Source organism: Streptomyces sp. bgisy159, assembly GCF_057707805.1.
Window position 1 is genome coordinate 56,382 of sequence record NZ_JBYIQX010000024.1, and the last position, 57,255, is coordinate 113,636.

The 57,255-nt window shown below is 73.2% G+C and carries 51 protein-coding genes (2 of these 51 running past the window's edge); 26 read left to right on the forward strand and 25 right to left on the reverse strand.

Annotation, left to right across the window (positions count from 1 at the left end; translation table 11 throughout):
* From AC3ET3_RS22615 to AC3ET3_RS22650, 8 genes are all read left to right on the forward strand, one after another.
* Window positions 1-314, forward strand: the final stretch of a protein-coding gene (locus tag AC3ET3_RS22615; protein ID WP_432134811.1) for an AfsA-related hotdog domain-containing protein. The gene continues 715 nt to the left of window position 1, outside the view; 314 of the gene's 1,029 nt are visible here — the last part of the coding sequence; its start codon lies off the left edge, out of view; the stop codon is at window positions 312-314.
* Between the two features lie 12 nt (window positions 315-326).
* On the forward strand, window positions 327-995 hold the full coding sequence (locus AC3ET3_RS22620; RefSeq protein ID WP_435612775.1) for an HAD family hydrolase: 669 nt from the start codon (window positions 327-329) through the stop codon (window positions 993-995).
* Between the two features lie 64 nt (window positions 996-1,059).
* Window positions 1,060-1,764, forward strand: coding sequence for an SDR family oxidoreductase (locus AC3ET3_RS22625; RefSeq protein WP_432134813.1), 705 nt, complete (start codon window positions 1,060-1,062; stop codon window positions 1,762-1,764).
* Window positions 1,765-1,864: 100 nt separating this feature from the next.
* Window positions 1,865-2,296, forward strand: a complete 432-nt coding sequence (locus AC3ET3_RS22630; protein ID WP_432134814.1) for an ester cyclase — start codon at window positions 1,865-1,867, stop codon at window positions 2,294-2,296.
* A gap of 112 nt (window positions 2,297-2,408) precedes the next feature.
* Window positions 2,409-2,678 carry an acyl carrier protein gene (locus AC3ET3_RS22635; RefSeq protein ID WP_432134815.1) on the forward strand — a complete coding sequence of 90 codons (270 nt, stop codon included), beginning with the start codon at window positions 2,409-2,411 and terminating at the stop codon, window positions 2,676-2,678.
* The gene (locus tag AC3ET3_RS22640; RefSeq protein WP_432157464.1) at window positions 2,671-3,894 is read left to right on the forward strand and encodes a beta-ketoacyl-[acyl-carrier-protein] synthase family protein; all 1,224 of its coding nucleotides are present in this window, start codon (window positions 2,671-2,673) and stop codon (window positions 3,892-3,894) included. The genes AC3ET3_RS22635 and AC3ET3_RS22640 overlap by 8 nt, the downstream gene beginning before the upstream one ends.
* Entirely contained in the window at window positions 3,891-5,015 is a 1,125-nt protein-coding gene (locus AC3ET3_RS22645; protein ID WP_435612776.1) for a beta-ketoacyl synthase N-terminal-like domain-containing protein, read from the forward strand. Before AC3ET3_RS22640 ends, AC3ET3_RS22645 begins: the two co-directional genes overlap by 4 nt.
* A gap of 454 nt (window positions 5,016-5,469) precedes the next feature.
* Window positions 5,470-7,146 (forward strand): phytoene desaturase family protein, encoded by a 1,677-nt coding sequence (locus AC3ET3_RS22650; RefSeq protein WP_435612777.1) that lies wholly within the window; start codon window positions 5,470-5,472, stop codon window positions 7,144-7,146.
* A 201-nt stretch (window positions 7,147-7,347) separates the two neighbouring features.
* On the opposite strand, the gene AC3ET3_RS22655 is transcribed toward AC3ET3_RS22650, so the two are convergent.
* Window positions 7,348-8,118 (reverse strand): 3-oxoacyl-ACP reductase family protein, encoded by a 771-nt coding sequence (locus tag AC3ET3_RS22655; RefSeq protein ID WP_432134819.1) that lies wholly within the window; start codon window positions 8,116-8,118, stop codon window positions 7,348-7,350.
* A gap of 339 nt (window positions 8,119-8,457) precedes the next feature.
* Between AC3ET3_RS22655 and AC3ET3_RS22660 the strand changes: the two genes are divergently transcribed.
* From AC3ET3_RS22660 to AC3ET3_RS22695, 8 genes are all read left to right on the forward strand, one after another.
* The gene (locus tag AC3ET3_RS22660; protein ID WP_432134820.1) at window positions 8,458-9,489 is read left to right on the forward strand and encodes a Gfo/Idh/MocA family oxidoreductase; all 1,032 of its coding nucleotides are present in this window, start codon (window positions 8,458-8,460) and stop codon (window positions 9,487-9,489) included.
* A complete protein-coding gene (locus AC3ET3_RS22665; RefSeq protein WP_435612778.1) occupies window positions 9,486-10,730 on the forward strand; it encodes an ATP-grasp domain-containing protein in 1,245 nt (414 codons plus the stop codon). The genes AC3ET3_RS22660 and AC3ET3_RS22665 overlap by 4 nt, the downstream gene beginning before the upstream one ends.
* Window positions 10,731-10,782: 52 nt before the next feature.
* Complete coding sequence (locus AC3ET3_RS22670; RefSeq protein ID WP_432134822.1) at window positions 10,783-12,057, forward strand: ATP-grasp domain-containing protein; 1,275 nt, start codon at window positions 10,783-10,785, stop codon at window positions 12,055-12,057.
* Window positions 12,044-13,321, forward strand: a complete 1,278-nt coding sequence (locus AC3ET3_RS22675) for an MFS transporter (RefSeq protein ID WP_435612779.1) — start codon at window positions 12,044-12,046, stop codon at window positions 13,319-13,321. Before AC3ET3_RS22670 ends, AC3ET3_RS22675 begins: the two co-directional genes overlap by 14 nt.
* A gap of 81 nt (window positions 13,322-13,402) precedes the next feature.
* A complete protein-coding gene (locus AC3ET3_RS22680; RefSeq protein ID WP_432134824.1) occupies window positions 13,403-14,002 on the forward strand; it encodes a phosphoribosylanthranilate isomerase in 600 nt (199 codons plus the stop codon).
* Between the two features lie 186 nt (window positions 14,003-14,188).
* On the forward strand, window positions 14,189-15,601 hold the full coding sequence (locus AC3ET3_RS22685; protein WP_432157459.1) for a phenylacetate--CoA ligase family protein: 1,413 nt from the start codon (window positions 14,189-14,191) through the stop codon (window positions 15,599-15,601).
* Window positions 15,598-16,320, forward strand: coding sequence for a type 2 periplasmic-binding domain-containing protein (locus AC3ET3_RS22690; RefSeq protein WP_432134826.1), 723 nt, complete (start codon window positions 15,598-15,600; stop codon window positions 16,318-16,320). Before AC3ET3_RS22685 ends, AC3ET3_RS22690 begins: the two co-directional genes overlap by 4 nt.
* Window positions 16,310-17,581, forward strand: coding sequence for an amidohydrolase family protein (locus AC3ET3_RS22695; RefSeq protein WP_432134827.1), 1,272 nt, complete (start codon window positions 16,310-16,312; stop codon window positions 17,579-17,581). Before AC3ET3_RS22690 ends, AC3ET3_RS22695 begins: the two co-directional genes overlap by 11 nt.
* Window positions 17,582-17,611: 30 nt before the next feature.
* Here AC3ET3_RS22695 and AC3ET3_RS22700 read toward each other — a convergent pair whose 3' ends face one another.
* The 15 genes from AC3ET3_RS22700 to AC3ET3_RS22770 form a co-directional block, all read right to left on the reverse strand.
* A complete protein-coding gene (locus tag AC3ET3_RS22700) occupies window positions 17,612-18,277 on the reverse strand; it encodes a flavodoxin family protein (protein WP_435612780.1) in 666 nt (221 codons plus the stop codon).
* On the reverse strand, window positions 18,247-18,846 hold the full coding sequence (locus AC3ET3_RS22705) for an anthranilate synthase component II (protein WP_435612781.1): 600 nt from the start codon (window positions 18,844-18,846) through the stop codon (window positions 18,247-18,249). The genes AC3ET3_RS22700 and AC3ET3_RS22705 overlap by 31 nt, the downstream gene beginning before the upstream one ends.
* Complete coding sequence (locus tag AC3ET3_RS22710) at window positions 18,843-20,327, reverse strand: anthranilate synthase component I family protein (RefSeq protein ID WP_435612782.1); 1,485 nt, start codon at window positions 20,325-20,327, stop codon at window positions 18,843-18,845. Before AC3ET3_RS22710 ends, AC3ET3_RS22705 begins: the two co-directional genes overlap by 4 nt.
* A 148-nt stretch (window positions 20,328-20,475) precedes the next feature.
* Window positions 20,476-21,153, reverse strand: a complete 678-nt coding sequence (locus AC3ET3_RS22715) for a phenylalanine--tRNA ligase beta subunit-related protein (protein ID WP_435612783.1) — start codon at window positions 21,151-21,153, stop codon at window positions 20,476-20,478.
* Entirely contained in the window at window positions 21,150-22,463 is a 1,314-nt protein-coding gene (locus tag AC3ET3_RS22720) for a Gfo/Idh/MocA family protein (RefSeq protein ID WP_435612784.1), read from the reverse strand. The genes AC3ET3_RS22715 and AC3ET3_RS22720 overlap by 4 nt, the downstream gene beginning before the upstream one ends.
* 56 nt (window positions 22,464-22,519) lie before the next feature.
* Window positions 22,520-23,635, reverse strand: a complete 1,116-nt coding sequence (locus AC3ET3_RS22725; protein ID WP_435612785.1) for an Ldh family oxidoreductase — start codon at window positions 23,633-23,635, stop codon at window positions 22,520-22,522.
* 68 nt (window positions 23,636-23,703) lie between these two features.
* The gene (locus AC3ET3_RS22730; RefSeq protein WP_432134834.1) at window positions 23,704-25,011 is read right to left on the reverse strand and encodes a M20/M25/M40 family metallo-hydrolase; all 1,308 of its coding nucleotides are present in this window, start codon (window positions 25,009-25,011) and stop codon (window positions 23,704-23,706) included.
* Window positions 25,004-25,909 carry a sugar phosphate isomerase/epimerase family protein gene (locus AC3ET3_RS22735; RefSeq protein ID WP_432134835.1) on the reverse strand — a complete coding sequence of 302 codons (906 nt, stop codon included), beginning with the start codon at window positions 25,907-25,909 and terminating at the stop codon, window positions 25,004-25,006. The genes AC3ET3_RS22730 and AC3ET3_RS22735 overlap by 8 nt, the downstream gene beginning before the upstream one ends.
* 6 nt (window positions 25,910-25,915) lie before the next feature.
* A complete protein-coding gene (locus AC3ET3_RS22740; protein ID WP_435612786.1) occupies window positions 25,916-27,052 on the reverse strand; it encodes a DegT/DnrJ/EryC1/StrS family aminotransferase in 1,137 nt (378 codons plus the stop codon).
* Window positions 27,049-28,194, reverse strand: a complete 1,146-nt coding sequence (locus AC3ET3_RS22745) for a DegT/DnrJ/EryC1/StrS family aminotransferase (protein WP_432157452.1) — start codon at window positions 28,192-28,194, stop codon at window positions 27,049-27,051. The genes AC3ET3_RS22740 and AC3ET3_RS22745 overlap by 4 nt, the downstream gene beginning before the upstream one ends.
* Window positions 28,191-28,988, reverse strand: coding sequence for a tryptophan synthase subunit alpha (trpA, locus tag AC3ET3_RS22750; protein ID WP_432139890.1), 798 nt, complete (start codon window positions 28,986-28,988; stop codon window positions 28,191-28,193). The genes AC3ET3_RS22745 and trpA overlap by 4 nt, the downstream gene beginning before the upstream one ends.
* Window positions 28,985-30,172, reverse strand: coding sequence for a tryptophan synthase subunit beta (gene trpB / locus AC3ET3_RS22755; protein ID WP_432139891.1), 1,188 nt, complete (start codon window positions 30,170-30,172; stop codon window positions 28,985-28,987). Before trpB ends, trpA begins: the two co-directional genes overlap by 4 nt.
* Window positions 30,169-30,966, reverse strand: a complete 798-nt coding sequence (locus AC3ET3_RS22760; protein ID WP_432157450.1) for an indole-3-glycerol phosphate synthase TrpC — start codon at window positions 30,964-30,966, stop codon at window positions 30,169-30,171. Before AC3ET3_RS22760 ends, trpB begins: the two co-directional genes overlap by 4 nt.
* Window positions 30,947-32,377: an anthranilate phosphoribosyltransferase gene (gene trpD / locus AC3ET3_RS22765; protein ID WP_435612787.1), complete on the reverse strand. Its 1,431-nt coding sequence runs from the start codon at window positions 32,375-32,377 to the stop codon at window positions 30,947-30,949. The genes AC3ET3_RS22760 and trpD overlap by 20 nt, the downstream gene beginning before the upstream one ends.
* Window positions 32,377-33,717, reverse strand: coding sequence for a nucleotide sugar dehydrogenase (locus AC3ET3_RS22770; protein WP_435612788.1), 1,341 nt, complete (start codon window positions 33,715-33,717; stop codon window positions 32,377-32,379). Before AC3ET3_RS22770 ends, trpD begins: the two co-directional genes overlap by 1 nt.
* Before the next feature lie 108 nt (window positions 33,718-33,825).
* On the opposite strand from AC3ET3_RS22770, the gene pdxR reads away from it, so the two are divergent.
* Window positions 33,826-35,226, forward strand: coding sequence for a MocR-like pyridoxine biosynthesis transcription factor PdxR (gene pdxR, locus AC3ET3_RS22775; protein WP_435612789.1), 1,401 nt, complete (start codon window positions 33,826-33,828; stop codon window positions 35,224-35,226).
* A gap of 377 nt (window positions 35,227-35,603) precedes the next feature.
* Here pdxR and AC3ET3_RS22780 read toward each other — a convergent pair whose 3' ends face one another.
* The 3 genes from AC3ET3_RS22780 to AC3ET3_RS22790 all read right to left on the reverse strand — a co-directional run bounded on the left by AC3ET3_RS22780 (window position 35,604) and on the right by AC3ET3_RS22790 (window position 38,189).
* A complete protein-coding gene (locus AC3ET3_RS22780) occupies window positions 35,604-36,278 on the reverse strand; it encodes a response regulator (protein ID WP_432139896.1) in 675 nt (224 codons plus the stop codon).
* On the reverse strand, window positions 36,262-37,188 hold the full coding sequence (locus AC3ET3_RS22785; protein WP_435612790.1) for a sensor histidine kinase: 927 nt from the start codon (window positions 37,186-37,188) through the stop codon (window positions 36,262-36,264). Before AC3ET3_RS22785 ends, AC3ET3_RS22780 begins: the two co-directional genes overlap by 17 nt.
* A 254-nt stretch (window positions 37,189-37,442) precedes the next feature.
* Entirely contained in the window at window positions 37,443-38,189 is a 747-nt protein-coding gene (locus AC3ET3_RS22790) for a 4'-phosphopantetheinyl transferase family protein (RefSeq protein WP_432139898.1), read from the reverse strand.
* A gap of 299 nt (window positions 38,190-38,488) precedes the next feature.
* Between AC3ET3_RS22790 and AC3ET3_RS22795 the strand changes: the two genes are divergently transcribed.
* The 9 genes from AC3ET3_RS22795 (at window position 38,489) to AC3ET3_RS22835 (ending at window position 49,932) form a co-directional block, all read left to right on the forward strand.
* The gene (locus tag AC3ET3_RS22795; protein ID WP_432139899.1) at window positions 38,489-39,430 is read left to right on the forward strand and encodes a UbiA family prenyltransferase; all 942 of its coding nucleotides are present in this window, start codon (window positions 38,489-38,491) and stop codon (window positions 39,428-39,430) included.
* A gap of 374 nt (window positions 39,431-39,804) precedes the next feature.
* Window positions 39,805-40,743: an ACP S-malonyltransferase gene (locus AC3ET3_RS22800; protein WP_432139900.1), complete on the forward strand. Its 939-nt coding sequence runs from the start codon at window positions 39,805-39,807 to the stop codon at window positions 40,741-40,743.
* A 264-nt stretch (window positions 40,744-41,007) separates the two neighbouring features.
* Entirely contained in the window at window positions 41,008-42,582 is a 1,575-nt protein-coding gene (locus AC3ET3_RS22805; RefSeq protein ID WP_432139901.1) for a S8 family peptidase, read from the forward strand.
* Window positions 42,583-42,990: 408 nt separating this feature from the next.
* On the forward strand, window positions 42,991-44,253 hold the full coding sequence (locus AC3ET3_RS22810) for a DUF4190 domain-containing protein (protein WP_435612791.1): 1,263 nt from the start codon (window positions 42,991-42,993) through the stop codon (window positions 44,251-44,253).
* Window positions 44,254-44,380: 127 nt separating this feature from the next.
* Window positions 44,381-45,133 carry a GntR family transcriptional regulator gene (locus AC3ET3_RS22815; RefSeq protein ID WP_432139903.1) on the forward strand — a complete coding sequence of 251 codons (753 nt, stop codon included), beginning with the start codon at window positions 44,381-44,383 and terminating at the stop codon, window positions 45,131-45,133.
* Window positions 45,134-45,514: 381 nt separating this feature from the next.
* Complete coding sequence (locus AC3ET3_RS22820; RefSeq protein ID WP_432139904.1) at window positions 45,515-45,721, forward strand: SPOR domain-containing protein; 207 nt, start codon at window positions 45,515-45,517, stop codon at window positions 45,719-45,721.
* A 273-nt stretch (window positions 45,722-45,994) separates the two neighbouring features.
* On the forward strand, window positions 45,995-46,447 hold the full coding sequence (locus AC3ET3_RS22825) for a (deoxy)nucleoside triphosphate pyrophosphohydrolase (RefSeq protein WP_432139905.1): 453 nt from the start codon (window positions 45,995-45,997) through the stop codon (window positions 46,445-46,447).
* Window positions 46,448-46,603: 156 nt separating this feature from the next.
* Window positions 46,604-47,011 (forward strand): ATP-binding protein, encoded by a 408-nt coding sequence (locus AC3ET3_RS22830; RefSeq protein ID WP_432139906.1) that lies wholly within the window; start codon window positions 46,604-46,606, stop codon window positions 47,009-47,011.
* Window positions 47,012-47,295: 284 nt separating this feature from the next.
* Entirely contained in the window at window positions 47,296-49,932 is a 2,637-nt protein-coding gene (locus tag AC3ET3_RS22835) for a SpoIIE family protein phosphatase (RefSeq protein ID WP_432139907.1), read from the forward strand.
* Window positions 49,933-50,539: 607 nt separating this feature from the next.
* Here AC3ET3_RS22835 and AC3ET3_RS22840 read toward each other — a convergent pair.
* From AC3ET3_RS22840 to AC3ET3_RS22865, 6 genes are all read right to left on the reverse strand, one after another.
* Complete coding sequence (locus tag AC3ET3_RS22840; protein WP_432159241.1) at window positions 50,540-50,770, reverse strand: hypothetical protein; 231 nt, start codon at window positions 50,768-50,770, stop codon at window positions 50,540-50,542.
* Between the two features lie 298 nt (window positions 50,771-51,068).
* Entirely contained in the window at window positions 51,069-51,374 is a 306-nt protein-coding gene (locus AC3ET3_RS22845; protein WP_432138679.1) for a hypothetical protein, read from the reverse strand.
* Entirely contained in the window at window positions 51,371-53,335 is a 1,965-nt protein-coding gene (locus AC3ET3_RS22850; protein ID WP_435612792.1) for a hypothetical protein, read from the reverse strand. The genes AC3ET3_RS22845 and AC3ET3_RS22850 overlap by 4 nt, the downstream gene beginning before the upstream one ends.
* Before the next feature lie 214 nt (window positions 53,336-53,549).
* A complete protein-coding gene (locus AC3ET3_RS22855) occupies window positions 53,550-54,413 on the reverse strand; it encodes an immunity 49 family protein (RefSeq protein WP_432157705.1) in 864 nt (287 codons plus the stop codon).
* 307 nt (window positions 54,414-54,720) lie between these two features.
* Complete coding sequence (locus AC3ET3_RS22860; protein WP_435612793.1) at window positions 54,721-55,587, reverse strand: immunity 49 family protein; 867 nt, start codon at window positions 55,585-55,587, stop codon at window positions 54,721-54,723.
* A 13-nt stretch (window positions 55,588-55,600) separates the two neighbouring features.
* Window positions 55,601-57,255, reverse strand: partial view of a hypothetical protein gene (locus AC3ET3_RS22865; protein WP_435612794.1) — the 3' portion only. 1,237 nt of this gene lie beyond the right edge of the window; the window shows 1,655 of its 2,892 coding nt (coding positions 1,238-2,892); the start codon falls outside the window, past its right edge; its stop codon occupies window positions 55,601-55,603.

Here is a 57,255-nt window from a genome sequence, read left to right on the forward strand (position 1 = left end):
TGTTCGACCACGCCTACGACCACCTGCCGGCCATGACCCTGGTGGAGGCCGCCCGCCAGCTGGCGCTGCTCAGCGCGGGCGCCACGGGCGACGCCGGCGCCCCGCGCCACGCCGTCGGGTTCGACGGCCGGTTCCACCGCTTCGCCGAGCTCGACGTGCCGCTGACCGCCACCGCGCACCGGGTGGCCGCGGACGCCGCCGGCACCCGGCACGAGATACGGGTCCGCTTCCGCCACGACACGGAGGACCTCGCGGAGGAGATCGCGGAACTCACCGTCACCGTCGTCGACGCCTCCCACATCAACGGAAGCTGAGGAACCCCCGCCATGACCGACAACGAGCCCGGCACCGCACCGCCCCGACTGGCCGTCTGGTCCGACTTCGGCGGCGTCCTCACCCCTCCGCTGAGCCACACCATGGCGAGGTTCTGCGCCGCGGCCGGCCTCGACCAGCAGGGCGTCGCACGCGCGGTGGCCACCGTCACCGCCCGGTACGGCACCACCGACATCATGGAGCCCATCGACACCCCGCTGGTCACCGAGGAGGAGTGGCTCCGCGAGATTGGTGACGTGCTGGAGAGCGAGCACGGCGTCACCCTCCGCCTGACCACGATGGCCGACGCCTGGTTCGACGGCCGGGAGACCAACCACGCCTGGGTGGCGCGGCTGCGCAAACAGCGGGACCGGGGCGCGTTCGTCGGGATGCTGTCCAACATGGTGCCCACCTGGGACCGGCACTGGCGGCGGATGATCGACCCCGCCGGGCTCTTCGACGAGGTGCTGCTGTCGTTCGAGGTGGGCCACCGCAAACCGTCCCCCGGCATGTTCGAACTCGCCGCCGCGCGGGCCGGCGTCCCCGCGGAGCGCTGCGTCCTGGTGGACGACCTCGCGCACAACTGCGCCGGCGCCGAGGCGGCCGGCTGGCGGGCGGTGCTCTTCACCGACGCCGACAGCGCGGGCGCCGAGCTCGACGCCCTGTGGGACGCGGCCGGATGAGCCGGCCGGACCCGATGCCACCAGCAGGCCCGCAGCGACAGCGCAGAAGCAGAAGGAGACGCACATGAGCCGGTCCGTCCTCGTCACCGGTGGCAACCGGGGCATCGGACTCGCCACGGCACGGGTCCTGGCGGCCGAGGGCCACAAGGTCGCCATCACCTACCGCAACGGGGAACCGCCGCCCGGCTTCTTCGCCGTACGGTGCGACGTGACCGACCCGGCCCAGGTCAAGGCCGCCGTGGAGGACGTCACCGTTCAGCAGGGCGCCGTGGAGATCCTGGTGTCCAACGCCGGCATCACCCGCGACCAGCTGCTGATCGGCATGCCGGAAGAGGACTTCCGGGCCGTGATGGAGACCAACTTCCAGGCCGCCGTCGGCGTCACCCGTGAGGTCGTACCGGCGATGATCAAGGCCCGGTGGGGGCGGCTGATCTACATGTCGTCCATCAACAGCATGTCCGGCGCACCCGGCCAGACCAACTACGCCTCCGCGAAGGCCGCGCTGATCGGCTTCGCCCGGTCGCTCGCCATCGAGGTGGGCCGACGCAACATCACCGTGAACGTGGTGGCCCCCGGCATGATCGAGACCGACATGGTCGAGAACGTCACCGACGCCCGCCGGCAGGCCGCCCTCGCCAGGACCGCCCTGGCCCGCACCGGTACGGCCGAAGAGGTCGCCGCCGCCGTGCGCTTCCTGGCCGCCGACGACGCCTCGTACGTGACCGCGGGCGTCATCCCGGTCACCGGCGGACTGGGCGCCGGGCACTGAGCCCGGCCGCCTCCGCCGCCCGCTGACCCACCGTCACACCAACCCGTTCCGCACCTTCCGTTCCGCACCTTTCTTCCACACACTCCTGAGGAGAACCGTCATGAGCGAGGCTCTCGACCTGTCGATGAACATGGGCCTGATCTTCAACGACCTCGACGAGGAGGCCGCCCTGAAGTACGTCGCCCCGGAGTTCGTCGACCACGAGGCGCAGCCCGGCGTGCCGAACGGCCCGCTCGGCTACCTCGGCACCGCCCGCTGGGTGCACAGCGCCTTCGCCGGCGCCACCTGGGAGCACCTGGACAGCTTCTCCGAGGGCGACCGCGCGGTCCTGCGGCTGCGCTTCACCGGCAAGCACACCGGTGACTTCCTCGGGATCGCCCCGACCGGGCGCGACGTGGACGTCGAGCAGACCCACATCTACCGCATCGAGAACGGCAAGGTCGTCGAGCACTGGGGCTTCCGCCAGGACCTGCTGATGCTGACCCAGCTCGGCGCCATCACCCTCAAGCCGCCGACTCCGGCCGCCGCCTGACCCCGGGGACGTCCGCCGCGCGCACCTGTGCGCCGCGGACGTGCGCCGTCGAAACAAACCGACTGACCGACCCGCCCGACCGACCACCGAACGACCCACGAAGGGACCTCTCATGACCGTGCAGAGCATGGAACCGGCCACCGACCTCCGGCTCCGAGTCATCGACATCGTCAACGAGGAGCTGGAGCTGGAGGACGGTGAGCTGACCGAGGACGGCCACTTCATCGAGGACTACGACAGCGACTCCCTCACCCTCATCACCGTCGTGTCCCGAATAGAGAAGGAGCTCGGCCACGTCCTGCCCAAGGAGGAGCTGGAGTCCCTGACCACGCTGCGGGCGCTGCTGGCGGCCGTCGAGGGAATCGCAGCCCCGAATGCCTGAGTCCGCCCCGCGCCGAGTCGTCATCACGGGGCTCGGAGCGGTCAGCCCGGTCGGTATCGGTGTGGACGTCTTCGCCGATGCCGTCCGGGCCGGCCGGGTCGGCATCGGGCCGATCCGCAGCTTCGACGCCACCCCGTTCCACAGCCGCAAGGCCGCCGAGGTCGACGACTTCGACCCGGCCGCCGTGCTGCGCCACCTCGACCCCGAGCGGTGGGGCCGCAGCGCGCTCCTCGCCGCCGCGGCCTCCCGCCTCGCGGTCGAGGACTCCGGAATCGACCCCGACACCCTCTCCGCCGGCCGGTCCGGGTCCATCATGGGCACCACCAGCGGCGAGTCCGCCGTCGCCCAGAGCCTGGGCGGCCAGTGGGTCACCCAGGGCCTCAAGGGTCTGGAGCCCCGCCTGGTGGGCCAGTTGCCGGCCGGTCAGATCGCCGGCGCCGTCAACGCCGAACTCGGCCTGTGCGGCGACGCCCAGACCATTCCCACCGCCTGCTCGGCCAGCAACTACGCGCTGGGCTACGCCTACGACATGGTGCGCTTCGGCGAGGCCGACTTCATGCTGGCCGGCGGCGCCGACTCGGTGAACCGGCTGACCCACGCCGGGTTCTACGCCCTCGGCGCCATGGCCACCGACCTGCCGCAGCCGTTCGACGCGAACCGCTCCGGCATCATCACCGGCGAGGGCGGCGCCGCGCTGCTGCTGGAGCCCCTCGACCACGCGCTGGCCCGCGGTGCCCGGATCTACGCCGAGGTGCTGGGGTACGCCGCCAACTGCGACGCCGACCACATGGTGCACCCGGACGCCGGCTCCATCGCGGCCTGCATCGAGACCGCCCACCGCAACGCCGGCGTCACCCCGGACCAGATCGACTACATCTGCGCCCACGGCACCGGAACCCCGACCAACGACGCCACCGAGGTGCGGGCCGTCCGGCAGGTCTTCGGCGACCGGCTGCCGCCCATCAGCTCCATCAAGTCGATGCTCGGCCACACCATGGGCGCGGCCAGCGGCTTCGGCGCCATCGCCTGCTGCACCGCACTGGAGCAGGGCTTCCTGCCGCCCACCGCGAACCTCGTCGAGACCGACCCCGAACTGGGGCCCGGTGTGGACTGCGTCCCCGGCCGGGGACGGGACGCGCGGCCGGCCATCGTGCAGAACCACGGCTTCGCCTTCGGCGGCAACAACGTCATCACCATCCTCGGGAGGTACACGTGACCACGGCCGCCCCCGTGCGTCCCCTGGCGGTCGTCGGCGCCGGAGTGGTCTCCAGCGCGGGCTACGGACTGGCGGCCCTGGGCGGGCTGCTGGACCGGGAGCCCGCGCCGGTCCCCGACACCGACGCGGACGCGGCGTACCCGCCCCTGCCGGTCCGGCCCGTCGCCGGCTTCAGGGCCGCCGACCACCTGGGCCGCAAGGGCACCAAGAACCTCGACCGGCTGGCCGGGCTCAGCCTGGTCGCCTGCCGGCAGGCGCTCCAGGAGGCCGGGCCGGCGGCGGACGGCGGCCGGCCGGACCGCACCGGCGTGGTGCTCGCCACCAACACCGGTTCCATCGCCGGATACTCCGACCTGCTGTACGAGACGCTCACCCTGGACAAGCCGTATCTCATCAACCCGGGGAAGTTCGCGGGCAGCGTGATGAACTGCAGCGCCGGGCAGATGGCCATCCGGCACGGGCTCAAGGGCCTCAACGCCACGGTGGCCGGCGGGCGCAGCGCCAGCCTCTACGCCTTCCGGCACGCCCGGCTGGCGATGGCGGCCGGGCGTGCCGACCGGCTGCTGGTCGGCGGGGCCGAGGAGCTGAGTGCCCCGGCGGCCTGGGCCTGGCACCACGCCGGGACGCTGCGGCCGGCCGCCTCGGTCGGCGAGGGCAGCGCCGTGTTCGTCCTCTCGGCCGCGGCCGAGGAGCCGGCGCCGGCGGACCTGCTGGCCTGCGAGGTCGGCTTCCAGGGCTGGACCGGGACCACCGGGCGGGCGGGGCGGCGGCAGGGCCTCGCGCAGGGACTGTCCGACGCCATCACGCGGGCGCTGGAGCGCAGCGGGGTGAGCGCCGACGAGGTCGGTGTCGTGTCCCTGGGCGCCACCCACCACGTCGGCCTCGACCGGCTGGAGGAGCGGGCGGTACGGCTGGCGCTCGGCCGGGTGCCGAGGCGGCTGCGGGTCACCGAGGCGCTCGGGGAGACCTACAGCGCCAGCGGTGCCCTCCAGCTCGCCGCGCTCCTCGCGCACTGGCACACCCACCCGCCCCGCCCGGACGGCCCGCCCCCCGTCGGCCTGGTCACCTCCATCGGCCACGACGGCAACACCGGCGCCCTCCTGGTCCGCGCCCGCCCCTGACCGGCGCCCCGCACGCCGACGACGACGGGCCGCGCCCGGCACGGACGTGAGCCCGCACGGACGTGAGCCCGCACGGCCGGCCCCGGCCGGGGCCGGAGGGCGTCGGGGTGCCGCCGCCGTCGGCCGGCCGGGGCGGGCCTCCGCGCGTCGTCGCGGTGGCGCCGGACGGGGCCGGCTCGCCGGCGGGTGCCGGCCGTGCTCGGGTCAGCGGACGGCGGAGTCGTCGTCGCCGCGGTCTGGCGAAGGCGCCGGTCGGCCGTCGGCGGCGGCCGGGCGCCCGCACGTCCCGCGGGCTGTGCCGCATGCGGTGGCGTCGTCGACGCGCCGGAGCGGCCGGGCGCCCGCGGCCTCACCCATGTCCCCCCGGAGCCCCCATGAGCTCCCTTCGGACTTCCCCGGGAGCCCCCGCGGGAGTCCGGGGATCCGCACTACGAGAACAGGATGGTTGACCTGCATGCTGAAGCGGGACGAGTGGGACGCCATTGTCGTCGGGAGCGGCATGGGCGGGCTGGTGTGTGCGGCGTACCTGGCCGTGAGCGGCCGGCGCGTCCTCGTGCTGGAGCAGCACGACGTCGCCGGCGGCAACAGCCATGTCTTCCGGCGCCGCAGAGCGTACGAGTTCGATGTGGGCGTGCACTATCTGGGCGACTGCGGACCCGACGGTGTGCTGCCGGCGATCTTCTCCGGGCTGGGCCTCGGTGACCGGGTGACCTACCGCGAGATGGACCGGGGCGGCTTCGACCGGATCGTGCTGCCCGGCCTGACGGTGGATGTGCCGGTCGGCTGGGAGGCGTACACCCGGCGGCTGACCGAGGCGCTGCCCGGGGAGGCGGAGGGGCTCACCCGGTTCACCGCCGTCTGCGAGGCGGTCGCGCAGGAGACCCGGGGGCTGCTGCTCTCGGACGGTGAGCTGTCCGTGGCCGACCTGATGGCCCGCACGCCCGTGAGCGCCGAGTGGGGGCGCCGTACCCTCGCCGACCTCTTCGACCACTGCGGTCTCGGCCCGCGCGCCCGCACCGTACTGGCCGCCCAGTCGCCCAACTACGGGATCGGCCCGCGCGAGGCCGCCGTCTCCACCCACGCGGCGGTCACCGACCACTACCTGCGGGGCGCCTACTACCCCGAGGGCGGCGGTCAGGTCCTGGCCGCCGCGCTGGTCGAGGCCCTGGAGGCGCACGGCGGGGAGCTGCGGACCAGGAGCCGGGTGGCCCGCATCCTCGTCAAGGACGGCAGGGCCACCGGCGTGGGAATGACCGACGGCGAGGTCCTGCGCGCCCCCCTGGTGGTGTCCAACGCCGACTACTCGAGGACCGTGTTCGACCTCGTCGGCGAGGAGCACTTCGGCCGCCGCGTGGTGAACCGGACCCGCCAGGCCCGGATGGCGCTCCCCCTGGCCACGCTCTACATCGCGCTCGACACCGAACTGCCCGCGCGTCCCAACGCCAACCTCTGGTGGTACCGGGACGACGACATCGAGGGCTACTACGACCGGGTGGCGCGGGAGAGCATCACGCCCGTGCCCTTCCTGTTCGCGTCGTTCGCCTCGCTGAAGGACCCGGGCACCGCCGCCGTCTGCCCGCCGGGCCACAGCAACTTCCAGGTGATGACGCTGTGCCCGCCCTCCTACGAGTACTGGGGTGTGGGCGCCGGCCCCGCGGCCGGTGAGCGCTACCGCCGCAACACGGTCTACCAGCGGCGCAAGGCCGAGCTGACCGAGGCGATGCTCGGCGCGGCCGAGGAGGCGCTGGGGCCGTTCCGCGACCACGTCGTGCACCTGGAGACGGCCACCCCCATCACCCACGAGCGCTACATCCTCGCGACCGGCGGCACCCCCTACGGCCTGGCCCAGTGGGGCGGGGTGGGCAACCGCCCCGACACCCGCACCACCGTCGAGGGCCTGCACATGGTCGGCACCAACACCCGCTACGGCACCGGCATCACCGGCTCCGCCGTCGGCGGGATGGCCTGCGCCGCGCAGATCCTGGGGCGCGGGCTGCTCGCCGAGGTCCACCGGGGCGCGCTGCTCGGCGACCCGGACCTGCTGCCGGCGCGCGGCGCCGACTGGGACCCGCTGGCGGTGTCCCGGGGCGCCGGCCGCCGGAGCGCCCGCGGGCTGGCCCGTATCGGCTGACGCCCCGTGTGCGTGGCGCGCATCCGCCCGGCCGGGGTGACCCGGCCGGGCGTCCGGCGTGCGCGCGTCCGGCGGGGCGCACGCGAAACGGTCCGTGAGCCGGAGATGTCCCTCCCGCTCACGGACCGGTGCCGTCCTGCGTGCCGTGCCCGTCGTGGCTGCCGGGCCCGTCGTGCGTGCCGTACCCGGCGCGCGGGCCCGCTACTTGGGCCGGCCGGTGCCCAGCTGGCCCGCCCAGCCGCCGTCGACCCGCAGCAGCTCGCCGGTGACGTAGGAGGAGTCCGGGCCGGCCAGGAAGGACACCGCGCCGGCGACCTGCTCGGGCGTCGCGAACTCGCGCAGCGGCAGCTGGCGCTTGATGGCGCGGCCGCCGTCCTTCTCCAGCAGCCCGCCGATGAGTTCGGTCGCGGTGAAGCCGGCGAGCACGGCGTTGACCCGCACCTCGAAGCGGGAAAGCTCGATCGCGGCGGCCCGGGTGAACGCGTTCACGGCCCCCTTGGAGGCCGAGTAGTTGGACTGCCCGATCCAGCCGCCCTCGCCCATGACCGAGGAGATGTTGACGATGTTGCCGTCGCGCTGCGACATGAAGTGCCCGGCCACCGCCCGGGTGCAGTGGTAGACGCCGCCGAGGTTGACCTTCAGCACCTCCCACCAGTCCTCGGGGTCCTGGTCGTGGACGAGCCCGTCACGGGCCACCCCGGCGTTGTTCACCAGGATGTGCAGTCCGCCGAGGCCGGCCATGGTCTCCCGCACCAGCCGCGCGGCCTCGTCGGCGTCCGCCACGTCGGCCCGCACGGCGACGGCCCGCCCGCCGCGCGAGGTGATCTCCTCCACCGTGCGCTCGGCCTCGTCCTTGCGGGAACGGTAGTTGACGGCGACCGCGGCGCCGTCGGCCGCGAGGCGGACCGCGACGGCCCGCCCGATGCCCCGGGAGCCGCCGGTGACCAGAGCCACCCGACCTTCGAGCGTCATCAATCGTCTCCTTCTCCAGTCGCGTCGACGAATCCGGCCGATTCATCGAGGGGTGAAACAGAAGGTGAAACAGAAGGGTGAAACAGGGATTGCATCCACGCGGCCGATCAGAATGCGCCGATCCACCGTAGCGAGTTTCCCGGGCGCCGCGGCGTTCCGGCCAATGCCACCTTGGCGAGACCCGTGTTCCTTTCGAGGTATTTCCCCTGGCAGCGGGTGTTCCAGGTGGACTGCCGCGGGCTGCGGGAAATGGTCTGGCCGGTTTTCCCGGGTCGCTGGGAAGGTCGTTTCAGGACGAAATCGAGGGGAGGTACATCGACGATGAGCGGGAAAAGCGAAATGCCGTCCGTGATCATCGGATACGGGCACGCCGGCCGCGATCTGCACCACCGCGCGCTGCGGGACGTCACCGGCGGGCAGCCGCAGGTGATCGCCGTCGACCCCCGGCCCGCCGAGGTGGCGGGCGGGCAGTGGGTGCCGGACGTCAGGAGCGCCGTCACGGCGCTGTGGGCCGGCGGACACCGGGTGGCCGACGCCGTCTTCCATGTGACGGTGCCGCCGGACGCCCACCGGGACTGCCTGGAGCAGCTGGTGTCCGTCGGCGCCCGGCACTTCATCCTGGAGAAGCCGATCGCGGCCACCGTGCAGGAGGCCGCGCACCTGGTGGACGTCGCGGAGGTCACCGGTGCCGTCGTGCTGCCGATGAGCGTCTGGCCGGCCAGCCGGGTCACCGAGGCCGCCGAGGACCTGGTGGCGGCCGGGCGGATCGGTGAGCCGGTCTCGTACCACATGGAGCAGAGCAAGCCCCGGTTCCGCCGTTCGCTGCAGACCCGGGGCCACGCCAGCGCCTTCGAGGTGGAACTGCCGCACCAGCTGCTGCTCGCCCTGCACCTCGCCGGGCCGGTGGCCGAGGTGAGCGCCGCGCGCGGCTGGGACCTGCCGCTGCCGTCCGGGTCGCTGCCCCGGCTGGGCGGCGCCGAGGTCCGGCTGCGGCACGACTCGGGCGCGCTGACCACCCTGTACACCGATCTGTCCTCGCCGGTGCGCCGTCGCCGGCTGCACATCCAGGGCACCGAGGGCACCCTCGTGGCGGACTACCCGGTCTCCGGCGACGACGACTTCGGCCAGGTCCGGATCGCCGGCCGCCCGGTCCACCAGGTCGTCCAGGACGCCCCGCTGACCCGGTTCGTCGCCCAGGCGTACGCCCACTTCCGCGGCGAGGGCCCGGCACCGCACTGCGGGCTCGCCCAGCACCTGGAGTCCATGGAACTGCTCGACACCGCCCGGTCCGCCGCCTTCCCGGACGCCGGCGTCCCGGGCCCGCAGGAGGGCGAACCCTCGGGGCCCGCTCAGGAAGGCAGGGCGGCATGAGTACCGTACTGATCGTCGAGCCCCGCTCCTCCGGGCTCGAACTCGTGGTGCGCGCACGGGAGCTGGGACACACCGTGCTCGTCCTCGCGGCCGGCGCCGCGCACGGTGGCGGCGGCCACATCCACACCGAGGCCGGACGCGAGGCCCGCGCCCGCGCCCACCGGGTGATCAGCGCCGACACGGCCGACCGGGCCGCCGCCCTCGCCCGGATCCGCGCCCTGCACGCCGATACCCCGCTGGACGCGATCCTGCCCGGCTTCGAGCACTACGTGCAGCTCGCCGCCGACGCCGCCGCGGCGCTGGGCCTGCCCGGCATCGACCCGGACGGCGTGGCGCCCCTGCGCCACAAGCACCGCATGCGCCGGGCCCTCGACGCGGCCGGCCTCGACCAGCCCGGCCACCGGGCCGTCTCCTGCGAGCGGTCCGCGGCCGCCGCCTACGCCGAGCTGGGGCCGGTGTGCGTGGTCAAGCCCGTCGACCAGTCGGGCAGCCTCGACGTACGCAAGGTCCGCTCCGCGCGGGAGGCCCGCGAGGCGTTCCGCGGTGCGCGCCGCTCCGGCCGGGCGGGCGGGACGCGCGGCACCGGCCTGGTGCTGGTCGAGGAGTACGTGGAGGGACCCGAGTACAGCGTCGAGGGGTACGTCGAGGACGGCCGGGCGCACGTGCTCGGCATCACCGAGAAACTCCTCGGCGCCGAACCGCACTTCGTCGAGGTCGGGCACATCGTCCCGGCCCAGCTGACCGCGTCCCCGGCCCGCCGGATCGAGTCGTACATCACCCGGGTGCTCGTCGCCGTCGGGCTGCGCATCGGCCCGTTCCACGCCGAGGTGCGGATGTCCGGGCGCGGCCCGCTGCTGATGGAGGTCGCCGCCCGGCTGCCCGGCGACCGCATCCCCGACCTGCTGCGCCTCGCCCGCGGCCACGACCTCTACGAGATCATGCTGCGCTGCTACCTGGGCGTGCCCAACCCGGAGCCGGCCGCGCCCCGCGGCAGCACCCGCGCCGGCATCCGCTACTTCCTGCGGCCCGGCCTGGACAGCTACCGCGAGTTCCGGGTCGACCCCGAGCTGCGGTCCGACCCCCGGGTGCGGGAGATCGGGGTGCTCCTGCCGCCGGGCAGCGCGCTGCCCGACCCCGGCAGCTCGGCGGGCCGGCTCGGCTACGTGCTGGCGTCCGGCGCCTCGTACCGGGAGACGGCGGGGCTGCTGCAACGCGCCGAGGCATCCGTCACGTTCAGCTGACACGCCCCGCCGCGACCGCCCGTTCCCCACCGATCCGGAGTCCGGAGACCCCATGAACCGTCACGTACTGATCATCAACCGCTGGGCCAACTCCTTCGCGGAGTACCACCGCTACCTGGACCACACCACCGACCGCTTCGCCTACCTGACCACCGAGGCCGGGCGCGCGCCGCTCGACGAGCGCCTGGCCGAGGACATCCGGGTGCTGCCCGACCTGGGCGACACCCGGCAGGCCCTGGAGCTGACCGCCGAACTCGTCGCCCGCCACGGCCCGTTCACCCACGTCCTCGCGCTCTCCGAGTTCGACCTGGAACTGGCGGGCGAGATCCGCCGCCGCTTCGGCGTGCCGGGGCGCGGCCCCGACGAGGTCGCCGCCGTGCGGGACAAGGTCGTGATGAAGGGCCGGGTCGCGGCGGCCGGACTGCGGGTGCCCGCCTTCCGGGAGACGCCGACCGCCGCCGCCGTACGGGAGTTCGCCGCGCTGCACGGCCTGCCGTTCGTGCTGAAGCCGCGCGCGGGCGCCGACAGCCAGGGCGTGCACGTGGTGCGCTCCGCCGCGCAGCTCGACGGCCTGCTCCAGGACGACGACACCGTCGACCTGGCCGAGGCGCAGTGCGAGGAGTTCGTCGACGGCGTGCTCTACCAGGTGGACGGGGTGGTGTCGGGCGGTGTGCTGCTCACCTCGCGCTCCTGGCGGTGCGGCGGCAGCTGCCTGGACTTCGCCACGGGTACGGCCTTCAGCTCCGTCGCCAACGACGACCCGGAGTTCGAACGCCGGGTGACCGACTTCGCCGAGCGGGTCTGCGCCGCCCTCGGCATCACCGACGACGTCTTCCACCTGGAGGTGTTCCGCACCCCGCCCGCCGCCGGCGACGACCTGGTGTTCCTGGAGGTCGGGGCGCGGGCCGGCGGGGGACAGGTCCGGTACGTCTGGGACGAGGTGTACGGGGTCGACCTGGTCGCCGCCTCCGCCCTGGTCCAGCTCGGGCAGGAGCCGAGCGTCGCGCCGACGGACCTGTCCGGACCGGTCGCCGGATACCTGATGATGCCCGAACCGCCCGTCCGGCCGGCCGTCGTGGACGCGGTGACCTCGCTGGTGGACCGGGTGCCCGGGATGTACGCGGAGACGCTGCCGCCGCCCGGCGCGGTGCTCAGCGGCAACGGCGGCGCGGTGCACACCGCCGGTGTCTTCCGCTACCGCGCGGCCCGCTCGGCCGACGTCGAGGAGGCGATCCGGCGCACGCTGGCGGCGTACCGCCTCGACTGGCACCCGCTGCACACGGCGCCCGACCCGATCCTGCCGGAGGCCGCCGATGTCCGCGTCTGAGCTGCTCGACGCACCCGCGGCCGAGGCGGAGCCGGAGCGCCACCGGGGACTGTGGCACCACCGGGACTTCCGCCGGCTGTGGGCCGGGCAGACCGTCGCGCTGCTCGGCTCCCGGGTCACCGAACTCGCCCTGCCGGTCACCGCGATCGTGCTGCTGGACGCGGGCCCGGCCCAGCTGGGGCTGCTGAACAGCGCCCAGTACCTGCCGGTGCTGTGCGTCACCCTGCTCGCCGGGGTGCTGGCCGACCGGGTACGGCGCCGCCCGCTGCTGATCACCGCCAACCTCGGGCGGGCCGCGATCCTCACCGCCGTGCCGCTGCTGGCCTGGCTGGGCGGCCTGGGCATCGGGGCGCTGTGCGCGGTCGCGTTCGCCACCGGGGTGCTCACCGCCCTGTTCGACGTGGCCTACCAGGCGTACCTGCCGTCCCTGGTGCGCAAGGAACAGCTGGTCGAGGGCAACAGCAAGCTCCAGGGCAGCCGCTCGGTCGCGGAGACCGCCGGGCAGGGGCTCGGCGGCACGCTGATCCAGCTGCTCACCGCGCCCTTCGCGATCCTGCTGGACTGCTTCGGCTACCTCTTCGCCACCGCCATGCTGCTGCGCATCCGCACCCCCGAGGCCCGGCCCGCCCGCCCGGCCGGCGGCCGCTCCTCGGTGCGGGCGGACGTCGTGGCGGGGCTGCGGATGACGCTGCGCAGCCGGCTCCTGCGCGTGATCATGCTGCACGCGTCCCTGTACAACCTGCTCTGGGACGTCGTCCTGGTCGTCTTCCCGCTGTACGGCCTCCGCGAGCTGGGCCTCGGCCCGGCCGGGCTGGGCCTGGTCATCGCGGCCGGCAGCGTCGGCGCGTTCGGCGGCGCCCTGTCCGCGGGAACCCTCGGCGTACGGCTCGGGACGGGCCGCGCCATGGTCGTCGGCATGGCCGTGGCCTCCGCCGCGACCCTGCTGCTGCCGCTCGCGCCGGGCTCCGGCAGCACCCTCGGGTACGCGCTGCTCGGCACCGGCTACGTCCTCAACGGCTTCGGCATCGCCGTCTTCAACATCCACTCCGTCACCCTGCGCCAGGCCACCGTGCCCACCGAGCTCATCGGCCGGGTCAGCGCCACCTTCCGGTTCGTCACCTGGGCGGTGATCCCGCTGGGCGGGCTGCTCGGCGGCCTCCTCGCGGCGGCCGTCGGCCCCCGCGCCGCCCTCGCCGTGACGGCGGCCGGCCTCACCGCCGGAGCCCTGGCCTTCCTGTGCTCGCGCACGGCCACCCGCTCCTGACCGGCGGTACCGCCACCCCCGCCACCCACCCCTGTGCGAGCATCGGGCTCGTCACCGACCAGGAGGAACGAGGAACACATCGTGTACGTCAAGGTATGCGGCCTGAGCCGGCCGCAGGACGTGGCGGCCGCCGTGGCCGCCGGGGCCGACGCGGTCGGGTTCGTCCTCACCCCGAGCCCCCGGCAGGTCGGCCCGGCCGCCGCCCGCGCCCTGGCCGCCCTGGTTCCGCAGGGCGTCGCCACGGTCGCCGTGTTCCGGGGCGAGCCGGTCGAGGAGGTGCGCCGGGCCGCCGCCGCGGCGGGCGTCGACACCGTCCAGCTGCACGGCGGGGAGCCGCCGGAGGCGTTCGCCGCGCTGCGCGCCGACGGCTTCCGCCTGATCCGCGCCGCGTCACCGGGCGGTCCGGCCCCCCTCGACACCGGCGCCTACGGCGAGGAACTGCTGATCGTCGACTCGCCCGTGCCCGGCTCCGGCGAGCGCTGGGACCCGGCCGCGCTCGGCACCCCGCCCACCGGGTCCTGGCTGCTGGCCGGCGGACTCGGCCCGGACAACGTCGCCGAGGCGGTCACCGTCCTGCGGCCCTGGGGCGTGGACGTGTCCAGCGGCGTCGAACGCTCCCGGGGGGTGAAGGACCCCGCCCTGATCGAACGGTTCGTGACCGCCGCCAAGGCGGCCTCCTGACCACCGCGTTCCCGCGCGGTACTCCCCCCAGGGCACAACCGCCTGTCACCTAAGGCGGATTGAGGGCGCGGCGGTGCGGCCCGCAGTATCGGATGGCCGTCTCCCGGACGCGTACGGGCGCACCCAGGCACGCCTGGTGCACGGCACTTCCGTCCACCGCACCCGCCGAACCACCTGGGGGAAACCATGTGGCTGCCCACGTCCGGGAAGTACCGCGACTTCACCGAGCGCTATCTGACCCTGCACGACCGCTACACCGCCGGTGAGCTCGGCGAAGGCGAGTGGCGGGAGTGGGCCGAGCGGCAGCTGCGCACGGTCGTCGCGCTGGCCCGCGACGGCTCGCCCTTCTACGCCCGCCACCTCGCGGACGTGACCCCCGGCGAGCTGACCCTCGACGGGCTGCGGCGGCTGCCGTTCACCACCAAGGACGACCTGCGCGCGGCCCTGCACGACATCCTCAGCCGCGACCTCGACGAGGCGTGCTTCTACTACGAGACCACCGGCACCACCGGCCCGGCCACCCCGTGCCCCCGCGACGCCCGCGAGGTCATCGCCTCCAACGCGCACGTCACGGAGAGCTGGCGCGACATCTTCACCGACGTCTTCGGCGACCGCGCCCCGCGCGTCGGCATCATGGGCCCCACCGAGGTCCACTCGCTCGGCGACACCCTCGGCGACGTGGCCCGCAACGTCGGCTCGGCGGTCGCCAAGATCTGGCCGTACTCCCCGGTCATCGGCTTCCCCAAGGCCCTGCAGCTGATGCGGGACCTCGCCCTGGACGTGGTCTTCTGCACCCCCAACGTGGCACTGTCCCTCGCCAAGGCCGCCCTCGCCGAAGGGCTCGACCCGCGCCGCGACTTCGCCGTGAAGGTCTTCCTCGTCACCGGCGAGATGTGCACCCCCGACCTCGCCCGACAGATCGACCAGGCGTGGGGCGCCCGCACCTACAACGCCCTCTACGGCGCCCAGGAGACCCTGGTCATCGCCTCCGCCTGCGCCCGCGGCCGGCTCCACCTGGCCCGCCCCAACTACGTCGCCGAGATCGTCGACCCGGACACCGGGGCGTCCCTCGGCGCGTACGGCACCGGCGAACTCGTCGTCACCATGCTGATCGAGGGCGTCAAGCCGCTGATCCGCTACCGCACCGGCGACCTCGTCGAACTGAGCCGCAACGACTGCGGCTGCGGCATCCGGGGACCCGTCGTGCGGGTCGTCGGCCGCACCCGCGACCGGATCGCCCTCGGCGGCCGGCACTTCCAGGCCTGGCAGATCGAGCAGGCCGTCCTGGACGGCGTCGACCACGCCTACGGCTACCAGGTCGTCATCGACCGGGACGAGGCCGGCGACGACGTGCTCACCGTCCGCCTCGACCTGCCCGGCGGCTCCGCGCCCGGCCGGGACGCCGCCCACGCGGCCCGCGTCGCCGGCGCGCTCGGGGTGCGCTGCCGGGTCGAGGCACTGGCCGAGCTGGACCCCGTCACCACGACCGGCGCCTTCGTCAGCTGGAAGGCCGCCCGCATCCACGACCGGCGCGGCCCGCTCGACCACGAGGCCGCCGCCGCCCGCCGGCTCGCCGGAACCCGGGGGCACCGCGCATGACCGAGCCCCTGCCGGCCGGCCCGGCCACCACCCTGTCCGACCCCGACCTGACGCCGTTCCCCATCCTGTGGGAGCCCGCCCGCATCCCGCACTCGCCGCTGCTGCGCCCCGGCACCCTGCGCGTCGGCACCCTCGGCCCCCACGGCACCACCTCGATGGTCGCCCTGGACCGGCTCGCCCGCCGCCTCGCCCACCTCGGCGGACCGGTCGTCGACCCGGTGCCCTACGACTCGTTCGAGGAACTGCTCGCCGCCGTCGGCAGCCGCGGCGGACCCCGCTACGCGCTGGTGCCCGGCGCCGCCGAGTGCGCCACCCGCTTCTTCTGGTCCCCGGCGCTGCGCCTGGACGCCACCTTCTCCACCCCGACCCCCCAGTACGGCATCGCCACCCGCGCCCCCGGCCTGACGGAAGGCGTGCTGCGGCTGGCCACCCTGCACGAGACCCGACGCCTGGTGGAACTCCTCGACGGCGTCGAGGGCGGCCGGGGCGGCTACGAGGTCGCCTGGGTGTCCGCCGAGTCCACCCTGCACGCCGCCCAGCTGGTGGCCGAGGGCCGCGCCGACGCCGCCGTCACCAACGAGCCCGGCCGCGCCGCGCACCGCCTGGTCTTCCAGGCGTCGCGGCCCGGCGTCCCCATGGTGTGGATGGTGTTCGGGCCCGCCGTGCTCGACCGACCCGCCGCCTACGCCACCTCAGGAGCCGACCACCGTGACCGCTGACCGCCGACTGCTGCTGCACGACGTCACCGTCCAGGAGGGCCTGGGCCGCGCCTCGCGGCCGGCCCGCTCCGTCCTGCTGTCCGGCGAGCGCGTCGAGGCCGTCCTGCCGGCCGCCGAGGCGCCCGCCGAGGGCGACTTCGTCCGCTGGGACCTCGCCGGGGCGACCGTCATGCCCGGCATGACCCTCGGCCACACCCACATCGCGTACGTCAACGTCACCAACGGCCGCGAGACCCTGTTCAAGTACCGGGTCCCGGAGGTCGCCCTGCACGCCGCACGGCACGCCGCCGACCTGCTGACCTGCGGCTACACCGCGTTCGTCGGGGCCGGTTCGGTCGCCGGGATCGACATGGCGCTGAAGAACGCCATCGAGGCCGGCGTCATCCCCGGCCCGCGCGTCACCCCGTGCAGCCGCGACCTGATGGTGTCCGGACCGCCCGGACGGCGCAGCCCCGACCTGAAGCAGCGGATGCCCCGCGAGCTGATGCCGGTGGTGGACGTCCTCGGCGACCTGGTGAAGTACACCGAGGAGGAGATCGACGAGGGCGCCGAGATCATCAAGGTGTTCTCCTCGGGCGACGACACCTTCCCCAACGCCCGCTCCGAGGAACTGCTGTTCAGCAGGGAGGAGCTGACGCAGGTGGTGCGGACCGCGCATGCCCGCGGTGCCCGGGTGCGGGCCCACTCCCGCGGGCTGGACGGCATCCGCAACGCGCTCGCCGCGGGCGTCGACGTCATCGACCACGCCACCTACGCCGACGACGCGGCGCTGGAACAGATCGCCGAGCGCGGGGTGTTCGTCGTGCCGAGCCTGTTCCAGCCGGACCGGCTGCTCGCCCTCGGCGAACGGTTCGGCAAGGCCCCCGACTACCTGGAGGCCCTCGACTTCGAGAAGGAGATCGAGAACACCCTGCGCTTCCTGCCGCTCGCCGAGGACCTCGGCCTGAAGATCGTGCCCGGCGACGACTTCGGGTTCGCGTGGACGCCGCACGGCACCTACGCCGACGAGCTGGTGATGTACGCCGAGCGGGCCGGCATCGCGCCCGAGACGGTCATCAAGTGGGCCTGCGCCCACGGCGCCGAGCTGGCCGGGCGCGGCCACGACGCCGGGACGGTGGCGCCGGGCCGCCTCGCCGACCTGGTGGTCTGGGACCGCGACCCGGCGGCCGACCTGCGGGTGCTGCAGGACCGCGGCGCACTGCGGTCGGTGCTGATCGGCGGGCGGCACGCGGCGGGCCCGCTGGCGCCGCCCGTGCGCTGAACGCGCCGCCCCTGTCCTGCGACGGGCTGGTCACCCCGCCAGGGTGAGCAGCCCGTCGCGCTCGTTGCGGGGCAGCGACAGCAGGCGTGCGGTGTCCTCCCGGCCGCCGTGCGGCAGCAGCAGCACCCGCAGCAGGTCGATCATGCGGTCGATCAGGCCGCGCGCCGCGGCCATGCCCTCGTGGTCCTCCTCCGGCGCGAACTGGTCGTGCACGAAGGCGGGGAAGCCGCTGCCGGCCACGATCATCCGGTTGAGCAGCACGTTGTCGATCAGCTGCCCGTACACCCGGTCGTGGCTGTAGCGGCGGCCGGTGACCACCACGCCGGCCACCTTGTTGGCGAGCGGGCGCTCGAAGCGCAGATGCCCCACCCCGGCCCGCTCGATGAAGTTCTGCATGGCGCCCGCCAGCCCGAACCCGTGCACCGGCGCCGCGTACAGCACCCCGTCGGCCCGCACCAGCCGGTCCACCAGCGCCGGGACGTCGTCGTCGACCGCGCACGGCACGGGCCGCACGTTGCAGTCGCCGCACGGCCCGCACGGCGTGATCCGGTACTCGGCGAGCGGGATCACGTCCAGGTGCACGCCGTGCTCGGCGGCCGCCGCCGCCAGCACGCGCAGGACCCGCGCGGTGAGACCGTCCGGCCGCTCCGAGCCGTTGAGCGCGGCTATGGTCGCCCAGGGGATGTCACTGGCCATCGCTGTATCCCTCCAAGGAAGTTGTCGACGAAGGCCGCTCCCGACCTCGTCGTGATGCTCTCGGGGTGGAACTGCACGCCCTCCACCGGCAGCCGGCGGTGCCGCAGCCCCATCACGCAGCCGTCCTCCCGGGCCCGCGCGGTCACCACCAGCGCGTCCGGCGGCGGATCCGCCACGGCCAGCGAGTGGTAGCGGGTGACCTCGGTGCCGCCCGGCAGGCCCGCGAAGACACCGGTGCCGTCGTGGGCGAGGCGGCTGGTCTTGCCGTGCACGGTCCGCGCCGCCCGCTCGATCCGGCCGCCGTAGGCCAGCCCGATCGCCTGGTGCCCGAGGCAGATCCCGAGCAGCGGCACCCGGCCCGCGAACCGGCGCACCAGCTCCACGTGGCCGGAGTCGGCCGGATGCCCGGGACCGGGCCCGAGCACCACCGCGTCCGGGCGGCGGGCGGCCAGCTCGGCGGGGGAGTACGCGTGGGAGGCGACCAGCTCGGTGGCCGCTCCGCGTCCGCGCAGGTAGTGGTCGATGATGTGGACGAAGCTGTCGCGCGCGTCGACGAGCAGGACCCTCACGCCGTCAGCTCCTCGCCCGTCAGGGCGGTGTACACCGCGCCCATCTTGACCAGTGTCTCGCGCCACTCGCCGTCCGCCGTGGAGTCGGCGACCACGCCGGCCGACGCCTGCAGCGCGTACGTCCCCGTCACCGGGTCGTGCACGGCGGTGCGGATGCACAGGGCGAGCGTCGCGGCCCGGCCGCGGACGTCGACCAGGCCGACGGCGCCCGCGTACGCGCCGCGCGGCCGGCCCTCGATGTCCAGGATCAGCTCCATGGCGCGCACCTTCGGCGCGCCCGTCATGGTGCCCGCCGGGAAGGTGGCCGCCAGCGCGGACCACACGTCGGCGCCCTCGGCCATCTCACCGCGGACCGTGGAGACCAGGTGGTGAACCCGGGCGAACCCCTCGACCGCCGTCATCCGCTCGACCGCGACGGTACCCGGCACGGACACCCGGGCCAGGTCGTTGCGGCACAGGTCGACGAGCATGATGTGCTCGGCCCGCTCCTTCTCGTCGGCCCGCAGCGCCGCCACCCGGCGGTCGTCCTCGGCGGGGTCCGCCGAGCGCGCCGCGGTGCCCGCGATGGGCCGCATCACCAGGGACCGGCCCTCCAGCCGGAACAGCAGCTCGGGGCTGGCGCCGAGCAGGGTGCGGCCCGCCCACGGCACCAGGTACATGTACGGCGACGGGTTGGCCCGCCGCAGCCTGCGGTAGGCGTCCAGGGCCGGCAGCGGCGTGGTGACGTCGAGGCGGTGGCCGATCTGGATCTGGTAGACGTCGCCCGCCCCGATGTGCTCCAGACAGCGGCGGACGCGGGCGGTGAACTCCTCCCGGCGCACGGTGTCGCGCACCGCGGTGGGCCGGGGCGCCGTAGGCACCGGGGCCTCCTCGGCCGGCAGCCCGTCCACCAGAGCGGTCAGGTCGGCGCCGAGGGCGCCCGGCCCGCCGAACTCGGCTGCGTCCGCGTACAGCTGACGGGCCTCGCCGGTGTCCAGGTTGTAGCGGACGACGTACCGGAACAGCGTGAGGGCGATCTCCGGGGCGCCGCCCGGGGCGCGGGGCGGCAGCCGCTCCAGGTGCCACGCCGCCTCGTAGCCGAAGACCGCGAGGAACCCGAACGCGTACGAGCCGAGGGGGACGTCCGTCGTCACCGCGAAGCACCGGTCCAGTGCGCGCAGCAGCCGGGGCACGTCACCGGCGGCGTCGCGCACGGCCGTCCGCAACCGGTCGGCGAGCGCGGGCCGCCCGTCCACGGCGGGCCGCCCGTCCCGGACCGTGACCCGGGCCAGGACGTCGGCGCCGACGGCGGCGAACCGGCAGTCCTCGTCGGGGCCGGCCAGGCTCTCGAAGAGGAACACCTGGTCGTCGCCGAGCAGCCGGCGCAGCTCGGTGCACAGGGCGAGCGGGGCGTGCGGGGGCAGAGCGGTCCGCGCCACGGTCACCCGCAGGGGTGCGGTGTCCGCGCGCGGTGGTGCGGGCGCGATGGCGGTCATGGTCATCGTGGACGGTTCCTCTTCGGTCCGAGGGTCGGTTCAGCGGCGTACCGTCAGCCAACCAACACCCCCGGAACACGGGGCAGTCCACTGGCCGGGGGCGGTGCCGTACCACTTCCCCGCCCGGCCGTGACCCGCCGCCCGGCCGGGCCGGCTACACCGGGCCGCCCAGCAGGGCGGCCGCCTCCAGCAGCGCGTCCCGGCAGGTGTCCTCCTCGACGCCGGGCACCGCGCAGGCCAGCAGCAGCACCCGGCGGGTCCCGGGGGTCACCGCCTGGTGGACGCCGTCCCGGTGCGCGAACAGCGACAGCACCCGGGCGTCGTCCGCGAGCACCGGCCGCCCCGCCTCCGGCACCACCGGCCCGTCCGCGCCGAGCGCGGTGAACTCCTCCGTGCCGTCGGCGAGCCGCAGCCGCACCTCGCCGGTCAGCTGGTCCCGGTCGAACAGGCCGAGCGCGACCAGGGTGCGCACCGCGACCGCGTTGACCGCGTCGACGGCCGGGTTGATCCGCGGCCAGGACCCGGCCGGCTTGCCGCGCAGCCCCCGGTCGATCAGCGCCTGCACGGACGGCGGCTGCTTGTCGGGGTGGGAGCCCAGGCGCCGGCTCAGCTCCCGGTAGGCGGCCACGGCCGGCGCCGACCGCACCTCCGACCGGCTGGCGCCGGTCCACCGGGCGTGCGCCTCGGCCCACACGGAGTCGGCCGCGGCGACGCCGCCCGGGGCGATGTCCGCCTCCAGGGTGAGCACCTGCACCCCGGGCATCAGGGCGCGGGCCTCGGGCGAGACGTCGATCTTGCGGAAGGTGGGGGTGCGGCGTACGGCGCCGGTCATCGGGTGCCTCCGGAGAAGGTGAGGGTGTCCGCGGTGTGCAGGTCCAGGTCCTCGGCGGTGAGGACGCGGTCGGTGTCGATGAGGATGTTGTAGTGGTTCGGCGCGTGGCACTCGTCGAATCCGGCCACCCGCCCGATCGGCCCGCCCGGCCCCGTCACCAGGTCGCCCCGCTCGATCACCGTGCCCGCCGGGAACTCCGCGAAGCCGAGGAACCCGACGTGGTCGACGCGGTCCCCGGTGGTGGCGGGCCGGTCGGTGGTGGTGACCAGTTCGTGCACGTCACCGGCGCGCACGCACCGCGACCGCCACGGCGACAGCCGCATCCCGCGGTCGGTGCGCCGGTGGAACAGCAGCTTCACCAGCCGCGCGCCGACCGGGTCCTTGGCCGGCATCCGCAGCCGCTCCTCCTTCGTCCGGCCGACGGCGTACGCCTCCTCGACCAGGTCGACGATGTGCGGGCCGCGGTCGGGCTCGGCCCGGCCGTCCCGTACGACCCGGTGGAAGTCGGCCATGATGCCCGCGTACTCGTGGTCCAGGGACGACTTGAACTCCTGGAAACCGTCGAGCATGTCGGCGCGCAGCTCCCGGCCGTCCTTGAGGTGCACGGTGATGTCCTTGCGCTCGCCGCTCTCCAGGGCCCAGTCCAGGTCGACCCGCACCGGGATGCCGTCCTCGGTGGCCAGCCGCAGCTCGGCGCAGAACTCGACGCCGGCCCGCACGTCGCCGATGGTGGCGTCCTTCAGGGTGAGCGGGCCCAGCACGGTCTCCAGGGCGTCCAGGGCGTTGGGTCCGTTGTCGATGACGCAGCCGCCGCCGCACCGGTCGATGTCCTGGTACCAGCGGTCCGTCCCGGTGTGCTCCTCGATCTTCTCGTCGTAGTGGCCGGTGACGTGCGAGATCAGCGCCCGCTCGGGCAGCCGGGCCGCCAGGTCGAGGACGTGGACGTTGTAGCGGCGGTGGAAGGCGGTGAACAGCGTCGCGCCGTGGGCGTCGGCCAGCGCCGTCAGGGCGTGCGCGTCCTGCGCGGCGACGGTCAGCGGCTTCTCGCAGCACACGTGGACCCCGGCGCGCAGCACGTCCGCCACCACGGGGGCGTGCGCGTGGTTGGGCAGGGTGACCACCACGCCGTCCACCAGGCCGGAGGCGAGCAGTTCGCGGTGGTCGGTGAAGAGGGCGGTGTCCGGGCCGAACCCGGCCAGTTTCCGCTCGTCCAGGTCGCACACGGCGGTCAGCCGCAGCTCCGGGTCGTCCTCGACGGCCCGCAGGAAGAAGGGCGCGATGACGCCCAGTCCGATCACTCCGATACGCATGGTCGTGGGCTCCTTCTGGGATGTGCCGTCGTCCGTCGGGGGAGTGCCGCGGCGGTTCACGCCGCCGCTCGCAGGTCCTGGGCGGCCAGCGCCCCGGGCGCGGTGACCCCGAGCCGTCCGGCGAGCGCGGTCAGGCCCTCCGCGACCGGCAACGGCAGCTCGACGCCCTCGCGCCGCGACCGCTCGTAGCGGGCTGCCTCGGGGGCCCCGGGGTAGGTGACACCCCGCGTCGCGTACGCGGCGGCCGGGGAGTTCGCGACGGTGTCCAGCAGGACGCGGTTCTCGGCGGCGATGTCGTGGGCCGAGCCGAAGGCCGACGGGTCGATCACGATGGCGGTGTGGCCGACGTTGTCGTCGCCGGCGGGCTGCCCCTCGAGCACGCCGGGACGCGGGCCGTACGCGGAGCCGGACAGCGGGCCGCACAGCAGGTCGACCAGGAGGGCGAGGCCGAAGCCCTTGGCGCCGCCGGTCTCCCCGGGCCCGCCGAGCCAGGCGACGTCCGCCTCCTCCGCCATGAACGCGGCCGGGTCCGTGGTCGGCGTGCCGTCGTGCCGCACCAGCCACTCGCGGGGCACCTCCCGGCCCTCCCGGTGGGCGGCCTTGATCTTACCGGTGGCGACCACCGTGGTGCTCATGTCCAGCACGAACGGCACCCCCTCGGTGACCGGTACGGCGGCGCTGATCGGGTTGGTGCCGAGCATCCGCACCGTGCCGCCCAGCGGCGGTGCGACGCCCTGTGCGCCGCAGTTGGTCATCGCCAGCCCGATCAGCCCGGCCGCCGCCGCCTTCTGCGTGTAGTAGCCGGCGCTGCCGAAGTGGGTGCTGTTGCGGACGGCGACCATGCCGATGCCGGTCTGCCGGGCCTTGTCCATCGCGATGTCCATCGCGAGGTCCATGGTGACCAGGCCCAGCCCGCGGTCCCCGTCGAGCAGGGCGGCCCCGGACGTCTCCCGGACCACGCGCGGCGCGGCGTCGGCGGCGATCCGGCCGTCCAGCAGGCGGGGCGCGTAGATGTTCACCAGCCCGTTCGTGCCGTGCGTGGTGAAACCGTGCGCGTCGGCGTACGTGATCACGTCGGCGGCGGTGCCGGCGGCCTGCTCGTCGAGGCCGCACTCGGCGAGGACGGAGCGGACGAAGGAGGACAGGTCGGCGAGGGGGACGCGGACGGTCATGGCGGGTTCCTTCTCTCTACGGACGACGAATGTGTGGGTACGACAGGGAAACGGGGGGAGGAGGCCGGTCAGGCGACGCGGGCCGCGAACGCGTGGACCAGGTCCTTGACGCGCTGCGCGTAGGCGTCCAGGTCGTCGAGGTCCACGAACTCGCCCGGGGTGTGCGCCCCGTTGGCGTCCAGCCGGCCCGGCCCGCAGGCGGCGACGTAGCGGCCGGGGCCCGGCGCCCAGATGGCGTCGCAGGTGAACGCGGAGCCGTCGGCCAGCCCGTCGTGACGGACGAACCCCGCCTCGGACAGCACCAGTTCGGCCTCCGGGTCGCGGTTGCGCAACGTGGGCAGCCCCTGCTTCAGCCAGTCCAGGCGGACCACCCGCCGCCAGTCCCGCACCGTGCGCCGGTTGAACGGGTCGTGGGCGTGCAGCTGGGCGAACTCGGTGCGCGCCTCCTCGATCAGCACCTCCAGCGAGGCGGCGAGCAGCTCCGCCTGCTCGGTCGTCGGGTAGGCGATGTTCAGCAGCAGCCGCCCGTCGCCGTACACCCGGTTGTGGGCGGTGCCGGTGTGCAGGCCCGACACGCAGAGCTTGGCGCCCATGCCGTGGGCGAGCGGGCCGAGCCGGCGGGACAGGAAGTCGGCGAGGAAGCCCAGCAGCACGGTGGCGTTGTGGCCGTCGCCCGGGTGGTCGTCGGTGGAGTCCTCGCCGTGCACCGTGATCAGCGGGGTCATCGCGGCCGTGCAGCCGTCCATGAAGGTGCTGCCGGTGGGCTCGGCGAACACCATCAGGCGGCCGGTGTACCCGGCGTCGACCAGGGCGCGGGTGCCGTACGTGCCCATCGCGCCGCCCTCCTCGCCGGGCACCGAGGCGATCTGCACCTCGACCCGACCGTCCAGGCCCGGGTCCTCGGCGAACGCGGCGGCCACCCCGACGGCTGCGGCGATCCCGGGCCCCTTGTCGTCGACGGCGCCCCGGCCGTGCAGGACCCGCCCCTCCAGACGCGGCGGGACGTGGGGGCCCACCGTGTCCACGTGGAAGTTGACCACCAGGCGCCGCTCCTCCGGCTGCGGCGACCCGAACCCGACGACCACCGAGGGCTGCCCGGCCAGGAAACCGGGCAGATCCCGGCCCGCCGCCTCCCGTACCGGCGCCGGCACCTCGGGCCGCTCCAGCAGCTCCGGCGCGGGGGACTGGTGCAGCACGGTGGTGAAGCCGCGCTCGGCCGCACCGGCCAGGAACACCCGCTGCGCCCGCGCCGCGCCGTCCAGGGGACCGCCCTCCAGGGGCGACACCGAGTCGACGGCCATCAGCTCGGTCAGCCAGTCCACGTCGGCGGCGCTCAGGCCGGTGCCGGTGCGGGCCGTCCGGGTCGACTCAGCCATGGTGGCTCTCCTTCCAGTACAGGGCGCGGGCGGTGGTGTCGACACCGAGCAGCGCGGTGAGGCGGTGGGCGTACTCGCGGTATCCGGCGGCGAGCGCGCCGGGCTCGCCGGTCAGTCCCAGGTGCGGGATGCGGGCCAGGTGCGGCTCCAGGCTGTAGTGGCCGCGGTAACCGTGCTCCTCCAGCAGGCGCACGCACCCGGCCACGTCGGCCGTGCCCTCGCCCGGCATGGTGAACTCGGCGCTCCCGTCGGGCCGTACCACGCCGTCCTTGATGTGCACGTGGTCCACCCACGGCAGCACCCGCCACAGGAAGTCCAGCGCCTCGTAGCCGTAGGCCAGCCCGTTGCCGGTGTCGAACAGCAGGCGCAGCCGGGGGCTCGCCACCTCCTCCAGCATCCGCACCGTGTGCTCGGCGCTCTGCCCGCCCCAGCCCTGGCAGTTCTCGTGCAGCAGGGTCACGCCCAGCCGCTCCGCCTCACGGGCCAGCAGCCGCATCCGGCGCAGCGCCTCCGTACGCCACTCGTCCGGCGGGCGGCCGTCGTTCGGGTACGACATCACCCGCAGCCGGGAGCAGCCGAGCAGGGCCGCCACCTGGGCGGAGCGCTCCAGGACCGCCAGCTCGGCGTCCATGTCGCCGCCGACGGTGGTGGACCAGGAACCCACCGGGGTGTCCACGACCGGCACCCGCAGCCCGGTGACGATGGTGCGCCGCGCCAGGTCGGCCGCGTCACCGGTGGGCAGCTCGTGCAGGCCCCGCCCGTCGACGGTGCGCAACTCGATGGCCTCCATGCCCAGTTCGTGGTGGAGGGCCAGCTGGCCGGTCAGGTCGAGGGCGGCCTCGTCACCGATCCCGCACAGCCGGTCGGGGGTGATCCGGGAGCCGTTCAGCAGGGTCACCGTCGCTCACCGGCCCGCCGCGTAGAAGCGCTGGACGGCGTCCACCACCCGCTCGGCAGCGCCCGGCGCCATGTCCGGGTGCAGCGGCAGCGCCAGGGCCTCCCGGCAGAGCCGCTCGGCGACCGGGAAGTCGCCGGGCGCGTGCCCGAGTCCGGCGAACGCGGGCTGCAGGTGCAGCGGGCGCGGGTAGTAGACGGTGGTCTCGATGCCCTGCCCGGCCAGGTAGGAGCGCAGTTCCTCGCGCTCCCGGGCGCGCACCACGTACGTGTAGACCGAGCGCCCGGCGAAGCCGGCCGGCGGGGGCAGCAGCGCGGGGGCCAGCGGGCGCAGCCCCTCCTCGTACAGCTCGGCGACGGCGCGCCGCCGCTCGGCGAGTTCCGCGAGCCGGGGCAGCTTGCGCAGCAGGAACCCTGCGGTCAGTTCGTCCATGCGGCAGTTGAAGCCGAGCAGTTCGTGGTGGAAGCGGCGGCCGGCGGGCTGGCCGTGGTTGCGCAGCATCCGGGCCACCCGGGCCAGCTCCGGGTCGTCGGTGACGATCATCCCGGCGTCGCCGATGCCGCCGGCCGGTTTGGCCGGGAAGAAGGAGTACACCCCGGCGATGCCGTGCCGGCCCGCGGGCCGGCCGTCGACCTCGGCGCCCAGGGCGACCGCGCTGTCCTCGACCAGGTGCAGTCCGCGCCGGGCGGCCAGGTCGGCGAAGGCGCCCATCCGCGGGGAGCCGGTGAACAGGTAGGCGGGCAGCAGGGCCCGGGTGCGGTCGGTGACGGCGGCCTCGGCGGCGGCCGGGTCGAGCAGCGCCGTCTCGTACTCCACGTCGGCGAAGACGGGGCGGGCGCCGCGCAGGGCGACCGTGGAGGCGGTCGAGACGAAGGAGAACGCCGGGGTGACCACCTCGTCGCCCTCGCCGACGCCGAGCGCGGAGAGGATCACGGTGAGCGCCCCGGTGCCGCTGGCCACGGCGACGGCGTGGGCGGCGCCGGTGAGCCGGACGATCTCCGCCTCCAGGCGCTCCACCCGGGACTTCAGGATGAACTCGTCGCTCTCGGCGACCTCGCGGAAGACCTCCACGACGTCCTCGACCCAGTCGGCGGAGCGGGCAGGCCAGTCGGAGTAGGAGATGGCGGGAGTGGCGGCGGTGGTCACGATGCGGCTCCGGCTCCGTAGAAGGCGTGGATCAGGGCGGCGACACGGTCGGCCTGCTCGTCGGTCAGATCGGGGTACATCGGCAGGGCCACGGCCCGCCGTGCGGCGGCCTCGGCGACCGGCACCGGGTGGCGCGAGCCGGGCAGCGGGGCCAGCAGCGGCTGCTCGGTCAGCGCGCGCGGGTAGTAGGTCTCGGTCCCGACCCCGTGCGCGTCCAGGAACGCGACCAGCTCGTCCCGACGGTCGCACTCGATGAGGTAGACGTAGTAGACCGGATCGCTGGGCGCCTTGGCGGGCGCCTGCCAGGGCGTCGTCACCTTCCCGGCCAGTGGCGCCAGCAGCCGGTCGTAGCGGGCGGCCAGTTCGGCGCGGCGCCCGATCTCCTCGGTCAGCCGCTCCAGCCGGTGCAGCAGGAACGCCGACTGGAGTTCGTCGCAGCGGCTGTTGTAGCCGACCTCGTGGTAGACGTACGCGCCGTCGGTGTCCTGGCCGTGCTGGCGCAGCCGCCGGGCGCGGGCGGCGATCCCGTCGTCGTCGGTGAGCAGCATTCCGGCGTCGCCGAGCGAACCGAGTGTCTTGGTGGGGAAGAAGGACAGCACGCCCCCGCTGCCCCACAGGCCGGCGTGTATCCCGCCCGCGACCATGTCGATGCCCTCGGCGCTGTCCTCCAGCAGCAGCAGCCCGTACCGGTCGGCCAGGTCCTTCAGCGTTTCCATGTCGGCCATCTGCGAGAACAGGTGCACCGGCATGATGGCCCGGGTGCGCTCGGTGATCGCCGCCTCGGCGCGCTCGGGGTCCATGGCGTAGCTGCCCGGCAGGACGTCCACCAGCACCGGCTGCGCGCCCACGTGCAGCACCGCCGACGCGGTCGCGAAGAAGGTGTACGCGGGGACGATCACCTCGTCGCCGGGGCCGATGCCGGCCGCCCGGAGCAGGATCACCAGGGCGTCGGTGCCGTTGGCGACGGCCACCGCGTGCCGGGCGCCGGTGCGCTCGGCGATCGCGGCCTCCAGCTCGGCGGTGACCGGACCGGAGGTGAACCGCCCGGAGGCGGCCACCTCCCGGATCCTCGCCGCCAGTCGGGGCCAGTCGCGGCGGGCGGAGGCGGCGCCGCTGAAGAAGGGCACGGTGGTCTCGGTCATCGGGTGGCCGCCTTCAGGGAGGAGATCAGCTCGCTGGTGGCCCGGCGGCGGCCGGCCGCGTCGCGCGCCGCCCCGATCGCCTGGAGCAGCGCGCTGCCGACGATCACGCCGTCCGCCTTGCCGTGCAGCGCGGCCACGTGCTCCGGGCGGGAGATGCCGAACCCGACGGCCATCGGGGTGTCGCCGGCCGCGCGGACCCGGTCCAGGTAGGCGTCGATGCCCGGGTCGAGCTCCGAGCGCACCCCGGTGACGCCGTTCGCGGCGAGGACGTACAGGAAGCCGCGGGAGGCGGCGGAGGCGGCGGCGACCCGCTCCGGGGAGCTGCCGGGCGCGGTGAAGAACGCCTGGCCCAGGTCGGCGGCCCGGGCGTGCGCCAGCCACTCGGCGCCCTCGCCGACCGGCAGGTCCGGCACGACGAAGCCGTCGGCGCCCGCCGAGCGCGCGTCGTCGTACAGCTGGGTCAGCCCGTAGCGCAGGAACGGGTTGCAGTAGCCCATCAGCACGATCGGCGCCTCCACGCCTGCGGCGCGGGCCTCGGCGACCACGTCGATGGTGGCGGCGGTGGTGGTGCCGGTGTCCAGGGCGGCCTGCCCGGTGGCCTGGATGACGGGTCCGTCGCCCAGCGGGTCGGAGAACGGCACCCCCAGCTCGATCACGTCGGCACCCGCCTCCACGGCGGCCCGGATCAGGCCGACGGTCTCGCCGAGCGAGGGATACCCGGAGGTGAGGTAGGCGACCAGCGTCGTCTCCTCCTTGACCCGGTTGTCGGTGAAGGTCTGTTCGAGGCGCTTCATCGGGAGGTCTCCTCACGCTGCTGCAGGGCGGCCATGGCGGAGGTGAGGTCCTTGTCGCCGCGGCCGGAGAGGTTGACGAGGACGGTGCTGCCGGGCGCCATGCCGCGGGCCGTCTTCAGGGCGCCGGCCACGGCGTGCGCGGACTCCAGCGCGGGGACGATGCCCTCGTGCGCGCTGAGCGCGGCGAAGGCGTCCAGCGCCTCGTCGTCGGAGGCGGAGATGTACTCGACCTTGCCGGTGTCCTTGTAGTACGAGTGCTCGGGGCCGACGCCCGCGTAGTCCAGGCCCGGCGCGATCGAGTGGGTGAGCTGGATCTGCCCGTCGTCGTCCTGGAGCAGATAGGTGCGGGTGCCCTGGAGGACGCCCGGGTCGCCGTAGAGCAGCGGGGCCGCGTGCCCGCCCTGGCCGCCCCTGCCCTCGCCGGCGGCCTGGACGCCGACCAGCCGGACCGGGTCGTCGAGGAAGGCGCTGAACATGCCGGCCGCGTTGGAGCCGCCGCCGACGCAGGCCACCACGGCGTCCGGCAGCCGGTCGTTCTCCGCCAGGAACTGGGCGCGCGCCTCCCGGCCGATCACCGACTGGAAGTTCCGCACGATCGTCGGGAAGGGGTGCGGTCCGACCACCGAGCCGAGCAGGTAGTGCGTGGTGTCGGGGTGCGCGATCCACTCGCGGATCGCCGCGTTGATGGCGTCCTTCAGAGTCGCCGTGCCCAGCTCCACCAGCTCCACCCGGGCGCCGAGCAGCTTCATCCGCTGCACGTTGGGCGCCTGCCGCTCGGCGTCGACCCGGCCCATGTAGACGGTGGCGTCCAGGCCGAGGTAGGCGCAGGCCGCGGCCACGGCCACGCCGTGCTGGCCGGCGCCGGTCTCGGCGATGATGCGCTTCTTGCCCAGCCGGCGGGCCAGCAGCGCCTGCCCGATCGAGTTGTTGATCTTGTGGGCGCCGGTGTGGGTGAGGTCCTCCCGCTTCAGCCACAGCTTGACGCCGTTCTCCGTACGGCCGAGCCGGTGCAGCTCGGTGATGGGCGTGGGCCGCCCCACGAACATCTTCAGCAGCCGGTCGAGCTCCGTGGTGAACTCCGGGTCGAGCAGCGCCTTGTGGTACTCCGCCTCCAGTTCCTCCAGCGGGCCCACCAGGGTCTCCGCGACGAACTGTCCGCCGTACTCGCCGAATCGGCCGTTCACGAGGCCACCTCCAGAATCGGGACCCCGGTGTAGGACCGCAGGCGGGCGGCGGGGTCGGTGCTGCTGAGCAGGGACTCGCCGATCAGCGCGGCGTCGAAGCCGTGCGCGGCGATGCGTTCGATGTCGGCCCGGCCGGACAGGCCGCTCTCGCTGACGGTGAGCACGCCGCGCGGGATGTCGCGGCGCAGCCGGGCCGAGGTGTCCAGGTCCACCGCGAAGGTCTGCAGATCCCGGTTGTTGATGCCGACGACGCGGGCGCCGGCGGCCAGCGCCCGGTCCACCTCCTCCTGGGTGAAGGTCTCCACCAGCGCGTCCAGGCCGAGGCCGTGCGCGGTCTGCACCAGGTCCGTCAGCAGCGCGTCGTCGACGGCGCGGACGATCACCAGGACGGCGTCGGCGCCGCTGTCGTGGGCGAGCCGCACCTGGCGGACGTCGACCAGGAAGTCCTTGAACAGGACCGGCACGGTGACCGCCGGGTGCTCCGCGACGGTGCGCACCAGCTCCGCCGAGCCGCCGAAGTACGGCGTGTCAGCGAGCACGGAGACCGCCGAGGCACCTCCGGCGACGTACCGGCGGGCGGTGGGCACCGCCTGCTCGGGGTCCAGCAGCCGCCCCTTGGACGGCGACTCGGGCTTGACCTCGGCGATCACCGAGACCTCCGGCCCGCCCAGCGCGGCGGCGAACCGGCCCGGCTCGGCGGGGGCGAGCCGGCCGCGCGCGGCGGCGTCGGCCGCGGCCGGGCCGCTCCACGCCGCGCGTTTGGCGGCGACTATCTCATCGAGATGCATGGCCATGACGGCCCTCCGGGTTGCTGTCGGTTCGTACGGGACGTGCGCCGGCGGCGCCTGACGTGGTGCGCGGGGCGGGCGCCTCTCCCCGGACCCGGCCGACCGTGGCGCCCGCGGCCCGAGCGCGGCCGGCGCTCCCGGCGGCGGCCGGTTCGGCGGCGCTCCCGCCCCACCGCGCCAGGTGCTCGGCCGGCGCGGCCGGTTCCGGGGTGTCGCCGCGCTGCGGCGCCCGGGGGCGGGCCGGGCCCTGAGCGCGCCCGGCGCTCCCCGTGGCGGCCGGTTCGGCACCTCCCGTACGCCGCCGCGCCAGACGGTCGGCCAGCACGGCCGGAGTGGCCGGGGCCTGTGCGCGGGTGGTGCCCGGTGCGGGGTGCGGGCCGGGTGCGGGGGTGGCCTGCCCGGCCAGGCGGTCGGTCAGGGCGGCCGGGGCCTGCGCGTGGACGGCGTCGCGGGCGATGCCCACGGCGGTCGCCAGGTCGGGGGCGACCCCGGCCAGCAGCAGAACGGCGGCCGCGTTCAACAGCACCGTGTCCAGCAGCGGCCGCGGAGCCGTACCGGCGAGGACCTGGCGGGCCAGGGCCGCGTTCCGCTCCGGGCCGCCGCCCGCCAGCTCGGCCCGGCCCGCCGGGAGCAGGGGCAACTCGGCCGGGTCGACGGTGAATTCAGTGAGGTCGCCGCCGTCCACCTCGATGACGCGGGCGGGCCCCGCGGTGGTCAGCTCGTCCATGCCGTCGGCACCCAGGACCACCCAGGTCCGCCGGTGGCCGAGCAGCGCCGCGGCCTCGGCCAGCACCTCCTGGTCGCGCCGCGTCGCGGTGCCGATGAGCCGGCCGGTCAGCGGCACCGGGTTGGCGAGCGGCCCGGACAGGTTGAACAGCGTGCGGAAGCCGAGCCGGCGGCGGACCGGCGCGATCCTGCGCAGCGCCGGGTGCAGCGCCGGCGCGAACAGGAACGCGAACCGGTGCTCCGCCAGCTGGGCGGGGATGCGCTCCCCGGCGTCCAGGTCGACACCCAGCGCCTCCAGCAGGTCGGCGCTCCCGCACCGGGAGGTCGCCGCCCGGTTGCCGGCCTTGGCGACCGTCGCCCCGGCCGAGGCCGCGACCAGACCGGCCAGCGTGGAGATGTTCACCGAGTCGCTGCCGTCACCCCCGGTGCCGACGACATCGGCCGCCGGGCCCGTCCAGGCGACCGGCCTGGCCACCGCGAGCACCGCCCGCACCGCCGCGGCCACCAGCACCGGTGTCGCACCGCCGACCGCCACCGCGGTCAGGAAGGCGGCGACGTCCACCGGCTCCGTGGCCTCGTCCAGCAGCTCGGCCACCGCGTCCCGGGCAGCCTCGGGCGACACCGTACGGCCCGCCACCGCGTCCCGGGTGACGGCGGGCAGCGCCCGCGCACCGAGGAGGGCCGCCGTCATCACAGCACCGCCACATTGCTGACCGCCGCGAGCTTGTTGTGGGTGTCGAGGACCAGCGGCGGGATGCCCCACAGCACGTCGTGGTCCAGCCCGGGCACCGGCGTGACCAGCACCGCCGCGTCCTGCTGGGCGAGCTCCACCGCCGACCAGCCCGCCTCGGCGACCGGCTCGCCGTCCACGGTCAGGTCCGGGACCAGCGGGTCGTGGTACGACACCCGGGCGCCGGCGGCGCGCAGCCCGCGGATGACGTCCAGCGCGGGCGCGTTGCGCAGATCGGCGACACCGGACTTGTAACTCACCCCGACGATCAGCACCTTGGCGCCGCGCAGCGCCGAGCCGCGCTCCGCCATCAGCTCGGCCAGCCGCTCGACGACCTGCTGCGGGCGGCGCTCCACCCGCTCGTAGGCGGCGGCCACCAGCTTCATGTCCGTGCCGGCCGCCGCGGCGGCCTCGCGCAGGAACAGCGGGTCCACGGGGATGCACTCGCCGCCGACGCCCGGACCCGGGTAGTGCGGGAGGAAGCCGTACGGCTTGGTGGACGCGGCGTCGATGACCTCGCGGACCGGTATCTCCAGCTCCCGGCACAGGTCCGAAAGCTCCAGCGTGAGGCTGATGTTGACCAGGCGGAAGGTGTTCTCGAACACCTTCGACAGCTCGGCGACCTCCAGCCGCGAGGCCGGCACCACCGTCTCGCAGACCTGCTCGAAGAGCAGCGCCGCGCGGCGGGTGCACTCGTCGGTGAGACCGCCCACCACCTTGGGGGTGTTGGCGAGGTGCCAGCCCGCCGTGTTGGCCGGGTCGACCCGCTCCGGGGCCATCGCGACGTGGAAGTCGACGCCCGGCTGCAGGCCGGTGGCGCCGGCCAGCCGGGCCGCCGCGGCCGCCGTGGTGCCGGGCGGCACCGTGGACTGCAGGACGACCAGCATCCCCCGGCGCAGCAGCGGCGCGATCGAGTCCGTCGCCGACTCCACGTAGTCCAGGTTGGCCTGCTGGTCGCCGGTGACCGGGGTGGGCACGCAGACGATCAGGACGTCCGAGCCGGCCAGCTCGCCGGCCTCGGTGGTGGCGCTCAACCGGTCGGCGACCGCGGCCAGCTCGGCGTCGGCGACGTCCGGCAGGTACGACTCGCCGCGCTCGACCTGACCGACCCGCTCGGCGTCCGTGTCCAGACCGCGGACCGGGAAACCGGCGGCGGCGAACCCGAGACCGAGCGGCAGACCCGTGTAACCGAGTCCGACGATTCCCACCCGCAGCGTGCGGCGTCCGATCCTCTGGTCGAAGAGGGCGGCACCGCCGCGCGGATGAATCTCGGGAGCGAGTACGCCAGTCATTTCAGACATTGGGGTCTCCCCTCGGAGTGCTATAAATAAGGGCCGTTGGCGACTTCAATAAGGCCAGTGGACGAGGGGGGACACCCAGACCACTGCGGGGGAAACGGAGCAGACCAGATGGCCTGGCATCTGTCGGTGCAGGTGGACCGGGACTCCTCCGTACCGCTCACCACGCAGCTGCAGAACGCCATCAAGAGCCGCGTCGAGGACCGGGTCCTGCACCCCGGCGCGCGCCTGCCGTCCAGCCGCCAACTCGCCCAGGACCTGGGGCTTTCCCGCAGCGTGGTGGTCGAGGCGTACGAGCAGCTGATCGCCGAGGGGTACCTGGAGGCGGTCCGCGGCTCCGGCACCCGGGTCGCCGGCAAACTGCCCGAACCGGCCGGCGAGACCTCCCTGCTGGACGAGCGGCCGGCCACCGGGGCGCGCTGGGATCTCCGGGTCGGTATCGCCAACCTGGCGAATTTCCCCCGCCAGGAGTGGCTGAATTCCTATACGAAGGTCCTGCAGAGCGTCGGCCGCGAAGGCATGGACTACCCGCCGGTCTCCGGCATCGCCGAGTTGCGCAACGAACTCGCCGGCTATCTGGGCCGGGTGCGGTCGGTGCGTACCGAGCCCGCGCAGGTGATGGTCACCGCCGGGTTCGCGCAGGGGCTGGCGCTGTTGTCCGACTCCCTCCAGCGGCTCGGCATCCACGAACTCGCCATCGAGGAGCCCGGGCACAACGGGCAGCGCCGGTTCATCCTCGACACCGGGATCACCCCGGTGCCGGTGCCGGTCGACGAGGAGGGCCTGGACGTCGGGGCCCTGCACCGCAGCGGCGCCCGCGCCGTCCTGGTCACCCCGGCGCACCAGTTCCCGACCGGGGTGATGCTGTCACCGGAGCGACGCCGGCAGCTGCTGGCCTGGGCGCGCGAGCGGGACGGCTGGATCATCGAGGACGACTACGACGGCGAGTTCTGGTTCGACCAGCTCGCCCGGCCCGCCGCCCTCCAGGAGGACGATCCCGATCGGGTCGTCTACGCGGGCACCACCAGCAAGGTGCTGGTGCCCGGCCTGCGCCTGGGGTGGCTGGCGATCCCGCCGAAGCTGTACCCGCTGATGGAGCGGGTCCGCTCCCGACAGGACCAGGGCTCCGACACCCTCACCCAGCTGGCGTTCGCCGAGCTGATGCGCAGCGGGCTGCTCGACCGCCATCTGCGCCGGGTCCGCTCCCGCTACCGCTCCCGCCGCGAGGCGCTGGCCGCGGCCGTGAGGGAGTCCCTCCCGGAGGCCCGGCTCAGCGGCTGCGCGGCCGGCCTGCACAGCTACGCGCTGCTGCCGCCCGGTACCGACGAGGCGGCGGTGGTGCACGGCGCGCTGCGCCGTTCCGTCCTGGTGCGCGGCGGCGGACAGTTCCGTTTCAGCGGCCCCGCCGGCCCCCCGGCCCTCCTCCTCGGCTACGGCTCCCTCCCCCTGACCGGCATCTCCGACGCCATCGCCGCCATCGGGTCCTCCTACGAGGAGGCCCGCCGCCCCTGACCCTCACCGGGCCGGCAGGGCGGTCACCGGCCGGGCGCGGAGGCATTGCCGCCGGGGAGGGCCGCCGGTGGCGTTGCGCGGGGAGAAGCGGTCACCGGCCCGGCGCGGGACATTGCTGCGGTGAGACAGGCCGGCCGCCACTCCTGCGATGAGGCAGACCGCCCGTCCCGCCTCTCGTGCCCCCGGCGCCGGGGGCACGGTCGGGCCGGCCCGGTTGCCGCTCGGCGGGGTCGGGGCCGGTGGGGGAGGCGGGCGGCCGCCGCATACCCCGGCCGTCGGTGCCGTCGGTGCCGTCGGTGCCGTCGGTCGGGGTCGGTCGGCGTCGGTCCGGCCGGTGGGTGAGGTGCCCGGCCGTTCGCGGCGCGGCGTGGGCGCCGTCAGCGCATGAGGCGGCCCCGGGGGGCCGCGATCAGCTTCTGGGCCAGGGCCTTGTTCACCGCGTCGATACGGGACACCGCGTCGAGCTTGTCGAAGATGTTGCGCATGTGGCGCTTGACGGTGCCCTCGGTGATGCCGAGCCGCGCCGCGATCTGACGGTTGCTCATGGCCTCGGCGACGCAGGTCAGCACCTCCCGCTCGCGCGGAGACATGGGTCCGCCGTCCTGCTCGCCCGCCTGGTCGCCGCCCGTGGTGAAACCGGAGCGCGGGACCAGGATGGTGACCTGGTCGTCCTCGCGGGCGGCGTTGCGCACCGCGCCGAGCAGCGCCTCGCGCGAGACGCTCTTGTGCAGATAGCCCCGGGCGCCGAGCTGCAGCAGCTCGTGGACGAGCGTCTGGTCGTCGTACATCGTGAGGATGATGATGCGCAGCCCGGGGAACCGTTCCAGCAGCCGGCGCACCGCCGCGCGGGGGGAATGGTCCGGCATCTCCACGTCCAGCAGCACGACGTGCGGCCGGTGCCGCTCCACCAGTTCCACCAGCCCGCGCCCGCTGCTCGCCTCCGCCACGACCCGCAGGTCCGGCTCCGCGTTGAGCAGTTCGGTCAGTGCGGTGCGCAGCAGCGTGTGGTCGTCGGCCGCCAGGATCCGGATCGGCTCACTTCGAGGATTCAACGGAATCACCTGCGAAGTCCATCAGCGGGACGGTGAACGTCACCCGGGTACCGCCGATGTCGGGGCAGCTGGTGAAGAGGATGGTGCCACCGAGGAGTTCGACCCGCTCGGTGGCCGACGCGATGCCGTTGGCCCGGCCTCCCGTGGCCACCGCCGACACGTCGAAACCGCACCCGTCGTCCTCGATCAAGGCGTGCAGGCTGTGCGGCGCGATGTCGACCACCGCGAGAACGTGGTCGGCCCCGGCGTGCGCCAGCGAGTTGCGCAGGCACTCCCGCACCACGACGAACACCTCGTCGAGCACCGGCTGGGTGGCCCATTCCTCGCTGCCGTTCACCTGGATGCGCACTTTGGAGGAGGTGATCTCCATCGACTCCAGGAACGCCGCGAACGACGACTCCAGCGTGCCCTCGCGCTCCGCCCGGCGCAGCTGGGTGACCAGATCGCGGATGATCCCGAGCGACTCCGTCAGGGTGTCCTTGACGGCGCCGATCCGGACCGCGACCTCCTCGGGACTGCTCTCCCGGGTCAACTCGTGCAGTTCCAGCTGGCGCAGGGCGAGACTGACGTGGTTGCCGAGGTGGTCGTGGATCTCCCGGGCGAGCTGCCGCTGCGCCGCCGCGTTGGCCTCGCGCACCGTGTTCAGCAGGAACGTGTCGTGCCCGAGGGCACCCGCCTCCAGCCGCATCCCGATGCCGCGCTGCAGCGCCCGCACCCCCGCCTGGAACCGGTCCAGCTCGGCGGGTTCGGCCACCATCGACTCGGCGAGCGCGTCGAAGACCAGGTCGAAGAGGATGACCCCGGCGCGCAGCGAGTGCACCCCGCCGATGCCCTGGGTGGCCCGTTCCGTGCCCAGACCCTCCACCTGCTGTATCAGGGTGCCGCGCACATCGGCCCAGCCGCGGCGCATGCTCTCGGCACAGTCCTGAATGATCCGCTCCGCCTGCAGGGCACAGGTGTGCCAGGTGGCCTCGTCGGCGGTCAGCGGGCTTTTGATCTCCTCAAGCCGACCACGATAGGCCGCGACGATTTCTTTGGAACGAGCCAGGAGTTCTTCGGCTGTCGAACTTCTCCGGCCGGCTTCCGTAAAGCCCGAATGCACCAACGGGGACCCCCACCCCTCCAGAACCAACCCTGCGATCATCACTGTGTGGTTATGGGATGTCAATGTGAGCAAGCGCCCATCTCGCATCCTGAGCCTGATCCGGACATCGGCCACAGAAATGATCTCACGACGGCGTCAGGAGTACTTGTGGCCACGGACCCTACATATCCGTCAGGGCATCGCACCTCGTGGACGTACCAGTCCGCGGGGTCACCGGACCGGCGGGCCCGCCGGGGCCGGCCGGTGCGCGGCGGCCCGACCGACACCGGATCGCGCAGGCCGGTACCGGCCGCCTTCCCCACCGCCTCGACCGCGGTCCACGTACGGAATCCCGCCACCCGGCTCTGCGGCCCCACCTGCGGCAACCGGCTCCAGTCGAAGGCGGGCCGGACCCGTTCGACGTCCACGCCGACCGTGCCGGGGGCCCGTACGAGGCCCACCAGGGCGGCCGCTCCGGAGTGGGAAAGGCTGAACTCCAACTGTGGCCAAGGGCCGGTCAGCAGCACGGGCCGCCCGGCACCGCAGCCGCCGCACACCTCCGGCTCGGGGCAGCGGCGGGCCCACCGGGGCACGTGCGGGGGGACGCCGAGGTAGCCGGCGAGCAGGGTGCGCAGCGCCAGATGCGCGGAGCGGTAGCGGGTGCGGCCGGCGGGCCGCCGGAACCGCGCCGCTCGCGCGCGCTCATGGGGTGACAGGACCGAGTCGTCGGCGTCGAGCCGGACCCGGTCGAGAGGAACGGACCAGACATGGATCTCCCCGTGCGCGAGCGCCGGTGCGCTCGGACGCGGGGACAGCAGGGTGGGCATGAGGCTTCCCGGGGGTCGAAGTGGACCAGGGCTGCCAACGGCCCGTCACGGGAAGCGGATGCCGGAAACACCGGCGACCGCCGCACCTCAGCCAAGCGCGCGCGGGAAAAGAGGAAGCGGTCCACTTCGACGGCGATCCGGCGTACCAGGAACGGAGCCTCGCATTCGACTCGGATTCCGCCCGGATTCGGCGTGGGGCAAACGGACTTGAGGCCTCCGAAGGGGCGTACCACTTTAGGAGTACGAGTGGCACATTTGCGGAGCAGTCAGGGCGGTTCGCGAACCATAGGCTCCTCGACATGCCGATGGTGACGACATGGCCACTCTCCGTAGGTGCGCCCCGAGACCTGATATCCGGTATTCCCAGAACGGCGCTCGACTGCCTGAGGGAAACCCGTCCCGCCGTACTGGCGGCCTTCCAGCTCCGCTATCTCGCCGGCATCGCGCTCGCGATCGGGTCGGGCCCGATCGCCGGTGCGCGGCCGGTGCTCCAAGGAGTGCTCGGCTCCCTGGCGTGGTTCTGCGCGATCCTCTACACGTACCTCTACAACGGATGCACCGACTACCACGAGGACCGGATCAACGGCTCCACCCGGCCCATCGCCTGCGGCCGGCTGTCCCGCCGTACCGCCCTCGCCGTCGTGCGGTGCGCCGCCTGCGCCGCCCTGGTGTTCGCGGCCGGCGCGGGGCCCGGCCCGCTGCTGCTGTGCGTGGCGCTGCTGGGGCTCGGATACGGGTACTCGGCGCCGCGCACGCTGTGGAAGAACCGGACGCCCGCCGCGATGGCCGTGGTCCTCGGCTCCGGGCTGCTCACCTACTGCGCCGGCCCGCTGGCCGTCGGCGTCTCGCCGACCTCGCCGGCGCTGCTGCTGACGGCGTCCGCGATGTCGTTGTGGATGGCGCTGGTCGGCGCGGTCGTCAAGGACCTGTCCGACATCGCCGGCGACGCCGCCGCCGGCCGCCGCACCTGGGCGGTCACCCTGGGCGAGCGGCGCACCCGTGGCCTGGCCGCGCTGGGCGCGTGCCTGGTGGGCGGTGGCTTCACCGCCGGTGCGGCGCTCTGGGCGCCGCGACTGCTGCCGACCGCCGGTGTCGTGCTCACCGGTGCCGTGGTGCTGGCCGCGGTGGTCCTCACCGCACGTCCCGGCGACTCGCGCGGCCGCCGCCGGCGCCCGTACCGCGTGTTCATGACCACGCAGCACCTGGCCCACCTGTTCCTGCTCGCCCACGCCGTCGCCTGAGCGGAGGGGCCGGTGCCGCCGCACGAGGGGGAAGACGTGCGGCGGCCGTTCGGGAAGAGCCGGCTCCGGCTCCTGCATGCAATTCCTCGCGGAATGGCCGGCGGTCCGTCGATCCGCCGGTGTTCCGTCCGGACTCACGGCGACAAAGCTAGGCGTTCGAAAAGCCGGTCGACAAGGGGGAATCGACCAAGGGGACATGCCCCTCTTCCTTGGGCGTATCCGCCCACCACTCAAGTGGAATGCCGGCCGCCGAAACCGCGATCGTGGTGTTTCATCGTCCGGGAAACCCCGGAAAAGCGGCCCGGACGGTGATATCCGGGAACGGGAAGCGTTCGCCCGCCGCGCGCCGGTCCGTAGGAAGGAGACGGAAGACGATGACGACCCTCCGACTGGCGCTCATGTTCCCCGGCCAGGGAGTGCAGCGCCCCGGCATGGGCCTGCCCTGGACCCGCGGTCACGGCTGGTCCGTGGTGGCGGAGGTCGCCGAGGCGGCCGGCCGGGACGTGGCGGACCTGCTCCTCGACGCGGACGCGGCGACCCTGCGCCGCACCGACAACGCCCAGTTGGCCGTCTTCACCCTCGCCCTGGTGGCCCTGACGGAACTGCGCCACCAGCACCCGCTGGCCACGTTCCCCGGAGCGTGCGCCGGACACGGTGTGGGGGAGTACGCCGCGCTGGTGGCCGCCGGGATACTGGACCCGCAGGACGCGGTACGGCTGCTGCTGGTGCGCGGCGCGGCGATGCGGAGGGCCTGCGAACGGGCCGAGGGCGCGATGACCACTGTGGCCGGCCTGGACCCGGCGCGGGTGGAGCAGGTGGTCGACGACGCCCACGCGCGGGGCGGACAGGCCTGGGTCGCCCACTACGACGGGCCGCGCCAGGCGGTGATCGCCGGCCGGACGGCCGACGTGGCGCGCTGCGCCGAGGCGCTGCTGCGGGCCGGGGCGGCGAAGGCGACGCCGCTGCCGGTGGGCGGGGCCTTCCACACTCCGCTGATGGCCGAGGCGGTCGAGCCGGTCGCCGCCGTCCTGGCCGCCGCACGCTTCATGCCGGGCCACACGGCGGTGGTCGCGGGCGCCGACGCCCGCGCCTACCGGGGCGGCCCGCACTGGGCCGAGCTGCTGCGCCGTCAGATCACCGCGCCGGTCCGCTGGGCGGACACGCTGCGCGCGCTCACCACCGACCTGGTCTGTGACCGCCTGATGGAGATCGGCCCCGGCCGGACCCTCACTGCGCTGGCCGAGGCCACCGTCCCCCGCGTCCCCGGCTCCGCGTTCTCGGACCCGTCACGCTCCGCGGTCCCGACCGCCTGAGCCAGCGCGGCGGGCCACGGCGTGCGCCAGGGGGCGGGACCGGCCGGGGTCCCGTCCCCGTCGCATATGACGGCACGTCATGTCGGTCGCGCTTCCAACCTGTTACGTCCGTGCGGGGCCCCTTGTGCAATTCCTGTGGAAGCCCCAATCTTTCGGCTGACGCACGCACCGCCCCGATTGTCATGGGCATGCCCATCCGGTCCGTCGGGGTCGTGCCGCGCGCACTCCCCACCAGCGCACCACCGATTGAGGAGGATCCCTCAGATGGCAGTGATGCGTTCCAGCAGGCGAAGAATGGCCACGATCAGTGCGGCGGCCACCGCCGTACTCGCCGCGGGTCTCGTCTCCGCCCTCCCCGCCACGGCCGCCCCGCAGGGCACCATCCAGTACGAGGGCGCCGCCGACGCGGTCGCCGACAGCTACATCGTGACGTTCAAGCCCGGCGCCACCCGCGCCGGCACCGCCCAGGCCCAGGCCGTCACCACCAAGTACGGCGCCACGATCGAGCGCACCTACCGCAAGGCGCTCAACGGCTACGCGATCGAGGCGTCCAGGATCGAGGCGAAACGTCTCGCCGCCGACCCGGCCGTCGCCTCCGTCGTCCAGAACCGCCTCTTCCACGTCGACGGCACCCAGCCCAGCCCGCCCTCATGGGGCCTGGACCGCATCGATCAGAAGGCGCTGCCGCTCAACAACTCGTACACCTACCCCGACTCCGCCGGGCAGGGTGTGACCGCCTACGTCATCGACACCGGCGTACGCATCACCCACAGCGACTTCGGCGGCCGGGCCTCCTACGGCTACGACGCCGTCGACAACGACAACACCGCCCAGGACGGCCACGGCCACGGCACGCACGTCGCCGGCACCATCGCGGGCGGCTCCTACGGCGTCGCCAAGAAGGCGAAGATCGTCGGCGTACGGGTGCTGAACAACTCCGGGCAGGGCACCACCGCCCAGGTGGTCGCCGGCATCGACTGGGTCGCCCAGAACGCCGTCAAGCCGGCCGTCGCGAACATGTCGCTCGGCGGTGGTGTGGACAGCACCCTCGACGCGGCGGTCCGCAACGCCGTCGCGGCGGGCGTCACCTTCGCCGTGGCCGCCGGCAACGAGACCGACAACGCCTCCAACCACTCGCCCGCGCGCGTGAGCGAGGCCATCACCGTCGGCGCCACCACCTCGTCCGACTACCGGGCCGGTTACTCCAACTACGGCTCCGTCCTCGACCTGTTCGCGCCCGGCTCGTCCATCACCTCCGCGTGGAACTCCAGCGACACGGCGACCAACACCATCTCCGGCACGTCGATGGCGACCCCGCACGTGGCCGGAGCGGCGGCCCTCTACCTGGCCGACCACCCGACGGCGACCCCGTCCCAGGTGAGCGACGCCCTGGTGGCCGCCGCGACCAGCGGCGTCGTCTCCAGCCCGGGCAGCGGCTCGCCCAACCGCCTGCTGTACGTCGGCGACGGCGGCACGACGCCCCCGCCGCCCACCGGTGACCGCTTCGAGAACACCACCGACTACGCGATCAGCGACAACTCCACGACCAACTCGCCGGTCACCGTCAGTGGTGTCTCCGGCAACGCGCCGTCCGACCTCGCCGTGGAGGTGCACATCGTGCACACCTACATCGGTGACCTGCGGGTCCAGCTGATCGCCCCCGACGGCACGGCGTACACCCTCAAGGCGTACGGGACCGGCGGCAGCAGCGACGACATCGACACCACGTACACCGTCGACGCCTCCTCGGAGAGCGCCGACGGCACGTGGACGCTGCGGGTCAGTGACAACGCCTGGCTGGACACCGGCCGCATCGACGCCTGGGCGCTGCAGTTCTGACGCGCGGCCGCGCCCGCTGACACTCACCCGGCGCCCGGGGGCTGCTCCTCCGGGTCGGGGGACTCGTCCTCGCGGCAGGGCCTGGGGTCGGTGACCCCTCCTGCCGCGAGGGCGAGTTCGGCCCTTTTTGTGAGCATTCATTCAACTTCGTAGGCGTTCAGGTCCAGGGCGGCTGCCACGGGAGGAGGACCGGCAGCGGTCGCACCCCGGCGCGTGGCGGCTGGGTGGCCGGCGCGGCGACCGCCCGGATCGTCGTGTTCGCGACCCGCATACCCGCCCCACGCGTCACACGCTTACCATGCGCCCTGTCGTCTGTCGCAGGTCGCACACCAGTTCCGGCGCATCGGTTCCGGTACGCCCGTCTCCGCGGCAGTGCCCACCGCTGTTCGAACCAGGAGCCCGGTACCGGTGTCCATACCCCCGCCCGCCGACCCCCAGCAGCCGGAGGACCCGTTCCGGGCGCCGCAGTCGCAGCCGCAGGGGCCGTCGTGCAGTCCGGCCCCTCCGCCCCCGGGAGCGGCCTACCCGCCGCCCGGCGGCCCCGGCCCCGGTCCCTACGGGGCGCCGGCGCCTTACCAGCCCTGGGCGCAGGGTTACACCCCGTTCAACCGGCGGCCGGCGGTCAACGGCGTCGCCATCGCCGCACTCGTCCTCGGCGTGATGTGTTTCCTGCCCGCCGTGGGACTGGTCCTCGGCGTGATCGCGCTGGTGCAGATCCGCAGGCGCGGCGAGCGCGGCAGGCCGATGGCGATCACGGGGGCGGTGCTGTCGGCGCTCGGCCTGGCGCTGTGGGTCGTCTCGCTGTCCACCGGGGTGGCCTCCGACGCCTGGGCGGGCTTCAAGGAGGGCTTCCGCGACGGATCGGTCACGGCCCTGCAGCAGGGCGACTGCTTCGACGTGCCCGGCGGCGGCAAGAACTTCGACGACTACGTGGACTACGTCGACGAGGTGCCCTGCTCCCGCCGGCACGACGCCGAGGTGTTCGCCGTCGTCCCGCTCGACCAGTCCGCCTACCCGGGCAGGAGCGGGGTGTGGGAGATCGGTGACGACAAGTGCTCGGAGCTGAGCGCCGCCTACGCCATGGACCCCTGGGCGGTCCCCGAGAACGTCGAGGTCTCCTACCTGTGGCCCACCAGCGACAGCTGGGAGTACGGCGACCACGAGATCACCTGCGTCTTCACCTCCGGCTCCGAAGCGGACGCGCTCACCGGCTCGCTGCGCGCCGACGCGACCACCCTCGACGCCGACCAGATGCTCTTCCTGGCCACGATGGCCAAGGTCGACGACGTGCTCGCGGAGGAGCCCGAGGACCTCGCCGAGGACGACCTGAAGGTCAACCAGGAGTGGGCCCGGGACATGCAGGGCAGGATGGCGGCGGAGGCGGAGGTGCTGCGCGCGCGTACCTGGCCGTCGGCGGTCCAGGGATCCGTCGACGCCCTGATCGAGGACATGGGGGACGCCGCCGCGGAGTGGGGCAAGGCCGCCGGCGCGCGCGGAGTCGACAGCTTCTACGAGCACTACGACACCGCCTACGGGTACGTGGACGGCGACACGACGGTCGAGGTCCGCAAGGCGCTCGGTCTGGCCACCACCCCGCCCTACGGCGGCGGCTTCGGCGGTGGCTCGGGTGGCGGGGACTCCGGGGACTCGGAGGACCGCCTCGACGTGTGAGTGCGCCTGCTTAAACGCTGGCCGGGGCACAAGTCATCACATCGAGTGATTCCCTGGCCTTTGCTTGCACGGCCCAACCCACGGTTGCCACGCTGTTGCTGTCTGTACAACCTGATGGGAGCGGCCAGTGACATTCGGTGAGCAGCCGGCGTACCTGCGGGTCGCGGGTGATCTCCGCAAGAAGATCGTCGACGGTTCACTGCCCCCGCACACCCGCCTCCCGTCGCAGGCCCGGATCCGCGAGGAGTACGGCGTCTCCGACACCGTCGCGCTGGAGGCCCGCAAGGTACTGATGGCCGAGGGGCTGGTCGAGGGCCGCTCCGGGTCCGGGACGTACGTCCGGGAGCGGCCCGTGCCGCGCCGCGTCGCGCGGTCCGGGTTCCGCCCGGCGGGCGGCGCCACCCCCTTCCGGCAGGAGCAGGCCGACGCCGAGGCGCGCGGCACCTGGGAGTCCGGCAGCGAGCAGACTCCGGCGAGCGTCCAGATCGCCGAGCGGCTCGGTATCGAACCGGGTGATCGTGTCATGTGCACGAAATACGTGTTCCGGGAGGCCGGCGAGGCGATGATGCTCTCCACCTCCTGGGAGCCCCTCTCCGTCACCGGCCGTACACCCGTGATGCTGCCCGAGGAGGGCCCGCTCGGCGGCATGGGCGTCGTCGAGCGCATGCGCGCCATCGACGTGATCGTGGACAACGTCACCGAGGAGGTCGGGGCCCGTCCCGGCCTCGCCGAGGAACTCCTCGCCCTGGGAGGCGTCCCGGGTCACGTCGTGCTCGTCGTCCAGCGCACCTATTACGCCTCCGGGCGCGCGGTGGAGACCGCCGACGTGGTGATCCCGGCGGACCGGTACCGGGTGGCATACCACCTGCCCGTGAGATGAGAGCGGGTGGCACGGCCGGACCCGTCCGCGCGGCGCGTACGCCGCGCACAGGCGCACGACCTTCGGGGCGGCCGCCTCCGCCGAACGGTGCCTCACCGTCCTCTTCCAGCCGGTGGATTCCAGTCGTTTCCGACGGTTCCCGCAGGTCGCCCGCACTCTGCCCGGCACGCCCCCGACCGGAGGCGTCTCCCTCGGTGCACGGCGCGTTTCCTCCCGTGCGCCCCCTGCGTTCTGGCTGGTTGCGTACCTCTTCGTGAAAAGGCGTGTTCGGTGCGTAAAGGTAAGGCGTACGCTCGGGCATATGCGGATTGCGGTTTCCTTAGACGGCGGGGTGCGGGCTACTTCCGAGCGGGCCGGAGCAGGGAGGGGGCGAGGGGCGCAATGAGTGACGGCACCTCACTTCCCTGGCTCGTCATACGCCAGGACGACAACGGCAATCGCTACCGCGTGGGCCGCTACGCGACCCGTGCCGAGGCCCAGAAGATCGCGGACAGCCTCGACCGCCGTGGCCACAAACAGCTCTACTGGGTCGAACGGATGGGCCAGACCCGAGCGGGCGCCCAGAACGCGGACAACACCCGCAACTGACGGAGCGGACCGCGGCCTGACCCCGACTCACCGGTGACCGATCACCGGTGCCCGATCGCCGGCGCGGCCGACCGGCGGGCGACCGATCGCCGCGCTGCCGATCACGCATGGCCCGCCGAGGCCGACCGCGCTCCGGGCGGTGACCGCGCTCCCGGCGGCCCCCGGCTCGCCCGGCTTGACCGCTCGCCCGACCCGACCCTTCGGCCCCCGGCCGGCGGGGCCGAGGCGGCGCCCGGGACGGCCCGGCCCGGCCGTCCCGTAGGCTCCGGCTCCATGACGGAACGCATCGTGGTGGTGGGGGCCGCCCTGTTCGACGGGGGCCGACTGCTCGCGGCGCGCCGCAGCGCACCCGCCGACCTCGCGGGCCGCTGGGAGCTGCCCGGTGGAAAGGTGGAGCCCGGCGAGCGGCCCGAGGCGGCCCTGGAGCGTGAGCTGCGGGAGGAACTGGGCGTCGACGCCGAGGCCGTTGAGCGGGTCCCCGGTCAGTGGCCGCTGCGGGAGCCCTACGTCCTGTGGGCCTGGACCGCCCGGCTGCGCCCCGGCTCCGCCGCCCCGCAGCCCCTGGAGGACCACGACGCACTGCGCTGGCTCACCCGCGACCGGATCTGGGACGTCGACTGGCTCGACCAGGACGTACCCGCCGTCCGCCGGGTCGCCGACCGGTGGGACCACGGGGAGCACGCCGAACTCCGGGCCGCACGGCAGGCGCACCCCCCGAGGCGATAGGACGCTCCGGCCGGCGGACCAGCGGGGCTCGCCATGCGCCGTTCGTGCCACGGTGCGCCCTGTGGCGCGGTACTCGCCTCGCTATACCGGGTATGTGGCCATTAACCCCACGAAATCGGACATGGGGGCGCCTCGTAGGCCCAGGAAGTGATCGGCGTGAGCGACACCGAAGGCGACCGCGCCGAGTGGAGCTTCCCCGCGGACCCCGGCGCCGTACGCACCGCCCGGGCCGTCGTCCGCCGCCAGCTGGGCACCTGGCACCTGGACGGGGTCAGCGACACCGCCGCCCTGCTGGTCAGCGAACTCGTCACCAACGCGCTGCGGCACGCCACCGGCCCCATCGGCGTCCGCCTGATCCGCCCGGCGCCCCGGTCCGGACTCGGGGACATCCTGCTGGTCGAGGTCTCCGACCCGCTGCCGGAGCCGCCCCGCGAGCGCGAGGCCCGGCCGGACGACGAGAGCGGACGCGGACTCCAACTCGTGGCGTCCGCCTCCCGCCGCTGGGGCAGCCGGCTCGATGACACCGGGAAGACGGTGTGGTTCGAGCTCGTCCTGCCGGGCTGAAATCCCGCTCCCGCACGGCCCGATCGGGGCGGACGCGGCCCGACTCTCCGCCGGGTCGCCGCACTCCGCCGGCACTCCGCCGACCACACGTGTCCGAGTGTGTGATTCGACGACGTGTCTGCTGGTTAGAAGAGTGGAAGTGTTCTGGCAGGACGGTCCAAAAAACGCCTGGACCGTGCTGTGATCGTGAACACCGTGTCGTGCGGCGCCGTAGTGCTGGATACTGCGGGCAGCCGCCTCCGGTGACCGGTGCCGGACGCGGTGAGCTGGAGGGGACGGTTCGCGTGAGCGAGATACCAGCGAAGGCCACGGAGTCCGAGGACTCGTCGGAGGGCGCGAGGGCGAAGTCCGCGGGCGGACCCGCGGCCGAGGCCGCGCGCGCGTTCGCCGCCGACGGGACGACACCCGGTGAGGCCGTCTGGCAGAGCAGTCCGCCCGGCTCGATCTACGACTACATCAAGGTCGCGTCCTTCTCCATCGGCGCCGACGGTCTGGTCGACCAGTGGAGCCTGCGCGCCGAGCAGATCTTCGGTGTCCCGGCCGAACGGGCCGTCGGCATGGACCCCATCGAGGCGTTCGTCGACCCCGACCTGCGCGACCGCGGCCAGCGCAAGATGGCCGAGATCCTCGACGGACGGGAGTGGACCGGCGTCGTCCCCTTCCGGGTGCCCGACACCGTCGGCGGCGGGCGCGGCGAGGAAGGCCTTGCCGAGGTCTACGTCATGCCGACCCGTACCCAGGACGGCGACCACGCCGCCGTGTGCATCGTCGTCGACGTGCGCACCCTACGCAGCATCGAGACCGACCTGGCCGCCTCGCAGGCCATTTTCGGTCAATCTCCGTTCGGGTTCCTGCTGATCGACCCCGACCTCAGAGTCCGCCGGGCCAACCGGCGGTTCGCCTCCATCTTCGGCGGCACTCCCGACGACCACCGCGGCAGGGGCGTCCACGACTATCTGCCCCGGTCCGAGGCCGAACGCGTCTCGGCGGTGCTGCGCAGAGTGCTGGAGACGGGCGACTCCGTCACGGACATGCACGTCACCGGGTACGTACCCGGCTCCGACGAACGCCGCCACTGGTCCATCAACCTCTACCGCGTGCACAGCGGCAGCGGCCGTCCCATCGGTATCGCCTGGCTGGGCCTCGACATCACCGCCCGCCGCGCCGCCGCCCGCGAGGCCGCCGCCGCACGGCGCAATCTCGCCCTTCTCAACGAGGCGGGCGCCCGCATAGGGAACAGCCTCGACCTGGAGACCACCGCCCGCGAACTCCTCGGCGTCGTCGTCCCCGGCTTCTGCGACCTCGCCACCGTCGACCTCTACCAAGGTCTGCTCGCCGGCGACGAGACCCCGCCCGGACTCGCCGACGGCAGCGCCGAGGTGCGCCGGGTCGCCTTCTCCTCCGCCGTCTCCGACGTGCCCCTCGCCGGCGCCGACACCCCCGTCCCGGTCGGCGCCGTGCACCACTTCCCCTTCAACTCGCCCTCCGCCGCGGCCCTGCGCACCGCGCGCCCGCAGACCGTCCCCGGCGAGGACGGCGGCCTGGTGCAGTCCACGCTCGCCGTGCCGATGGTCGCCCACGACACCGTCGTGGGACTGGCGCGGTTCTCCCGGACCAAGGGAAGCGAGCCGTTCGGCGACCGCGACCGGGACCTGGCGGTGGAGCTGGCCGCGCGGGCCGCCGTGTGCATCGACAACGCCCGGCTGTACCGGCGCGAGCACGAGCGGGCGCTGATACTGCAACGGTCCCTGCTGCCGCCGGGTGACCCGGTCGCCTCCGGCCTGGACATCGCCTGCCGCTACCTGCCCGGGAACGTCTCCACCGGGCGGCCCAGCGAGGTCGGCGGCGACTGGTTCGACGTCATCGAACTGCCCGGCCACCGCACGGCGCTCGTGGTGGGCGACGTGATGGGCCGCGGCCTGCGCGCCGCGGTGGCCATGGGCGAACTCCGCACCGCCGTACGCACCCTGGCGCTGCTGGACCTGGAACCGGCCGAGGTGCTGTCCGCGCTGGACGAGATCGCCCGCGGGCTGGGCACCCCCGGCGGCGTCCAGCAGGCCACCCGGGCGGCCCGCCGCCCCCGCGAGGCCGACCTCTCGGAGGTGTACCTGGCGACCTGCGTGTACGCCGTCTACGACTCCGTCACCCGCCGCTGCACCTTCGCCAACGCCGGCCATCTCCCGCCGGTCCTGGTCGAACCCGGCGAACCGGCGCTGATGCTGGACGTGCCGCCCGGCATGCCGCTCGGCGTCGGCGGGGAACCCTTCGAGGAGGTGGAGGTCGAACTCCCCGAGGGCGCGCTGCTCGCCCTCTACACCGACGGCCTGGTCGAGTCCCGCGACCACCCCCTCGACGAGGGCCTGCAAGCGTTCGTCGGGGCGCTCACCGACCCCGCCCGCCCGCTGGAGGACGTCTGCGACCACGTCCTCAACACCCTCGACACCCACCACGGCGAGGACGACATCGCCCTGCTGATGGCCCGCGTCCAGGGACTGCCCGCCGACTCGGTCGGCGACTGGACCCTGCCGCGCGAGCCGCGCAGCGTGGGCCGTGCCCGCGAGTACGCCCGTGCCCAACTGCTCAGCTGGGACATGGACGCGCTCGTCGACACCACCGAACTCCTCGTCAGCGAACTCGTCACCAACGCCCTGCGCTACGGCGAGGGCGACATCCGCCTGCGGCTCCTGCTGGACCGCACCCTGGTCTGCGAGGTCTGGGACGCCGGCCTCGTCCAGCCGCGCCGCCGCCGCGCCCGCGACACCGACGAGGGCGGCCGCGGCCTCCAGCTCGTCGGCCTCCTCTCCGCGGCCTGGGGCTCCCGCCGCACCCCCCGCGGCAAGACGGTCTGGTTCGAACTCCCCCTGCCCGACGGCGAGACGGGCCTGACGGATCCGGCGGAGGCGCTGCTGAGTCTGTTCTGACGGCAAGGGCCGGGACCGGACGCCGGGCCCGCAGATGCAGCAGGGCCGTGCTGGACATGAAGCCTCGGCTCAACTCGCCGTTTCAGGACGCAACAAGAGCCTTTTCGGGAGCCTCGCCGCCCCGAACCCATGCCAGGGCAACCTTCCCGGCTGCGGCCCCGTAGAGGACGAGGTCGTCGCCCGAGACCGCCCCTACAGCGAGCCGCCGCTTGTCATCCTTCGGCCGGCGTTCTCGATGAACCGTGCCGCTTCGATCTCCGAGATCGTGACGTGATCGATCTAGTTGTGCCCGAGCTCGTAGCGTCGCAGGTACTCGGTCGGCTCCCAGCGGAGGTTCCGGGTGAAGGCTTCGTCGTACGTCCGGTCCTCGTCGGTTCGACGCCGCACGATGCCTCGCGGGCTGCTGCGTGGGAAGCCCCCGTGCCGCGTCGGGGCCGTACGCCCGGGCCCAGGCCGCCGAGCGACGCAGCTACTCCCGTATGAGCAACGCACGCGAATTCGCATGCTCATACGCGGCCGAGTCGTCACCCCAGTCGATGACCCGGATCCGGTCGAGCCGCGCACGTGAACGATCCTCGATCACTTCAGGTCCCACCGTGACACAGCTTCAGGACTGCACCAGCAGCTTATCGGGAGCCGTGCCGTCGCGAAGCCATGCCACAGCGACCTTCCTGGCCACCGCCCGGTACAGCATGTCCTCCGCTCCGTCTTCGGCGGAAGTCGTCTCGGAATCCTTGTCGAGTAGCAGAATGCGCTCCCGGCCGGAAATATCCGTGTACCTGTACCGAACTTGGTGATCGTCTTCCTGGATCTTTTCGATCTGCGCGTACAAAGCCATCGGTTACTTTTCCCACGTATAACTCTCGCGCCCGGGTGGTGCCACGTTGCTCGCCCAGTCCGCGACCTCTGTCGCTGCGGCGTGCGCCTCAGCATACGTGGAGCCTGGATGGGTCTGGTAATACCGGTGTTCCGCGAGTTAATGCTCGAGCAAGAGCAGGTCGGACTCATTGTGCTTGCCCGACCTCAGTCGAATCCAGGCCTCCGCCATGTCGGGGTTCGGGTCATAACGCGCATCTCAGGGGAAGCGTCTTCCCTGACCTTGCCGGATACACCGGCGTAGGTGGCAAGAATGTCCCCTAATTCGGCGGAATGGGCTGTCGATCCCGACCCTCAAACAAATATTGATACAAATCGCGCAGGTACTCGTACAAGTCATCCTCATTGTCGAACTCAATGTCCGTGAGGTGCTCATAATCTGCGGGTGATATTTCCCTCGTCCTCAACGCTGTCTCCAGTCCCGTTCGGACACCGTTGACATACTCCTCCTTGAAGGCATGCAACGTGGGCCGAAGGTAGCCCGTGGTGTCATAGGCCTGTTCCGCATTCAGGTATACCTTGATGAATTTTTCGAGTTCTCGATTCACAGATTCAACCTCGGTCACGGGTGACGGCCTGGTGCAGGATTGGCGTACATGGTTATGAGCTTCCAGTCGCCATCCTCCATGCGATAGACCGGCCGGATGCCACCGCCCTCGAAGTCTACGGGCAGGAACTCGTTCAGGTTCGCCGGGTTTCGATAGAACCCGGTGAAGCGCTTGTGGCCTTCGGGCCCGAGCAGGTCTTCGATCGGCACATCCGCGTCCGGGGGCTCACCGGTACGCGCAATCTCATCGCGGAAGTACTGGTCGGCCCGCACCATGTCTTCGGCGTTGTCGAACCTGGTGGCGTATGGCCCCACGCGGTGCGTGCCGCCGTGTACCCCGTCGACTGTCGTACCCGTGAGTGGATCGACGTTGTTCTCCGACTTCACATGCCCTGCATTGGCCGAGTTCGGGCCGTACATCTGCGGGTTGCCCGAGGCATCGAGCTTCGCCGTGCCCAACCGGTCCTGCAGCGCTTGCTCGTCCGGATACAAGTGGCGTCCAGGCGCATGTCCTTCCCCGCCCTGCCTGTCGTCAAGTTCCTTGATGCGGTCATCGACGAACTGTGCATCGAGCGGCGGTTCCGTCCCACCCGTTGATGGCTCCGACGGCGATGCGGAACCTTCAACGGGTGATTCCGTTGTCGGCCCATTCGGCTCGGACACGTTCACCTGGTCATGCCCACCGCCGACTCCAGGGCCGTCAGTCTGACCGGCGGTGTCGCCGTGACCGGTCGAAGTCTCGCCGCCCTGGCCTTCGCCTGTGCCATCGGCCTGGCCATGTGCTGGGCCGTCTGTGTGGCCAGCGGTGTTGTTGGTCGGCGATCTGTGGCCGACCGACGGACCGGGACCGTGCTCGTGAGCCGATCCACCGGGCAGTTGGTCGCCCAAACCGGTGCCGGGGCTCGGCAGGTCGCCGCCGGCGTGGACGGTGGGCAGGTCGCTGCCCGCGTGGGCGCCGGGGCTCGTGGGGACGTCCTCGCCGAGTCGGCCCACGTCGTCCAGGCTGCTGCCCAGGTTGACGTGCTGCACGGCCTCGGCGGCAGGCGGGGCCGCGCCTGCCATGGCCGGTTCCTTGACCGGGGCATCGACCCGGGGCAGGTCCGAGCCGGCCGGAGGGGTGTCCGTGCCGGGCCGGCCGGCCGCCTCGCCCGGGGCGTCGGGGGCCTTCTGCAGGACGTTGCCCCGCTCGTCGAGGAGGTTGCCGGCCGGGTCGTAGTACCGCGCCGGCGCGCCCTCCTCGGTGGGCAGCTTGACCGAACCCTCCGGCACCGCCGGCACATCGTCGGGCAGCTTGATGTTCCCGTCGGGCAGTTTCGTCGCGCCCTCCGGGACCGCCGTGCCCTCGGGCAGGTGCACCGTGCCGTCGGGCAGCTTGAACGCACCCTCGGGCAGCGTGATCGCGTCATCCGGCAGCTTCGGGATCTCGATGTTGCCGACGCCCTTGAGCGCGGCGCTGATGTCACCGATCTTCGACAGACCCGCGCCCGCGCCCTTGGCGACATACGTCATCGGGTCGATGACCTTGCCCGCCTTGCCCGCCGCGGAGAGCACCTTGGCGACCGCGCCCGCCTTGCCCGCACCCGAGACCCCGGCACCGGCGCCGCCCGTGAACACGGTCGTCAGCACGTTGAAGGTGACCGCTCCGGCCGCCCGGCCCGGGTTCTTGCCCCACTCGTCCCACGCCACCAGCGCCTTGCCGGTCTCCTTCATCGCCGTACGTGAGTCACGGATCCAGGACGGCAGCTTGTCATCCGGCAGGGCCCAGAACATCGTGCCCACACCCGGGATCGCGCTGATCGCCAGACCGGTCGCGAGCTGCGCCAGGCCCTTCCACGCCTGGCCCATCGCCTCCCAGCCGCCGAAGCCCACCAGCGTGCCCAGGCCCTTGATCGTGCCCCAGATCCCGTCCACGATCAGGCCGTCCCAGACAAAGGACTTGATCCAGTGACCGGCCTCGTACCAGTGGTGCCGCTCCTCCACCGGGTCACCCCAGGGAACTCCCCCTGCCCGACGGCGAGACGGGCCTGACGGATCCGGCGGAGGCGCTGCTGAGTCTGTTCTGACCCAGGGCCCCGGTACAGGCCCCAGGGCTCCGGCGCGAGAGACGTATGCGCCGTGACCCCGGCACTGGGTCCCTCAGGAGGAACCCTTGCCAGTCGGCCGGGTCATGCCGTCCCGGGTCCTCTCGGCAGGTTCAGTACTCGATCTCGCCGATCCAGGCGTACTCCAGAAGAGCCCTGGGCAGGTACTCGGACTCGACCTCGACGGAAATGCCCTGGTCCCGGGCGAGGCAGGCCATCGCCAGCGGTCCGAGGGCGACGAGCCCGTCGGCGTGGTTCGCGCGATCTTCGTCGGCGGTCCAGTACGCCTTGTGCCAGCGCACCGCGTCAGCCAGCGCCTTGTTGAACTCCGCGGCGTCTCGGCGGATGACGCGGTAGAACACGATCAGAGGCGGATAAAGGACCTTTGCCATCAAGTCGGCGTCGGCGTACCGCAGAGCCTCCGGGGAGGTTCCGTCGACTGCCGCGACGAGCTTGTCGCCGACATCTTGACGACCGAGCCAGAAGCTCTGCAGCGTCTCTACCCAGGGGTAGATGTACTCGTCGAACACCGCTCCGGAGTCACGCAGCAACGAAACGGGTACCTCGGCCAACTGGCGCAGTCGATCGTTGTCGCGGCAGATCATCGCGAGGTAGAAGGAAGTCACCCAGGTTCCCGCGTTCAGATGGGACTCGGGGCCGGTCGCGGGGAGTGTGCGCTCCCGGTCCTTGACCCGGCAGGTTACGCGAGTGCCCTCCGGGGCCACGGCGGCGGCAAAGAGCGCGGACCCGGTTTGCATGGCCGTCACCCAAGCCTCCCACGTCTCGAACTTCACGGCCTGTGGGTCAACGGCACAGCGTTGTTGCGCCAGGGTGAGTGCCGTGCTCAGTGCCTGGGGACGCAGCACCGCCGAGTCGGCGAACTCGTCGAGAATCCAGTCCGCGGTCTCGCCGAGAGCGTCGAGGGTGTCCGGCACGTCGTCCGTGGAGTACTTGTGTCGGGGAACGGTCGTGACCACAGCGGCCCTCCTCCGGCCCGTGGACGAACTGGTCGCTGCCGTCAAAGGTTCCCACCCCGAGGTCGCGACGATCAGGCCCACGAGTTCCGGGCGCTGCAGCCGGTTTGCCCGGAGCGCGCCCACCAGTGGTACGTGTACTCGACGTACGAGCCTTCGGGTGAGCGCAGGCGGTCGAGGGGGAGCCGGCAGCCGCTGGGGCATCCGTTTCCGGTCGCGGCAGACGATGGCGAGCCGGCTTCCGGCATCGGCGTACTGAGAGCGCCGTCGATCATCCCGGGCGCCTCTTCCAGACGCTCGATGGAGGCGATCACGTGTCGTACTCGCCGACCCAGGAGCGCTTCAGCAGGGCCCTCGGGATGTACTCGGACTCCACCTCGACGGGAAGGTCGGCGTCGTACGCCATGCAGGCGATGGCGAGGGGGCCGAGGGCCACGAGGCCCTCGCCGCTCCGGGAGCGTGCCTCGTTGGCCGTCCAGTACTCCTTGTGCCAGGTGAGAGCGTCGACCAGCGCCGTGTTGAACTGCTCGGCCTCCCGGCGCAGGTAGCGGTGGAAGAGCTCGATCGGCGGGTAGAGGATCTTGAGCATCAACTCCGGACCGGCGATCTGCGCGGCCTCGGGCGCCGTGCCGTCGATCGCGGTCACCAGGGTGTCCCAGGCGGCCTGCCGGCCGAACCAGAGATGTTGAAGTGTCTCTACCCAGGCGTAGATGTAATCGTCGAATTCCGCGCCGGATTCACGCAGGAAGGCGACCGGTACCTGCGCCAGCCGATCGACCCGGTCGTTCTCCCGGCAGATCACCGCCAGGTAGAAGGAGGTCAGCCAGTTCCCGGCGTGCAGATAGTCCTGGGGGCCGGTCACGGGAAGGTTCTTCACCTCGCCCGTGCTGCCGATCCGGCACGGCACGGGGCCCTCAGCGGCTGTTCCCGCGGCGAACAGTCCGCTACCGACCTGCATGGCGGTGACCCATGCCTCCCAGCTCGGGAACTCCCCTGCCGTCGGGTCCGTCAGACAGCGCCATTTCGCCAGAGTGAGGGAAGCCGTCAGCGCGTCGTAACGGTCGTCCTCCGACGTCTCGATGTGGTCGAGGACGTCCTTCGTGCTCTTGGCGATCGGCGCGATGAGTTCAGCTGCGTTGTCGGTGCGGAATGCATGGCGGGGGATGCGGGTGACCACTTGCTCTCCTCGGTCAGATCTTCAAATGCTCCATGACGGCACCGGCGTAGGCGTGACCCGGGTTGTCCACCGCCTTCACCAGAACGTACTGCACCTTGCCGTCCCGCAGCGCGGCCCGGATGTCCGCGGCGATCTCAGCGTCTCTTCCACCCCGACTGGTCATTTCCGCGAGGATGGTGCGTACGTAGGGCTTTGTGCCCTGCTTGACCCGCATGCCCTGGGCTCCCCCGTCATGGGCTGCGGGGTCCGACGGGTCAGGGTCGGCCTTGCCCTGGCGCCAGTCCAGGTCGCCCGACGGGGCCTTGGCCTCCACGATGAGGTAGTTGCCGTCGTCGCCGAGCTTGTACACATCATCGAACATGTTGGCGCCGTTCGGCGTCTTCGGGAGTTCGAGGCGCTCGGCGGTCGGGAACTCCTTCGGGATGACGTGGTGCCGTGCTGCAGCTTCACCGAGTTGCTCGGACAGCTTGCTGTTGTTGGGAACCCCGGGGAGGTGCTTGTCGTAAGCCTGCTGTGCCCTGGCCAGGGCCTCCGCGTTGGCGGCCGACGGCGTTTCCTCGAATGCCCGCTCGGCATTGAGCAGGTCAACGGACAGCCTGCGGTTCCGAGCCGCCTCGTCGAGCTTCGGAACGTTGTGCTCAGGGACTGTCTCCGGGCCGAGAGGAGTCGGCTTGAACTTCGTCTCCGAGGGTCCGCTCGGCAGGTCGTGTTTGGCGATCCAGTTGTTGTTGGCGTCTTTCTTCAGTATGGGCAGCTCGGCCCCGTCGACGATGCGTTCGGCGTTCTTGCGTCGGCCGATCTCGTCGTAATGTTCCTGGAACCATGCCGGGTCGTTGTTGGCCTTCCAGACGTGCCCTTCCTGGATCTGCTTGCGTTCTGCGGCGGAGAGTTCCTGGGCACCGTTGTGATCGCTACGGCTGGACGCCTCATCAGATGCGTGGTCGGGCGTGGTCGTGTCGTCCGCGTGGTCCAGCGCGTCGTCGCCCAGTCCGTCCATTTGGTCCAAGGCGTCGTCGCCGAGGCCCCCCAGGTCGTCCGAGGCGCCCCCTGTGGGCGGTTCGGCGCCGCCGTGGCCCGGCAGGGAGGTGTCGCCGGTGCCGCCCGGGACGTCGCGGGCGGGGGTTGCGGCATCGTCGGCATGACCGCCGGGCAGGTGGTCGCCGCCCGTGCGGGGGCCGGGGACCGCGTTGTCCGTGCCCGTGGGGAGGCGCTCGTCCAGGCTGTTGGTCGGCAGGTGGTCGCCGACGCCGCCGCCGGGGAGGTTGTCGCCCAGGCCGATGCCGGTGCCCGGCAGGTCGCCGCCGGCGTGGACGGCAGGGGACGTGGGGACGTCCTCGCCGAGTCGGCCCACGTCGTCCAGGCTGCTGCCCAGGTTGACGTGCTGCACGGGCTCGGGAGTGTGCGCGGCCGCGCCCGCCATCGCCGGTTCCCTCACCGGCGAGTCGACCCGGGGCAGGTCCGAACCGGCAGGCGGAGTACCCGTGCCGGGCCGGCCCGCCGCGTCGCCCGGGGCGTCGGGGGCCTTCTGCAGGACATTGCCCCGCTCGTCGAGGAGGTTGCCGGCCGGGTCGTAGTACCGCGCCGGAGCGCCCTCGTCCGTGGGCAGCTTGACCGAGCCCTCCGGCACCGCCGGCACATCGTCGGGCAGCTTGATGTTCCCGTCGGGCA

Excerpts from the sequence above, each read along its gene's own strand:
- AC3ET3_RS22620 (WP_435612775.1), top strand. The coding sequence starts at position 327 with ATGACCGACAACGAGCCCGGCACCGCACCGCCCCGACTGGCCGTCTGG.
- AC3ET3_RS22625 (WP_432134813.1), top strand. The coding sequence starts at position 1,060 with ATGAGCCGGTCCGTCCTCGTCACCGGTGGCAACCGGGGCATCGGACTC.
- AC3ET3_RS22630 (WP_432134814.1), top strand. The coding sequence starts at position 1,865 with ATGAGCGAGGCTCTCGACCTGTCGATGAACATGGGCCTGATCTTCAAC.
- AC3ET3_RS22635 (WP_432134815.1), top strand. The coding sequence starts at position 2,409 with ATGACCGTGCAGAGCATGGAACCGGCCACCGACCTCCGGCTCCGAGTC.
- AC3ET3_RS22640 (WP_432157464.1), top strand. The coding sequence starts at position 2,671 with ATGCCTGAGTCCGCCCCGCGCCGAGTCGTCATCACGGGGCTCGGAGCG.
- AC3ET3_RS22650 (WP_435612777.1), top strand. The coding sequence starts at position 5,470 with ATGCTGAAGCGGGACGAGTGGGACGCCATTGTCGTCGGGAGCGGCATG.
- AC3ET3_RS22655 (WP_432134819.1), bottom strand. The coding sequence starts at position 8,118 with ATGACGCTCGAAGGTCGGGTGGCTCTGGTCACCGGCGGCTCCCGGGGC.
- AC3ET3_RS22660 (WP_432134820.1), top strand. The coding sequence starts at position 8,458 with ATGCCGTCCGTGATCATCGGATACGGGCACGCCGGCCGCGATCTGCAC.
- AC3ET3_RS22665 (WP_435612778.1), top strand. The coding sequence starts at position 9,486 with ATGAGTACCGTACTGATCGTCGAGCCCCGCTCCTCCGGGCTCGAACTC.
- AC3ET3_RS22670 (WP_432134822.1), top strand. The coding sequence starts at position 10,783 with ATGAACCGTCACGTACTGATCATCAACCGCTGGGCCAACTCCTTCGCG.
- AC3ET3_RS22675 (WP_435612779.1), top strand. The coding sequence starts at position 12,044 with ATGTCCGCGTCTGAGCTGCTCGACGCACCCGCGGCCGAGGCGGAGCCG.
- AC3ET3_RS22685 (WP_432157459.1), top strand. The coding sequence starts at position 14,189 with ATGTGGCTGCCCACGTCCGGGAAGTACCGCGACTTCACCGAGCGCTAT.
- AC3ET3_RS22690 (WP_432134826.1), top strand. The coding sequence starts at position 15,598 with ATGACCGAGCCCCTGCCGGCCGGCCCGGCCACCACCCTGTCCGACCCC.
- AC3ET3_RS22700 (WP_435612780.1), bottom strand. The coding sequence starts at position 18,277 with ATGGCCAGTGACATCCCCTGGGCGACCATAGCCGCGCTCAACGGCTCG.
- AC3ET3_RS22710 (WP_435612782.1), bottom strand. The coding sequence starts at position 20,327 with ATGACCATGACCGCCATCGCGCCCGCACCACCGCGCGCGGACACCGCA.
- AC3ET3_RS22715 (WP_435612783.1), bottom strand. The coding sequence starts at position 21,153 with ATGACCGGCGCCGTACGCCGCACCCCCACCTTCCGCAAGATCGACGTC.
- AC3ET3_RS22720 (WP_435612784.1), bottom strand. The coding sequence starts at position 22,463 with ATGCGTATCGGAGTGATCGGACTGGGCGTCATCGCGCCCTTCTTCCTG.
- AC3ET3_RS22725 (WP_435612785.1), bottom strand. The coding sequence starts at position 23,635 with ATGACCGTCCGCGTCCCCCTCGCCGACCTGTCCTCCTTCGTCCGCTCC.
- AC3ET3_RS22730 (WP_432134834.1), bottom strand. The coding sequence starts at position 25,011 with ATGGCTGAGTCGACCCGGACGGCCCGCACCGGCACCGGCCTGAGCGCC.
- AC3ET3_RS22745 (WP_432157452.1), bottom strand. The coding sequence starts at position 28,194 with ATGACCGAGACCACCGTGCCCTTCTTCAGCGGCGCCGCCTCCGCCCGC.
- trpA (WP_432139890.1), bottom strand. The coding sequence starts at position 28,988 with ATGAAGCGCCTCGAACAGACCTTCACCGACAACCGGGTCAAGGAGGAG.
- AC3ET3_RS22760 (WP_432157450.1), bottom strand. The coding sequence starts at position 30,966 with ATGGCCATGCATCTCGATGAGATAGTCGCCGCCAAACGCGCGGCGTGG.
- trpD (WP_435612787.1), bottom strand. The coding sequence starts at position 32,377 with ATGACGGCGGCCCTCCTCGGTGCGCGGGCGCTGCCCGCCGTCACCCGG.
- AC3ET3_RS22770 (WP_435612788.1), bottom strand. The coding sequence starts at position 33,717 with ATGTCTGAAATGACTGGCGTACTCGCTCCCGAGATTCATCCGCGCGGC.
- pdxR (WP_435612789.1), top strand. The coding sequence starts at position 33,826 with ATGGCCTGGCATCTGTCGGTGCAGGTGGACCGGGACTCCTCCGTACCG.
- AC3ET3_RS22785 (WP_435612790.1), bottom strand. The coding sequence starts at position 37,188 with ATGCGCCGCGGCTGGGCCGATGTGCGCGGCACCCTGATACAGCAGGTG.
- AC3ET3_RS22790 (WP_432139898.1), bottom strand. The coding sequence starts at position 38,189 with ATGCCCACCCTGCTGTCCCCGCGTCCGAGCGCACCGGCGCTCGCGCAC.
- AC3ET3_RS22795 (WP_432139899.1), top strand. The coding sequence starts at position 38,489 with ATGCCGATGGTGACGACATGGCCACTCTCCGTAGGTGCGCCCCGAGAC.
- AC3ET3_RS22800 (WP_432139900.1), top strand. The coding sequence starts at position 39,805 with ATGACGACCCTCCGACTGGCGCTCATGTTCCCCGGCCAGGGAGTGCAG.
- AC3ET3_RS22805 (WP_432139901.1), top strand. The coding sequence starts at position 41,008 with ATGGCAGTGATGCGTTCCAGCAGGCGAAGAATGGCCACGATCAGTGCG.
- AC3ET3_RS22820 (WP_432139904.1), top strand. The coding sequence starts at position 45,515 with ATGAGTGACGGCACCTCACTTCCCTGGCTCGTCATACGCCAGGACGAC.
- AC3ET3_RS22825 (WP_432139905.1), top strand. The coding sequence starts at position 45,995 with ATGACGGAACGCATCGTGGTGGTGGGGGCCGCCCTGTTCGACGGGGGC.
- AC3ET3_RS22840 (WP_432159241.1), bottom strand. The coding sequence starts at position 50,770 with ATGGCTTTGTACGCGCAGATCGAAAAGATCCAGGAAGACGATCACCAA.